A 57,671-nucleotide genomic window follows, 5' to 3' on the forward strand; every position below is an offset into this window, starting at 1 on the left:
TTCGTTGGCTTGGGTTTGATTGGGCAGGAGAAGAATTGTATGCTTCTGATTATTTTGAAACCTTATATAATTTTGCTGTAGAGCTTATCAAAAAAGGCTTTGCTTATGTAGACGACCAAACATCTGAGCAAATTGCGTCCCAAAAAGGAAATCCTAATTTCGCAGGTGAAGATAGCCCATACCGTTACCGTAGCATAGAAGAAAACTTAGATTTATTCAGTAGAATGCGTGCTGGCGAGTTTGAAGATGGAGCTAAAGTGCTAAGAGCTAAAATCGATATGGCTCATCCGAATATGCACATGCGCGACCCGCTGATGTATCGTATCAAGCATGCTCCACATCACCGTACGGGTGATGCTTGGTGTATTTATCCAATGTACGATTTTGCACATGGTCAGTCAGATTCTATCGAAGAAATTACCCATTCAGTTTGTACTTTAGAATTTGATGTTCACCGTCCTTTATACGAATGGTTTATTGAAAAGCTAGGCATTTATCCTTCACATCAATACGAATTTGCAAGATTGAACCTTACTCATACAGTAATGAGTAAACGAAAATTGTTACAATTAGTAAATGAAGGTATTGTAAATGGTTGGGACGACCCACGTATGCCAACTATTTCGGCATTGCGTCGTCGTGGTTTTACACCAACATCAATTCGTAATTTTTGCGAAAAAATCGGTGTAGCCAAAAGAGATAATTTGATTGATGTAGGCGTGTTAGATTACTGTGTGAGAGAAGATTTGAACAAACTTGCTACCAGAGTAATGGCTGTTTTAGATCCATTGAAGGTAGTAATTACCAATTATCCTGAAGGACAAGTAGAGGAACTGCACGTAGAAAATAATCCTGAGGATGAAAATGCTGGAAGTAGGATTGTTCCATTTAGCCGTGAGATTTATATCGAACAAGATGACTTTATGGAAGTGCCGATGAAGAAATTCTTCCGTTTAGGTCCTGGCTTGATGGTTCGATTGAAAGGTGCTTATATTATCCAGTGCGATGATTTTGTAAAAGACGAATTTGGCAATATTACCGAACTACATTGCAGTTATATTCCAGAAAGTCGTTCAGGTGCTGATACTTCGGGGCTTCATGTAAAAGGTACTATTCACTGGGTATCTGTACAGCATGCTAGCAAAGCAGAAGTACGTATATACGATAGACTATTGATTTTGGAAGATGCTTCACAAGTAGGAGACGACTTCAAGAAGTTTATCAATCCAGATTCTCTGACGGTTATTCCAGAAGTTTTTGTAGAACCAAGCTTGAAAGAAGCCCAAGTGGGAACGAACTACCAATTTATGCGTAAGGGCTATTTCTGTTTAGATACAGATTCAACGGCCGAACATTTGGTATTCAACAGAACAGTAGGCTTGAAGGATACTTGGGTAAAAGAAAAAGGAAAGTAGAATTTGAGTTGTGTTAATAAAATAGCTACCTCGAATTTTAAAGTAATAAAAAAGCGGTCGAAATTAGTTTTTCGACCGCTTTTTTATGATTGATGTACAATGAATTCCTACTGTTTGAGCGAAGCGAGTTTAGGAATTCTTGATTTTTTTGTTACTTTTTGCATCAAGGCAAAAAGTAAGGACAAGTATAAATCCAAAAAATCTCTGAAGTCTTTTAAACCTCACTATTTCATGAGAAGATTCGGCATCATTATGTTTTAATATGAAGCTTGATAGTCAATTGTAAAAACAGTGATAGATATTTTGTCTTTACTTACTTTAATGGGAAAAATATTCCCATCTCCATCAAACAAATTTGAATACAAACCTTTATTTCCTTCACGAATAAATAAAGAGTAACGTCCTTCTTCTAAATCAACACAAAACTTCCCTTCTTCATCAGACTTTACACTTTTAATAAATTTTGTAGCAATGGTTTGATAGAACCCATTTTCACGAGTAGTTTCAGCCGTATTCGTCAAATCATACACTACTAATTCTCGTTGAACAGGTTTTGCTTTAGGAGTAGGTCTATCAGGCGAAGGCATCATATTTCCAGATTTCCAGAAAATAGTGCCACAGATTCCTTGCTGAACCAAAGCAGATTCATTGGTGATTGGTTTGGTGCCAGTAGGAGCGTCGGGATTGATAGTAGCCTTTTGTACAGAAGCAGGAAGCGTATTTTTCCTTTTCAATTTTTTCTTGGTCTTCTGTCCAAAAGCACCAATCATCGAAAGGCACCCAAGAATAAGTATGAAGATTTTAACTTTGATCATGTCAAAGATTATTTTCTTTTGAATAATGAATCAACAAACTCCTTTTTATTGAAAACCTGCAAATCTTCTATCTTTTCACCAACGCCAATGTATTTCACAGGAATTTTAAACTGGTCAGAAATTCCGATAACTACGCCACCTTTGGCTGTTCCATCCAATTTAGTAATAGCCAAAGCCGTTACATCAGTTGTTTTAGTAAACTCTTGTGCCTGAATAAAGGCATTTTGTCCTGTCGAGCCATCAAGTACTAATAAAATTTCGTGGGGAGCATCAGGCAAAAACTTCTGCATCACACGCTTGATTTTAGAAAGCTCGTTCATCAAGTTTACTTTATTGTGTAAGCGTCCTGCTGTATCAATGATTACCACGTCAGCATTTTGTTCTACAGCCTGCTTTACGGTGTCGTAGGCTACAGAGGCTGGGTCGCTATTCATACCGTGGTCTATTACGGTTACACCTACTCTTTGTCCCCATAATTTAAGCTGGTCGACAGCGGCAGCTCTAAAGGTATCTCCAGCGCCTAATATTACTTTGTTGCCCGCCTTGTGGAATTGTGAAGCCAACTTACCAATAGTCGTTGTTTTACCAACTCCATTTACGCCCACCACCATAATTACATAAGGCTTGATATTGCTTTTAAAGGCCTCGGACACATCCTCCGACTTATTCTGTGCCAATAGCTCAGCAATTTCTTCTCTCAGAAGGCTATCGAGCTCAGTCGTTGTTACAAATTTATCTCTGGCTACACGTTCTTCAATTCTACGAATAATTTTCAGGGTTGTATCAACGCCCACATCCGAAGAGATTAAAATTTCTTCTAATTCATCTAATACCTCCTCATCGACTTTCGACTTGCCGACTACTGCTCTACTTAATTTAGAAAAAAGACCTTCTTTGGTTTTTTCTAATCCTTTGTCAAGTGTTTCTTTTTCTTCGGTATTTAAGGTTTCTTTTTTCTTAAAAAAATCAAATAAGCCCATGTTTGGTTATCAGTTTTCAGTTATCGTTTTGGTTTGTAGTAGTCAAGCGTTGGATGTTAAATATCATTAGCTGAAATTACCCAATTTTTTCTCTTTAAACTAATATTAAATAAGCACAACTAGTTCCCCAAATATAAAACAAAAAAAGTCCCCTAACCTTATTTAGATAGGGGACTTTCTTTAAAGTCGAAAGAATTAACCTTTCAACGCTGCTGCTACTTCATCTTGAAGAACGATTTCTTCTTTGAATGTGTAAGCACCAGTAGCAGGGTTTTTCACTGCTTTAACGATTTTTGCGTATTTTACGCCACCTTCTTTCTTAAGGGTTGCAACTACTTTCTTTGCCATTTCTTTGTATAAGTTATTGTTATCCGTTTTGAGTTATCGACTGACTGTAACTTAACTGATGAGCAAACCCATCAATTACGATAACACAGACTTGATAACTTGTAATTGACAACTAAATGAATTACTTAATTTCTTTATGAACAGTCACTTTCTTCAAGAAAGGATTGTATTTCTTTAACTCTAAACGAGCTGTAGTGTTTTTACGGTTTTTCTTAGTGATGTAACGAGACATCCCTGGAACGCCTGAAGTTTTTTGCTCAGTACATTCCAAAATCACTTGGATTCTATTGCCTTTCTTAGCCATTGCTTTGTTTGCTTAATTGGTTATAAAAAATCGTTTTCTATTGATTATCAGTAAATTACAACCCAATCAAACTGAAAAACGAAGATGTGTCTTTGAAACAGGACTGCAAAGGTAGTAAATGTTTGAGTTTTAGACAAATATGTTTTCAAAAGTTTTTAATAAATATTGATAGAATGTTAAAAATAGTCAATTTTGACCCTTTTTAACCCAATTTATGCTTAAACCTTATCATTTTCAAGAACATAATTTTCAAGAGCTTAGTACATTGTTCGCGACCAAAGCCGTTTTTAATAGCTATTTTCGCGCTATCTAAACTTGTAAAAGTCCCATTTTAAAGTCCTTCGTAATTGGCGAATGGTCAGCTGCCAGAATACTGGTTGAAATAATACTTCTTGTAGCCAATGGGTCGATAATTTCATCAACCCACAATCGGGCAGCAGCATAATAAGGCGTAGTTTGCGTATTATATTTATCTTTGATACCTTTCAAAATGTTGTCTTCTTCTTCTTTCGTAATGATTTTGCCTTTGGCTTTCATAGAGGCTACTTGGGTTTGTAACAAAGTTTGGGCTGCCTGTTCGCCACCCATTACTGCAATTTTAGCACTCGGCCAAGCATAAATAAAGCGAGGGTCGAAAGCCTTCCCACACATAGCGTAATTACCTGCGCCATAAGAATTGCCAATGATAATCGTGATTTTTGGGACAACAGAATTTGAAACAGCATTTACCATTTTGGCTCCGTCTTTGATAATACCCGAATGCTCTGAACGACTGCCGACCATAAAGCCCGTAACATCTTGTAAGAAAACCAAAGGGATTTTCTTTTGATTACAATTCATGATAAAGCGTGCTGCTTTATCTGCTGAATCGTTGTAAATAACTCCCCCGATTTGTACCTCACCTTTGGTATTTTTAATGACTAATCGTTGATTAGCCACAATGCCTACTGCCCAACCATCAATACGAGCATATCCACATAGGATAGTCTTGCCATAATCTTTTTTAAACTCATCAAACTCGGAATCATCTACCAACCGCTCAATGATTTCACGCATATCATAAGGTTTAGTTCTAAGCTCAGGAAGAATATCCAATATTTCTTCCAGATGTTTAGTAGGTACTTTTGGGGTAGACCTATTAAAACCAGCCTTTTCAAATTTCCCTAATTTGCCGATAGTCCTTTTTATTTGGTCAAGACATTCTTGTTCGGTATCAAACTGATAATCGGCATTGCCCGAAATGGCATTATGAGTATTGGCTCCTCCCAAAGTCTCTGCATCTATTTCTTCACCAATAGCAGCCTTTACCAAATAAGGCCCTGCTAAAAAAATAGAGCTTTGCCCTGTAACCATCAAGGTTTCATCCGACATAATAGGTAAATACGCTCCACCAGCCACGCAACTGCCCAGCACGGCAGATATTTGCGTGATTCCCATGGCACTCATCACAGAGTTGTTGTAGAATACTTTTCCAAAATGTTCTTTGTCTGGAAAAATCTCATCTTGCATGGGTAAAAACACGCCTGCACTATCCACCAAGTAAATGATTGGCAATTGATTTTGCATGGCGATTTCCTGAAAGCGAAGATTCTTTTTACCTGTAATGGGGAAATATGCGCCAGCTTTTACTGTTTGGTCATTAGCTACAATTACGCACAATTGCCCAGCAATGTAGCCTAATCCACCAACTGTTCCTCCTGCTGGACAACCACCATATTCTTCGTACATTTCGTAGCCAACGAATGCCCCAATTTCCTGAAATTCAGTGTCGGTATCTATTAAATAATTAATGCGTTCTCGGGCGACTAATTTACCCCTTTCATGTTGTTTTTGAATATTTTTTAGTCCTCCTCCTTCTTTTATTTTATCCAATCGTTGATTCATTTCTGTAAGCAATTGCTTATGAAATTCCTTATTGTTTACAGCCATAGTATGATGATGATTTGAGATTATTGATGAATATAAATAGTATTATTTTTTGATAATTTACAATTATTTTTTGATAATGTAATTTTTGAAAATAATAGACTCTGATACAATATTTGGTTATTCTCTTTTAAAATACGGTTGGAATACTGGCGAAATGCTATTTGAAATTGAATGAAGTTGAGATTGATTTGATAAGCCAAATATTATTTTGTTGAATAAAAAATAAAAAACTTTTACCTAACGATTTGGACATAAAAAAAGCCAGAGAAATGGTTTCCTCTGGCTCCTGTATAGTAGATTACGTTATTCTTCTAAATCGGCTTCTTCTAAAATGTAGTTCATTTCATAAATATCATCAGCATTCAATTTTAACTTGCCTTTAAATGTATGCATTTCGTCAGTTTTGTATTTATGCGAAGCTCCCTTTTTAGGTTTTAATGACATTACTGACTCTGGACCCGCACCTCCACAGAAAAAGCACTGGCTATACGGAAATGCAGAAAGCACATACATATTAGTAGCAGCATCTACTGGAATTACATAGCCTTTAATGATAACCTCCTTGTTTTCTAATTTCTTTACAGCTGGTCCAAAAGTAGGGTATAGCATAAAAATAGATTCTTGCGGATACCATTTTTTCTTAAATACCACATCTTTCAAAATATCCCAAGTAAGTTTCTCCGAAGGCAGAGCAACTGGTTTTTTCATAGGAGTTGCCGACATCAAAGTCAACAACAAGGCACTGAATGTGATTAAAGTCTTGATTTTCATTTTAGTTGTATGCTATCAGCCTTGAGCTTTTAGCTTTTTGTTGATTTTTTTATTTTAATTTTTTACCCGCTGATTTTAGAGATTTTTACCCGCAGATTTTCGCTGATTAACTTTTGGCTTATTTTAATCTGCATTATCTGCGTATTTTTTCCGCGTGAATCAGCGGGGATATTTTATTTTTTACCCGCTGATTTCAGAGATTTTAAATCGCTGATATTCGCTGATTTTAAACTTTATCTGTGCTATCTCCGTGTTTTTTCTGTGTAAATCAGCGGGTAAAATTAATTTTCATTATTCATCCGCCAAAGTTCTTGAAATATCTATTTTATAGATTCCTAATGAAGGAATAGCTGCTGCCAACAACCCAATTACTAACGCACCGATGAACAACCATAATTCTTCTGTTAGCAAAGATAAAACGTTGAAGTCATAATGAAAATTTTGTTCGACGTTTTTCGACATTAACCACAATCCCAGTCTACTTAAAGCAATGCCAATCACAAATCCGATTGAGCTGATAATCAAGCCTTCAAGTAATAACAAAAAGAATAGTTTGGTTCTACTAGCACCCATTGAAAGCATCAACGCCATTTCATATTTTCGCTCTTTGAGCGAATTATAAAGCGATACAAATACACTTAAGCCAGAAACGATGATGATAACCAAGGCAATGATTTTAAGCGTATCAATTCCAAAGCCCATCAAAGCAAACAATCTATTGATTTCAATAGCAGGCGAAGCCGTTTGCATCGTAGTATTTTGATTGATACTTCTAGCCATCATCATGCCCATTGCAGGATTTCTGAATTTTATCAACATGGAAGTAATTTCCTTAGATTCTTCTTGATGATGATGTTCTTCGTCAGTAGGAGGGGTATCTTCTTCTAATAATTTTAAGGCATTTGCTCCTTTACCAGCTTCTTCTTCATGATGTTCGTCGTGAACTGCCCAAACACTCTCAAGTGGCGTAACCATTAATTGGTCGAGCACAGAATTAGTGTTTTTTAGAACACCCACTACTTTAAATTTCTTTTCTTCATGCACATCACCTTCTTTGTCATAGCCGTGTTGCGAAGCAAAAGTATCACCAACTTTTAATTCCAGATTTTTAGCTACTTTCGCACCCAATACCATTTCCATAGGTTCAGAAAAAGCTTTGCCTGATTCAAATGCTGCTTCAAAATGTTGAAGATATTTTTCGTTAGAGCCTACTATTCTATACCCTTGATAACTATCGCCCATTGATAGCGGAATCGCCGATTTTACCAAAGGATTGCGAGTTAGTCGGTTAGCTTCGTCTAAAGAAATATTCCCTGTCGGAGCATCTATCTGATAAATACTAGCTAAAATCAATTGTAGTGGACTGCCCTTTGCACCAACCACCATATCTATTCCAGCCACATTTCTGGTAAACTTTTCTTCTAATTGTTTTCCTGCCAAGAGTAATAATGAAATAATAGCAATCCCCAGTGCCATCAGTAAGATACTTAAAAAGCTAGTAAGGGGTTTGTCTTTTAGGTTACTCCAAGATATTTTTAGTAAGTTCATTTGCTATAAATTTATACGTTTTTCAACCACATCTTTCAAGCGTTGGTCATGGGTTACTACTACCAAACTTGCTCCAATTTCCTCAATTTGTGTTTTCAACAAATCTACCACTTTCAAGCAATTGTCATCATCCAAACTAGATGTTGGCTCGTCGGCTAAAATAACAGAAGGTTTATTCATCAAGGCTCTGGCGATGCTTACACGTTGCTGTTCTCCCTGTGATAATTGAGTAGTTTTCTTATGAAGATGTTCGGCAAAGCCCAAACTTTCAGCTAGGTGTTTGGCTAGGTCTTTGGCTTGAGATTTCCCTGCTAAATAGTTTGTCAACACTAAATTTTCTAACACAGAAAGGGAATGAACAAAATGAGGTTTTTGATAAATAATACCTACATTTTTTGCCCTAAAATCTGCCGCTGACCCGACTGATAAATCGCTAATTTCTTGGTTATTGATTTGGATTTTACCGCCTGTTGGTTTTAGTAAAAGCGCCATTAAATGTAAAAAGGTTGTTTTGCCTTTACCCGACTTACCCAAAATAAGCATTGTTTCGCGGTCGGCACAGGAAAAATCTGGAAAAGCAAAGCTCTTTTCAGAAGAATACGAGAAGGTAAGGTTTTGCGTGGCTATCATGCTATTGATGTTTTATACAAAGATAGCTAATGCAATGATATTGCAAGAAATTTGGGGGATAGTTTAATATTTGGGCTATCAGAATTTAATGTGGTTGTTAAGTTCTTCTCCAATATAAAAGGGAAGCCTTCATCAATGAAAACTTCCCTTTCTATTTTTTGAGTTGGAAACTCGAACTATACTACTGTAACTTTCACTGTCAAAGTCAATTCTTCAAATTCAACATCTTGACCATCTGCTAATTCGTTGACTACTTCTAGCGAAAGGGCTTGTACTTCCTGACTGATAAAGTCTTTGAAGGCTACAACGCCAGCCGTTACTTCTGCATCTGAATCAAGTAATTGAATGCTGATTTTATCGGTTACTTCAAAACCTGAATCTTTACGTAAGTTCTGGATACGATTCACAAAATCGCGAGCGATACCTTCTTGTTTCAGCTCAGGCGTAATGTTGATGTCTAATGCCACCGTAATACCTGCGTCTGATGCCGTTAAGTATCCAGGTAAATCTTCTGTTTGAATTTCAACATCTTCTAAGGCAATCGTATAAGTATCAAGACTTATCGTCTTGTTTTCCTCTAAAGCTTTCAAGTCTTCAGCAGTCATTGAAGTGATTACAGCAGCAACAGCTTTCATGTCTTTACCGAATTTCGGTCCTAACGCTTTAAAGTTGGGTTTTACCTTTTTCGATAATACGCCCGACGCATCATTTAAGTATTCAACTGCTTTGATGTTTACCTCTGTCTTAATCAATTCGTCTACATGACGGATTTGCTCACGCGTTTGCTCGCTTAATATCGGAATCAAAATCTTCGACAATGGCTGACGTACTTTAATACGATTAGTTTTTCTTAACGAGTGAATCAAAGAACAAATTCTTTGAGCCAAGTCCATCGAAGTTTCCAATTCAGTATTAATCCATTCGTGCTGTACTTTCGGGAAGTTCGTCAAGTGAACAGATACGTCCGTACTTGTTTCAGTATCGGTTAAGTTTTTGTACAGCCAATCACCGTAAAAAGGAGCAATTGGCGACATCAACTGAGCAATCGTTTTCAAACAATACGCTAATGTTTCATAAGCCGACTGTTTGTCCGACGTCACCTCGCCTTTCCAGAAGCGTCTTCTTCCTAAACGTACGTACCAGTTAGAAAGATGGTCACCCACAAACTCTTGGATGGCACGTCCCGCTTTGGTTGGTTCGTAAGTATTATAAGCCTCGTCTACTTCTTTTATCAACGTTTGTAATTTTGATAAAATCCATTGGTCAAGCTCGGTTGCAATGCTTTTATCAAGTTTCCCCGTTGGCGTATAGCCATCTAAATTGGCATACAACGCAAAGAAATTATAGGTATTTGTAAGCGTTCCAAAGAATTTATTACGTACTTCGGTAATGCCTGCTAAATCAAATTTAAGGTTATCCCAAGGTTGTGCATTCGTAATCATGTACCAACGCGTTGGGTCTGCACCATATTTCTTCAGGGTTTCAAATGGATCAACAGCATTGCCTAAACGTTTAGACATTTTGTTGCCGTTTTTATCCAATACTAAGCCCGTAGAAACTACGTTTTTGAAGGCAACGGAATCAGAGACCATTGCCGAAATAGCATGTAAGGTAAAGAACCAACCACGTGTCTGGTCAACTCCCTCTGAGATAAAATCGGCTGGATAAGCTTCATCAAAAATATCTTTGTTCTCGAACGGATAATGCCATTGTGCATAAGGCATTGCTCCAGAATCAAACCAAACGTCGATAAGGTCAGTTTCGCGCGTCATTACTTTACCCGAAGCTGAAACTAAATATACTTCATCCACAAACGGACGGTGTAAGTCTTCAGTACCTGCTTTTAATAAGGCTAAAAACTTCTCGTTAGCCGCACGTTGTTCTGCTGATAGTACATCATCTTTCAAAGCATGCGTTATGCCGTTTTCTAGTTCTTTTAAAGAACCGATACAAACGTCTTCGCCATCTTCCGAACGCCAGATTGGTAGGGGAGTTCCCCAATATCTTGAACGAGATAAATTCCAGTCTACTAAGTTTTCTAACCAATTACCAAAACGACCAGTACCCGTAGATTCTGGTTTCCAGTTGATGGTATTGTTTAGGGCTATCATTTTATCTTTTACTGCCGTCGTGCGGATAAACCAAGAATCCAATGGATAGTATAATACAGGTTTATCGGTTCTCCAGCAATGTGGATAAGAGTGATCAAATTTCTGAACGTTGAAAGCCTTGTTCTCCGTTTTCAATTGAATAGCAATGCGTTCGTCAACAGATAGATATTTATCTCTTCCTTGTTTGATGCGTTGCTCTTCTTTTTCTTCGTCTGATAAATAAGCTTCTTTTACAGGCTCATTAGCATAATCAGTAATTTCGGCTACAAAACGACCTTGGCGATTGACAATTGGTACTTCTTTACCCGTTTCGTCTTTGACAAAAATAGAAGGAATGCCATTTTGTTGCGCCACTCTAAAGTCGTCTGCACCAAAAGTTGGTGAAGTATGTACTACGCCAGTACCATCTTCTGTCGTTACGAAGTCACCAATAATTACCCTGAAAGCAGCACTTTCTGGCTGAACATAAGGCATCAATTGTTCGTATTCGATGCCTTCTAGGAAATTCCCTTTAAAACTAAATACTTCTCTCCAAGGAATGATTTTATCTCCATCGTTATATTTCGAGAAGTCGCCGTCTTTTCCTTTTTCGTTGAAATATTTTCCAACTAAATCTTTCGCCAACACTACATTTACGGGTTCGTAAGTATAAGGATTAAAAGATTTAATTAAAGAATATTCTATGTTTTTACCCACCGTTAAAGCTGAGTTCGCAGGTAAAGTCCAAGGGGTAGTCGTCCAAGCTAAGATATAAATATTGCTACTATCGGCACCGTCGAACAAGAAACCCGATTTGCCTGTCAATTTTACTTTAAACTGAGCCGTCAGTGAAGTATCTTTTACTTCACGATAACAACCCGGCTGGTTAAGCTCGTGCGAAGAAAGCCCCGTTCCTGCTGCTGGCGAATACGGCTGAATGGTATAACCTTTGTAGAGTAAACCTTTTTCATAAAGGGTTTTCAACAAATGCCAAACCGACTCGATATAATCGTTTTCATAAGTAATGTATGGATTATCCAAATCTACCCAATAGCCCATTTTCTCGGTCAAATCATTCCACTGGTCAGTGAATTTCATGACCGTTTCACGACACTTCTTGTTGTACTCCTCAACCGAAACATATTTTGGAGATTTAAGATTACCAATATCGTCTTTGGTAATGCCTAATTCTTTTTCTACTTGTAATTCCACAGGCAAACCGTGGGTATCCCATCCGCCTTTGCGTTTTACTTGTTTGCCTTTTAAAGTTTGATAACGACAGAAAATATCCTTAATCGCACGAGCCATCACGTGGTGAATACCTGGTGTTCCATTTGCCGAAGGAGGTCCTTCATAAAAAGTGAAAGTTGGATTGCCCTCACGGGTTTCGATAGACTTTTCAAAAATCTTTTCGTCTTGCCAAAATTTAAGGATTTCGTCTGCAACCTGACCATAGTCAAGGTTTTTATATTCTTTAAAATTCATTATGGACTATAATTCGTTTATTACGTTGTTAAAAATTATCTGTTGAGATGTTTTTTATCTAATAGGCTGGGAAAATTCCTGCAAAAGTACAAAAAATGACTGGCTTTTGGAAGGAATAGGTATCAAGAAAAGAAATTTCAGGATTCCAACTTATTTAATCATAATTGTGTCTTTGTATAGAAAGGCGATTTGTTTTTTGAAACAATGATTTTACAGGCAAAAAATACAATATTAGTCAACGAATAGCCTTATAAATACGTTTATTACTAAACATTGATAACATGAAAATTTTAGCGATTAGTTTCTTATTTCTTTTGTTTTTGGGTTCTTGTAAGTCAAACGAAGAAACAATAGACCCTACAGGGATTGTTGGGAAATGGCAAACCACAGGAATTACGCAATCCATGAATCAGGATGGTAGCTGGGGCGAATGGCATATCAACCCAACTTTTGCTGCTGTAACGCCATCTATCTGGCAGTTTGCCAGTAATGGGAATTTTTTAATAGATGGCAAACCCGGTGGTGATTGCTGTTTTGCAGGGAATAAATATACCGTTTCTGAGGATAAGAAAATCACCTTTACCGAACTAAAACCAATATGTCCTGAAGTGTATTGTGTTCGTTGTAGTGACTGGGATTATGGCAAAGCGGGCAATGATACATTGATACTAAGACAATGTGCTACAAGAAATAAACTTGTCAGGGTAAAATAAAAAACCATCATTCCAACCTTAAAAATAAATTCTACGTCTTTATAAAAACAGTTTATTAAAATTTAAACTTTAAATAACATGAAATTATTATCATTAAGTCTAGGACTACTTTTAATGATTAGTTCTTGCAAGTCAGTTGACGAAGTAACACCCGGAAAAGAAAGTTCAGCCAAAGTTTCTGCTAATCAATTAGTAGGAAAATGGAATCCTACTTATATGCAAAAAGATAAAGGGGCAGATGCTAAATGGACAACCATTAATACATTTGTTGCTTTACCAACCATTGAATTTACAGCAGATGGTAACTTTTTAAGTGACGGAAAGCCTGGTGCAGATTGCTGCGGATGGGTTGGCAATAGATACACATTCAAAGATAGCAAAATTACTTTTTCTGATTTTAAACCTTGTCCAGAGGTGCTTTGTATAGCGATTGCTTGCGATGGCTGGAAGGTTCAAAAAATTGAAAACGATACGCTTGTGGTAGAAAACTGTTTTAACGTAACCAAATTTGTGAAAGCTAAATAATAATTAGTTCTCATAATATTGTTTAACCTCATATCACGTATTAAAAAATACTGTTTTTGCCTCTGTAAGATGAATACTTGCAGAGGTTTTTTTATAAAGTATATTTTTGTATTTATGCCATTTAAATACAACCAAGGCACTTTTGACATTATTGTTTTTACTTTAATTGTTGGATTAGAGAAGGGGGGTGAGTAAATAGAATAATTTTTTTGCTAAAAAATCCTAAAATTATTTTATTTAATATTTTTATTATTATATTTGCTTAATCAATTAAGCAGTCATGGAAAATAAACAGCTAGAAACGTTATCAAAATCAAATGATTTTTATCTCGAATTATGGAATCAAGCTAAGCTAGGGAGCAGGGAAGCGTATGCACAGCTTTGTGAAAGCCATTATAGAATATTGTTTAACTATGGACTGAACATTACGAAAGACAGAGAATTGGTAAAGGATGTAATTCAAGACCTCTTTTTATATCTCTGGGAGAAACGCAATATCGTAGGTGAAATAAATGTAATGACCATTTATTTGATTCGTGCTACCCGCAATAACCTGATATCACAATTGCGAAAAAATCAATGGAATGTGCTGTATGATAATTTTGATGATGAAGACAACTTAACAGATGAGCAAACCATTGAAAATAGCTTAATCGAATATGAACGCTATTCACAAAACGAGCAACGCATGCGTAAAGCAATAGAGTTATTGCCAAAACGTCAGCGTGAAGTACTTTTCTTGAAATTTTATCAAGGTGTCAGTCATTCGGATATTGCGAATATGATGAATATTAATAATCAATCTGTTTCCAACCATCTCCAAAAAGCATTAATTACACTAAGAGCATTGTTTCCAAATCATTGGAAAAAAATGTTTTAATGCTTAAAATCAATAATCTTCATAAAATATTAAAAACTATACGTGTCCCTAATTATAATATTTAAGCTAAGTTTGTAATAAAAACACAGTTAAGAAGAATTGACATAGATAAATCTATAGCAATATGGTAAGTGTTTATGCTTGTTTTGCTTACCTTTGAGGGTTAAATTCTCCGCATGACCGCTATTTTATTGTCAAACTTATAAAAATGAATGTTGTATTAAGGAATATTAGAGGTTTACTACTCCTTCAATTAGTTAGTTTTGTATTGCCTTTAGTTGTTATACCGTATGTTTTTAGGGCAATAGGCCCTATTTATACTGGTAAAATAAATTTTTCACAGTCATACATTAATTATTTTTTATTACTGATTAATTATGGCTTTGATACAACAGGAACCAAACGTATTTCGGTCGTAAAGGATAATCCTGAACAGCTAGTAGATACTTTTAATGAGATTATTTCCACCAAAATTTTCCTATTTTTTATCAGTACCATCATATTTCTGGTGTGTACATTATCTGTTCCTACCCTTCGTTCAGAGTTTGCTCTTCATTTTTATTCATTTAGTTTTGTGTTGGGTTGTGTGTTTTTTCCAACTTGGTTTTTTCACGGTATCCAAGAAATCCAAACCGCAGCACTCATTGCACTGTGTTTTAAATTAGCGTCTTCTATAGCCATTTTCTTTGTTGTACACGATACGCAATCTTTTTTCTGGTTTAATATTCTTACAAGCTTAGGGCAAATACTAGCAGGACTATGGGCATTTTACATTGCCATGAAACGCTATAACCTTACTTTTTACTTTATAAAACTTCAAAGAATTATCGATTTATTGGTAGAAGAACGTTTCTATTTTGTTTCTACCATCGTTATTAATCTTTATACGACTACCAATGTTTTCTTGATTGGTTTTCTGTTAGACGATAGGAGTGTGGGGATTTATTCCGCTGCAGTAAGGCTGATAACAGTCGTTGTAACGGTTTGTATTAATCCTATTTCACAATCCATCTTTCCAGAGATTGCCAATAAGATGAATGCTAACCTTCAGAAAGGGTTGGAGCTAGTACAAAACATCATTCCTGTGGTGTTCTTTATTACTATCCTTGGAACAGCCTTTCTTTATCTAGTAGCTCCCTATATCGTATCCTTCATTTTTGGCGAAAAATTCCTTGATTCCATAGGTGTATTCCAGTACTTGTGCATTGTCCCGATTTTATCAAGTCTGAGTTTGTTTCAAGCCCAAACCATGTTAAGCTTGAAGTTAGATAGGTATATTCTGAACATTACCCTGATTGCTGGTATTGTTAGTGTTGGTATCAACTTGTTGTTAATCAATGTGTTGCAATACTATGCTTCGGTAGTAGCCTATATTTCTGTAGAAGCTTTCATCCTCATTTCAGGGTATTTTGTATTAAGAAAAGAAGGATTGACGGTGATTATCTTTGATAATTTTTCTGCCAAATCATTCCGCTATCTAATGGCTAATTTTAACCTTTTCGGCAAAGGAAAACATTAAAAATGAGTTAGCTTATTGTGGAAAAACGATTAATGGTCGAAGTATTAAAACCACTTGTGAATCACCCCTGTGATTCTCCAAAATAGCGTTTTGTATCTGTTATGATTGAATAATGGGCAATATCTTCTCGATAAATCAAAATAATCGTTTAACTTGTCTTATATTTATCCAATTTTATAAGCAATCAATTTAATTATACGTTACGATGAAAAAGATGTCTATTAAGGCTGTTGCCGAAACGTTAAAAATTTCTACTGCAACTGTTTCCTATATCCTTAATGGCAAAGCCAAAGAAAAACGCATTAGTGAAGAACTCACCAAAAGAGTATTGGCGTATGTTGAAGAAAACAATTTTAAGCCCAATCACCTCGCTAAAAGCTTAAGAACAGGCAAAACCAACGTAATTGGCTTAATCGTTGAAGACATTGCCGATCCATTCTTTGCCAGTGTAGCAGGAAATATCGAGAACATCGCTTATGAAAACGGCTATAAAATTATCTACAGTAGTACCAAAAACAACCCTACTAAAGCCAAAGAGCTAATCAATACTTTTAGAGAAAGAAACGTAGATGGCTATATCATCACGCCGACGGAAGGGATAGAAAACGATATTACCCAACTGATTAGCAATGGTTTACCTGTCGTGCTTTTTGATAGAAATTGTACAGACATTGACGTTAGCTATGTAGGAATGGATAATTTTGATAGTGCCTACAAAGCTGTAAAACACCTGATAGCGCAGGATTATAAGCATATTGCCCTCATCACGCTGGATTCTTCGCAAGCACAAATGATAGACCGTTTATTGGGCTATGAAAAGGCTATTTTTGAAAAACGTATTCCTTCAATCATCAAGAAATTTGACTATTCTTCTGCCAAAATCGAAAATATTACCGAAGAAATAGGACAGTTTTTAATAGATAACCCCTCAGTAGATGCCATATTCTTTGCAACCAACTACCTAGCCATTAGTGGGATAGAGTTGCTAAACCGAAAAAGAATAAAAATAGGGAAAGACATCGGTATTATGGTATTTGATGACAACGATTTGTTTAGAATACATCAACCTTCTATTTCAGCGATTGCACAACCCATCCAAGAAATGTCTAAGCAATTGATTAATACTTTGTTGGTTCACATGGAGAATTCCGACAAGTATTTGTCAAAAGAATACATTTTACCCGCCTCGATTATTTTACGAGATTCTTCGTCTAAACATGAAATTGCTTAACGGATTAAGTGAAAAATAAATTTGGTGTTTTTATATGAGCTCTTTTTAATAGAATCTTATTAAAAAAGGGTGGTAAATCACTGTAAATAATGAGTTTTTGTGCCTTCAAAACAGATACCCTTCAAAATACGTTTTTTTTCTGTTTATCCTGAATTATCGTGAGTCTTTGAAATATAACAATAGAAATATTTTGTGATATATTTTTTTTAAATTAGATTTGCTTAATCATTTAAGCAAGCCAGATTTAGGCATTTCGTTAACATACACTTCTTGAGCAATAAGAAGTAAAATGCTAGTATTCTTATCGAATCTGAAAGAATCGAGTATTGCCTAAATTTCAGTGTACGATTAATTACAAATCAATGAAAAAAACAATCTTAGTTTTATCAATTCTTCTTATCTCGTTGGTTTTGCCTACCAAGGCTCAGTTCAATGTTCAGAAAAACATTGATTATTGTGCTGTACAAGCCAACAAAACGATTAGTACTTTACCACCCGATGGACAATTGAATATTCCGAGAAGTATCAATAAAGATAGTAAGACGTGGCGATTGGTAGATTATCAGGATTGGTGTAGTGGCTTTTGGTCGGGTTCGCTTTGGTATGTATACGAAGGAACAAAAAAGTCGTTTTTCAAAACCCAAGCCGAACGATTTGATAAACAACTATTACCATTATCAACACAAAAAGTAGCCTATGACCACGATTTAGGCTTCCAGATTTTTTGTAGCTATGGCAATGGTTACAGACTTACTAAAAACCCCTCTTATAAAAAAGTAATACTCAATACTGCCAATGTATTAGCCACTTTATACAACCCCAAAGTAGGAACAATACTTTCATGGCCTAGAGAAGTACAGAAATTTGGTGCGCATAATACCATCATCGATAATATGATAAACCTAGAGTTACTGTTTTGGGCATCAAAAAATGGGGGCAATAAAAATCTCTATAAAATAGCTGAAACGCATGCCTTAACGACGATGAAAAATCATTTCAGAGATGATTTTACGTCTTATCATGTGGTTTTGTATGATACCCTCACAGGCAAGAAAATCAAAGGGATGACGCACCAAGGGTATGCCGATAATACGATGTGGGCAAGGGGACAGTCGTGGGCTATTTATGGTTTTACGATGTGTTATCGCGAAACGAAAAATCCTGCATTTTTAGATTTTGCTCAGAAAGTAACAGACGTGTATTTAAAAAACCTACCTGACGAAAGCCTAATACCGTTTTGGGATTTTAATACACCTGATATTCCAAATACTACGCGCGATGCTTCAGCGGCGGCAGTGACAGCTTCGGCCTTGTTTGAGCTTTCTACTTTGGTGAAGGATAAAAAGAAAAGTGCCTTATACTATACTAAAGCCAAGAAAATGCTTGAAAGTCTTTCCACTACAAATTATCAAAGTGGGGCTGTGAACGATGCCTTTTTATTGCATTCAACGGGAAATGTACCAATAGGTGGAGAAATAGACGCCTCTATTATCTATGCAGATTATTATTATATCGAAGCCTTGTTGCGATACAAGAAAATGAATCAAAAGAAATAACGATTGATACCCTTTATTAAAATTAATGATGAAAAAGATTTTAGCGATAATTTTTACCTTGGTTTTTACCCATACCTTATTAGCACAAAAAGGTATGATAGATAGTACAAAAACGACCATTACTTCACCCGATAGAAATATCCTTTGCACAATTTATCAGAAGATTGATGAAAAGGGAAAGAAAGCTATTTTTTATACGGTAAGCTATAAAGGCAAAGCAGTAATATTGGAATCTGAGCTAGATATTCAGTTGGATAATCACCTTTCAGAATTGGCAATGGCACTGAAAGTAGATAAAACAGAAAAGTGGTGTGAGGACTTACAATTTGTAGGCATTAAAACAAGCCAGAAAGATACTATTTGGAAACCCCTATACGGCGAGCGTTCGTTGATTAGAGACCATTATCAAGCAGTAAATCTTGCTTTTAAAAAAGCTAGTAATGCCGACTATACTTTAGAAATCCAAGTACGTGCTTATGATGCAGGTGTAGCCATCCGTTATTATTTTCCAGAAAACCCTAAAGGCTCTTACTATCAAATTACGGCTGAAAATACAGAATTTGCCTTACCCACGGGAACAACTGCATTTTATACACAGTGGGCACAGGGCAAATATGCTGAATTACCTCTTGAAAATTGGGTAGATGCTGGGGAAAGACCAATGCCTTTGCGATTAACTAATGGCTTGTGGGCTTGTTTGGCGGAGGCTCAAATGGTAGATTATGCCAGAGCTAAATTCATTATCAGTAAAACCAAAAAGAATACTATTCAAACAGCGTTGTATGGTGGGGTTGATGGTATTACGTATTTTGGTACGCCTTGGCGAGTAATCATGATAGCTGAAAGCGAAGGCAAATTAATTGAGAATAACGACATTATCCTGAATTTGAATACACCTAATAAAATAGTAAATACGGATTGGATTAAGCCGGGGAAAATCATTCGTGAGATGACTCTTACTACGGAAGGGGCCAAAGCTGCCATTGATTTTGCCGTAAAAAGAAACTTACAATATGTATTGTTCGACTGGAAATGGTATGGCCCTGCCCTTACTTGGGACACTGATGCTACACAAGTAAAAGCAAAAATGGATATGGCTGAAATAGTGGCTTATGGCAAAGAGCGCGGTGTGGGAATTTGGTTGTATGTAAATCTACAGTCACTGTATAAACAAGCAGATGAGATTTTTCCATTGTATAAAAAATGGGGAATCAAAGGCGTGAAATTTGGCTTTGTACAAACTGGTAGTCATCGTTGGACTACTTGGGTAGAGGAGGCCATCAAGAAATGTGCTGATAATCAGTTGATGGTGAATGTTCATGACGACTGGCGTCCGACAGGAGAAATGCGTACTTATCCAAACCTAATGACAGCCGAAGGAGTAAGAGGTAACGAAGAAATGCCAGATGCTACACACAACGTAACACTACCTTTTACAAGATATATTGGCGGTGCAGCAGACTATACCATTTGTTATTTTGATAAACGCATCAAAACTACTCACGCGCATCAATTGGCAATGGCAGCGGTATATTATAGCCCTTTGCAAACCTTGTTTTGGTACGACCAACCTAAGGCTAGTAATGATGAACCAGAATTAGAGTTTTGGAATAAAATTGCTACAACTTGGGATGAAACAAGAGTAATTCAAGGAGAAATATCAAAATATATCACCACTGCCAGAAGAAACGGAAAAGACTGGTTTGTGGGTACGTTAACAAGTAATGAAGGAAGAACGCTAAAAATAAAATTAGATTTTTTACCCAAAGGAATTAAATATACCGCCAATATTTATGCTGATGACAGTACCTTAACCAGTACTACAAAAGTTGGTATCCAACGTATAACTGTAGACAATACGACAGTGTTGGATGCCAAACTTTTACCCTCTGGTGGACAAGCCATTTGGCTTACACCACTAAAATAGTTAATCAATTAGCCATCTATTAAGTAATCACTACTTAAATACATTAATAGCATTATTATAAAACCTTTCTAAAAACACTTTTAGGATTTGTAGCTAGCACAAATCTTAACTGTTTTCATAAGAATCTTTAAACGTATGTACATCGGAGTTGACATCGGAGGCTCGCACATCACAGCGGCACAAGTAAATATTGAGGATGGAGAAATTATTACTTCCTCTATTATAAGAAGCAAGTTAAATCCTCATGCTTCGTCAGAAGAAATTTTAACGGCTTGGGCAAACGCTATTGTCCAAACAAGCAATCAAAGAGCAAACTATTACTTAGGTATAGCTATGCCTGGTCCGTTTGATTATGAAAATGGAATATGCTTGATGAAGAATGTGAATAAGTACGAGAGTTTATATGGCTTAAATATCAGGAATGAGCTTTCAGAACGACTATCAATACCCATTAATAATATTAGCTTTAGAAACGACTCAGAGGCATTTTTGGAAGGAGAAATGCTTTTTGGAGCAGGTCAGCAATATGAAAAAGCCATTGGTATCACCATGGGAACGGGCTTGGGTACATCAATCTATCATGAGGGAGATGCCAAAGACATGGCCATGGGAATAAATCATCAATTACTAGAAGGCGTTGCCGAAGACTATATCTCTACCCGTTGGTTTGTAAAACGCTACCATGAGTTGACAGGTAAAACTGTTGATGGAGCCAAGCAATTAGTAGAAAGTATTGAAAATGACGAAGCCTCACAAGAAGTCTTTACAGAATTTGCCAAAAATGTATGCCTGTTTATCGATGATTTTACCAAGATTTTCCACCCAGAATTAATTATAGTAGGTGGAAATATCGCAGGAGCTTCTCCTTTGTTTTTTCCAGCAGTAGAAAAAATGTTATCAGAGAACACTCATAAAATACAACTTATCAAATCTTCTCTGAACGAACAAGCGGCTTTGATGGGTGCGGTTGGTCTATGGAAAAAACAATTAAAATAAATTTCAATAATGACTCAAAAGATAAAACTAACCGAAAAGCAATACCTAGTTACTTTCATTTTCGTTACCTCCCTTTTTATGCTTTGGGGAATAGCCCATTCGATGAGCGATGTATTGAATAAACATTTTCAGAACGTCTTGAATGTTTCTAAATCTCAATCGGGACTTATTCAACTTTCGGTTTTTGGTGCGTATGCCGTGATGAGTATTCCTGCAGGAATATTTATGAAAAAGTTTGGCTATAAAAACGGTGTATTGTTTGGCTTATCGCTTTTTGCGATTGGTACATTTTTGTTTGTTCCTGCGGCCAATGCTACGTCGTTTACGATGTTTCGTTTGGCGTTATTTATCTTAGGTTGCGGTATGGCTACGCTCGAAACCGTTGCTCACCCTTTTGTAGCATCATTAGGAAACCAACAAACTAGCGACCAGCGAATCAACTTTTCTCAGTCGTTTAATGCCGTGGGTACTATCATTGGTCCTGCTATTGGATCCTACTTTTTATTGAGTGGCAGTGTTGAACATTCTAATGATTTAAGTTCTGTTAAAACCCTTTATACAGCCATTGGTTCTGTCATTGCTTGTATTGCTATTGCCTTTGCTTTTGTGAAAGTCCCTGCTTTTACAGATGCTCACGAGATTCTTGAAAGTGATGTTAAAAATCCATCATTCAATACCACCGAAAAAACTTTATGGCAGAATAGTCATTTTGTATGGGCAGTAATTGCGCAATTTTTTAATGTGGCTGCTCAGGCGGGTACTTGGTCATATTTTATTAATTATGGTCACGAAGTAATGGGCTTTACTGATGCAACTGCCGGTAATTACATGATTATTTTTATGGCAATGATGGCCTTAGGTCGTTTTGTAGGTACTTATTTAATGAAATTTATTCAGCCTAATATTCTGTTGTCTTTCTTTGCTTTAGGCAGTATTATTTCTTGTTTAATTGTGGCGCAAGCTTGGGGCTGGACTTCCTACATCGCCCTGATGTTTATCAACTTTTTCTTTAGCATCATGTTCCCAACCATTTTTAGTTTGGGTCTAAAAAGCTTAGGAAAACATACTCAACAAGCCTCGTCATTTATTTCAATGGGTGTTGTAGGCGGTGCTTTCTTTCCGTTATTGATGGGTTTAGTGGCTAACCAAAATGTGGCACACGCTTATTATTTACCAATTATATGCTATGCCATTATCTTTTTGTTTGCCTTCAAGATGTATAAGGTAAAATAGCATTTGTAAAGGTGATTTTATATTGCTGTAAAAGGATGAAAATGATACAAAATAAGCTTCAGTTTTTATTGATAATATGCTTGGTATTTTCAGGAAAGACTGAAGTTTATTCACAGGGTTTTCCTTTAATCGACCATCAAGTACAAACTTGGGTAGATAGCGGATATTATCATGGGGCGAATTTGATTATTGGTAATCGTCAAAAAATCCTTTATCAAAAATCATTCGGGAATTATCAACCCGAAACCAGTACTTATATTGCTTCGGCAGGTAAATGGCTAGCTTCTGCTACGATTGCAGTGTTGGTAGACGAAGGAAAATTATCATGGGACGATAAAGTCGTAAAATGGTTACCCGAATTTACCGATGCCAAAGGACAAGCAACGCTTCGTCAATTGTTTTCACATACTGCTAATTATCCCGATTATCAGCCTAAAGGAAAGCATCGGGACGACTACCAGACTTTAGAGGAATCTGTCAATCATATTTTACCATTGCCTATTGAAACCTCCTCTGATGCTTCAATAAAACGCCAATTCAAATATGGTGGTTTAGCCATGCAAGTAGCAGGTAGAATGGCCGAAATCGCAACAGGGAAAACATGGGAAGTGATATTTCAAGAAACGATTGCTCGTCCTTTACAAATGTCGCATACACACTTTAGTCCCGTAGATTCAGTAGGAGGAGGGCATAGCCCCATGTTGGGTGGAGGAGCCGTTTCAACGGTAAACGACTACGCTCATTTTTTGCAGATGTTTTTAAATAAAGGCGTTTACAAAGGCAAAAGAATTTTATCCGAAAAAGCCATTGCTGAAATGCAAGCAGACCAAATTGGTGATGCCTTTGTGAAAATGCCAGAGTTCCCTCAAAAAGTACGTGTGGCCAAACATAAAAGTATTTATGGCTTGGGTTTATGGAGAGAAGAAATCGATAAGAAGGGTAACGCTACGCTAATAAGTAGCCCAAGTTGGGCAGGAGCTTACCCTTGGATTGATTATAAAAATGGAATATTTGGCTTTGTATTAACACACATAGTGGATGGAAAAATGGGTAAAAATAATTTTAGCTCTTTTTATGCAAGTCCAGTGTTGGCTTACTTATTAAGAAATGAAATTAAGCATACGCTACCATCTAAAAAAACTAAAGTCAAAGGTAAAATTTCAGAAAAATGAAAAAGACAATTATTAAAGCGTTCTGCTTGTTGGGAGCCATGTTGCTTGCTAACGATGGAATGTCGCAGTACAAATCAAAAGTTTGGGTAGCTGATAATGGAGATGGAACTTACACCAATCCAATTATTCATGCTGATTATTCAGACCCAGATGTTGTGAGGGTGGGAGCAGATTATTATTTAGTAGCCTCCTCTTTTGAAAACATCCCTGGGCTACCGATTCTACATTCTAAAGATTTAGTGAATTGGAAAATATTGACCAATGCTTTAATCAAACAACCTCCTTTTGATGTATTTGCTACGCCACAGCATGGTAAAGGTGTTTGGGCACCTGCTATTCGCTATCACAAAGGCGAATTCATGATTTATTATCCAGATCCTGACTTTGGGATTTATGTAATAAAAGCTAAAAATCCAGCAGGCCCGTGGTCAGACCCTATTATGGTTGAAGCAGGCAAAGGATTAATAGACCCTTGTCCGTTTTGGGATGATAATGGTAAAGCTTACTTGGTACATGGTTATGCAGGAAGTAGAGCAGGAATCAAAAGTATCATCGTATTAAAAACATTAAGCGACGATGGAACAAAAGTATTAGACGATGGCAAACTTGTTTTTGACGGACATGATTTAGACCCGACTTTAGAAGGTCCCAAAATGTATAAACGCAATGGCTATTACTATATTTTTGCCCCAGCAGGAGGTGTAGCTACAGGTTGGCAATTGGCTTTGCGTTCAAAAAATATTTATGGACCTTATGAACGTAAAGTAGTATTAGACCAAGGCAAAAGTACTGTAAATGGGCCACATCAAGGTGCTTGGATAAATACAACAGCAGGAGAAGATTGGTTTATACACTTTCAAGAGAAAACCATGTATGGTAGAATTACGCATTTGCAACCGATGAAATGGGTGAACGATTGGCCAGTAATAGGGATTGACCCTGACGGCGATGGAAAAGGCGAACCAGTGATAACTTACAAGAAGCCTAAAGTAACAGGCATATTCCCGATTGAAACACCACAAGAATCAGATGAATTCAATGATTTATACCTTGGAAAACAATGGCAATGGAATGCGAACCCTAAGGCTACGTGGTCATTTATGAATCCATCCAAAGGAGTAATGCGACTGTTCTCTGATAAGATTGATGCCGATAAAAATCTTTGGTGGTCACCGAATGTATTGTTACAAAAGTTTCCCGCACCAGTTTTTACAGCCACAACGAAATTGGTATTTAAGCCTAATGAGCGTATTGAGAACGAAAAAGTAGGTTTAACGGTAATGGGTTATAGCTATGCAAACATCGCGCTGAAATCAAAAAAAGATGGTGTGTATTTGGTACATACTATAGGTAAAGATGCCGACAATTTAAAGCCAGAAAAAGAAAATACGATTGCCAAAATAGATGCTAGTCAAGCAATCTATTTAAGATTAAAAGTGGCTGATGGCGGACTTTGCACCTTTAGTTATAGCACTGATGGAACAACGTTTAAAGAAGTAGGTGAAGCCTTTCAAGCAGAAACAGGCCGTTGGGTAGGTGCTAAAATGGGTATTTTTATTACCCGAGAAACAACCATTAACGATTCAGGCTATGCCGATTTTGATTGGTTTAGGGTTGAAAAATAAACATCCAAACAATTTATTACCATCAAACCAATGAAATTAAAACAACTATTCTTCCTCATTACCATTTTTTGTTATTTTTCAGTAACGACCTTTGCCCAAAAACATCAGAACCTGTACTTCACCAAAGACAGGGTTGATTTATTGAAGCAAAGGATAGCGACGGAAGAAGAATTCAAGAATAATTGGAATGATATACTTTCAGAGGCAAATGTGTTGTTGACAAAAAAGGACTATGGTAAAATTGATTACTTATCGTTAGCCTATTTGGTAACAGGCGAAAAAAAATATGCAGATAAAACAAAAGCTCTTTTGTTAGATTTGTGTACGCGTACTACGTGGTCGAACCCAGAAATGCTAAAACGCCAACCAGCTTGGTCTTCAGATTTAAAGACGGCTGAAAACTGTTGGAATGTAGCGATGGGTTTAGAAGGTGTTTATAACGAACTAACGAAAGAAGAACGCAAGACAATTGTTGACGGTGTAATGCGAATGGGAATTCGCCCAACCGTCAACGAATGGCTTTTACCTGAAAGTCGTATCCATAGTTTAAACTCGATGGGGCATAACTGGTGGACAGCCTGTGTATATATGGCAGGTGTGGCTTCATTAGCTATTAAAGACGATGCCCCAGAAGTAAATGCTTGGATTGAGGAGATGAATCAAGCCTCCAACGAATGGTTTGGTTTTGCAGGAGACCAATTGCAAGCAAAACCTAAAACATGGGATGCTAAAGGAGGGATGTATGAGAGTGTAAATTATGCTGCATTTGGCGTATCTGAATACTTATTCTTTCGTTTGGCTCATCAGAATATACTCCCAAAAGTAAAGCAACCAGAGATTCCGTTATTGAAAAACATTCCAAACTTTTTTATGCACGTTGGTTATCCACGTGATGGAATGTTGTACTCATTGAATTTTGGGGATAGTCATAAAAATATTGTAGGCGAACGTCCTGTGAAATTATTATTGGCATTGGGCTATCAGAACCCTAATGCATTGTGGTATTTGAATCAAATCGAAAATTTTCAACATCGCGAAGGCTTGTTTAAAAATGCTCCTTTGGGCATTCTATATCATCCCGATATGGCAAAAGCACCTAAATTACCTGATTTGCCAACTTCTGAGATTTTTGAAGATATGGACTGGACTACTATGCGGACTTCTTGGGAGAAAAATGCTACGATGTTAGGCATAAAATCGGGGCATACTTGGAACCATTCACACGCTGATGCTAATTCATTTATACTATTCCATAAAGGCGAAGCTGTGATTAAAGATGCTGGAAATAGCAGTTATGGCACAAAGGAATATCCAGAATATTTTTTCCAAAGTCCTGCTCATAATGTGCTTACTTTTAATGGAAAATATCAACCCAAAGAACAGCAATATGGCGGTTCGCCATTGCGAGGGGAAATGAGTGAATTGCTTGATGCAGGTGATATTAAATATGTGATGGCGAATGGTACAGGCCCAACGTCAAGCATTTATGCTAGAAACTTTCGTCATTTTCTGTGGATAGGTAAGGTCATTTTAATCATCGATGATGTAAAAGCCTATGAAGCAGGAAAATTTGAATGGCTTTTGCATCCAGAAGGAGAATCTAAAAAAGAACGTGGCGACATTAGTATTGTGAATAAGAAAGCGTCTGTGTTAGTGCGTCCATTATTCCCTGAAACATTGGTTGAAACAGGCTTTAACCATGATTTCCCAGAAAAAATGATTTTGTCCGAAGTACTTGCTCCTAAAGAAGACAATGTAAAAGAACAAGAAAAATATTATAGTATTGCTTCGCCAGAACCAATGCGACAAACAAAGTTTATTACGGCCATTATTTTAAAAGACTCTGTGAACGATAAAAATATTCCAGAAATTGAACGTTTGAAAGGAGAAGAAATGATTGGTGTGCGCATTAAACAAAATGGGAAAGTAACGGATGTGTATTTAAACCTACAAGCCGATGGAAGATTGATGCACCTGAATAGTATTAAAACCTTCAATGGTTATACTACAGATGCCTACCTGACAAGCATTTCATATCCAGAAAATAAGCCTAACGAAGTAAGTGATTACTTTATCGGTTACGGAAGTTTTCTAAGGAAAGAAAATAAAACATTGTATAGCTCACTCTCAAAATTATTTTTTATAGCCAAAAATCAAACTAATACGTTTAATATAAACGTTAGCGGTCAGTCAATAATTAATGCTACCTTTAGCCTAGATAAAAAGCCACAAAGCGTATCTATCAACAATCAAAATAGTGTTGTTGATTATGTCAATGGGGAATTAAAAATTAAGCTAGGCAACTAAAAACCAACCCATGAACATAGAAAGAATTAGAGAAATCTGTTTGTCTTTTGAAGATACTTCTGAGGGCATAAAATACGGAGACCAACTCTGTTTTATGGTTGTGGGTAAAGTTTTTTGCTCGTCTAATATCAAGAATCTTGATAAAGCCAATTTTAAAGTAGCTGATGAGCTATTTGAAGAGCTTTGCGATAGAGAAGGTATCATTCCTGCTCCTTATGGAGGAGCTAAATTCAAATGGGTGCAAATAACTAGTTTTGATATATTGACTGATAAAGAATGGATGATATATCTCAAAGAATCGTATGATTTGATAAAAGCTAAATTACCCAAAAAGGCTTTGAAGAAAGAGTAAAATGAATATTAAATTTTAAACAACTCATCAATCAAAATTTTAAATTAAACTGGCGTAAGCATTTTACGAAATTCCGCTGTTTGAGCGAAGCGAGTTTCGGAATTTCTTGACTTTCTTTTGTTACTTTTCTTGCGTCAAGGCAAGAAAAGTAAGACGTAGCGAAAGGATATCATCTTTTTACGATACGAAAGAAATCAAATTTTCAATACATTATCTAAAAATATCTTATGTATATGTATTGAAAATTAGCTATTATTTTGAGGGAAATACTGTAAAATCAATATGTTTTTTTCACTTTTGTTAATCAAAATATATTTTAAACAATTTAACAAAATGAGAATCCTACAAAATTCATTACTGACTTTCCTCCTCCTTTTCAGCCTTGTTTGTCGTGCCGCTATTGTTGATACTGTAGTTACCTACAGTGCTGCGATGCAAAAGAATATCAAAGCTGTAGTGATTGTGCCAGATAATTATAAAAGTCAAAAAGCCCTTCCTGTTGTATATCTTTTGCATGGGTATGGCGATAACTATTCAGGATGGCTTACCAAAGCAAAAGGTTTTGAAAAAGCCGTTGACCAGCATAATATGATTATTGTTTGTCCAGATGGCGGTTTTTCAAGCTGGTATTGGGATAGTCCTATTGACCCAAGCTATCAATATGAAACCTATGTGTCGACCGAATTGGTAAAGTGGGTAGATGAGAACTACAAAACCATCAAAGACCGCAAAGCAAGAGGAATAACGGGCTTGAGTATGGGTGGACATGGTGCATTATACCTTGCTTTAAAACATCAAGACGTTTTTGGCACGGCTGGAAGCATGAGCGGAGGCGTTGATATTCGCCCATTCCCGAATAATTGGGAAATGACAAAACGTCTTGGGAAATATTCAGAACAGCCTGAGCGTTGGGAGAAGAACACTGTCATTAATCTATTACATTTGCTAACACCCAATTCTTTGGCATTGATTATTGACTGTGGCACAGAAGATTTTTTCTATAAAGTAAATGAAAAACTTCATGAGCAATTGTTATACAGAAATATTCCACACGATTACCTTACCAGACCGGGCGGTCATAATTGGCCATATTGGTATAATGCTATTCAGTATCAGTTGCTTTTCATGAATAACTATTTCACGAGGGCAAAATAATTTTAATATAACTATTCAAATATGAAGCAAAGTACATCCATCAAACTAAAAACAATTATTAATGTCAGCCTATTAAGTTTGTCATCACTCTGTTATGCTCAAAAAAGTAGCATAGTTACTTTTAAGAATGAACTAGCTACTGAGAAAAAGAATGAGTTAATCGTACTGAAAAGAGCTTTCTTAGAGGCAAAGCTTGGTAAAGTACCTGCATCCAAATATGTAGTTTTTGCTAATGAAAACAAGCAACCTATTTTGGCACAATATGACGACATGAATGGTGACGGCAAATGGGATGAAATAGTATTATTGCAGTCTTTTGAAGCCAATCAAACCAAAAGTTTTAAGATTTCAATATCTGACAGACCAGCTACGATAAAAGCTTTGGTAAGAGCCAATGTACGTCACCGTCGAAAAAATGCTGATGATACCTTTGGAGATATATTGGACAAAGACGCTGTAAAGGGTACGCAACCTGCAACAGACTTTTCAAAACAACCATTGCCTCCATTTCTTACAGAAGGGCCTGCTTGGGAAAATGATAAAGTCGGGTTTAGGGTTTATTTTGATACCCGTAATGCCAAAGATATTTGGGGTAAAACCACCACGCAAATGGTACTGAACGAAGTAGGACTAGATACCGCTAACAATTACCACAAACAAGCCGATTGGGGAATGGATGTATTGAAAGTTGGAAAATCGTTGGGTGCAGGGTCTTTAGCTTTAACCTTCAAAAATGCTACTGGGAAAGATACTTTAGTAAGATTAGGAGACAATAATTTTGAGGAGGTACAATATGTAAAAATTAGTAATGGACCACTTAGAGCAGTCTTTAAATTGAAGTATAAAAACTGGAAAGTAGCCAAGCATTTAGCGCCTGTACAAGTTGAAGAAGTAATTAGTATTTGGGGTGGACAGTATTTTTATGAAAGCTCAGTGTCTTTGAAAAATGCGCCGAAAGGTGCCGTTTTAACGACAGGCATTGTGAATTTACATAGTAAAAATTCGTATGAAATCGCTTCAAATAAAATTTCAGGACTTTATACGTATGACCAACAAAGCGAAAACAATGATAATTTAGGGATGGCGATACTAGTTCCTAAAAGTAGTTTGGTATCCTTCGGACAAACATCTAATACTGGTACAGGAATACTAAATACTTATACTGCCAATTTGAAATTAGTCAATGGAAAAACATCATTCAGATTTTATGCGGGATGGGAAAAAAGCGAAGAGTTTTTTAAAAATAAAGATGGTTTTGACGAGTATTTAAAACAAGAAATGAAATTAATGGAATCTCCGTTGAAGTAGGTTTCAAGACTTGATGACTAGAGGAGTAAAAAAGAAAAGAACCCTGAGAAAACCAAAACTGGTAATTTCAGGGTTCTTTTTATTGATAATAAACTCAGTTAATATCTATTTCTAATGATTGACTTATTTATTCAATAGTTCGTCAAAAGTTAATGATACATAATACATAGAGCCAACATATGCACTTCCATAAGCTTGCATGTATGGCTTTCCTCCAAGATTTGTTCCTCCAAGTTTTACAATTGATTTAATACTATTTAGTTTATAGCTAAACTGAGCATCAAAGTTGTTGATAGCAGGAACAGTAGTATTAGAAAAAAGAGGCACATTAGTTGTAGTTGGAGTAGGGAAGCTAGACTCCCACGTAAACGCATCTTGATAACGATAGGCTAAGTTGAAGCCCCATTTGTTACCACTCGTGATTCTCTTGCCAAAGTTTACTTTATAGCTGTATTTAGGCGAATTAAATCCAGCATAAGGTACTTCAGTACTTGCAGTAAAATTGTTCATTTGATTGTTACTTATGCTCCCGCCTACTGTATAACCTTTATCTAGTAGATAGCTTAAGCCCAAAGACCAACCTGAGATAGTAATATCTTCATCCGAATTAGCAGGACGTGAATAACCAGCCCTTGTACTACCACTTCCCAAACCTGATTCTATTGGTAAACCTGGACCTGCAGCAGCAGTTGGGACTAAAATTGTATTACCACCAATAAAGTTTTTATAAACACTATAATAATATGAAGCGTCAACAAAAAGCGTTTTGTTAATAAGTCCTTTGTAACCTATTTCATAAGATTGTATTTTTTCAGGTACTAATGGTCTTGCTTTATATTTTGGTAAAGAAGCCAAAGCATAAGCAGGAGCTACTTGTTTAGTAACCTCTGTTACTTTCTGAACCACTGTAGACTGTACTGTATTTTGAATCAACGTTTGTACCGAAGCAGATGCCATTTGTTGTTGAACTCCAGCTTGAATGGCTGCTGCTGCGTTAGCAGGAGGAATTTGCCCTGCAGCTACTGCCGCTTGAACTTGAGCAGTCACAGCAGCAGTCACTTGTGCCTGAACACCAGCGATTACTGCATTTTGAATGGTAGGTAATTGAGCTGTCACGGCAGCTGTAGCATAGGTTTGGGCATTTGCTAATACTGTTGGAGTAATGTATTTCGATGGATTAGCCGCAAAATCAGTAAGAACTTCTCTTGTTACACCTGTTGCTAATTTATAACGTGAATCAAACTCAGATAGACCGCCAATCAATGTACCTGCTGGCGTTTGAAGGTCGATATATTGATTCTGTGTTGTTGGAATTCTAAAACCTGTTTGATAAGATAAACGAACATTATGCTCTTGAGAAGGTGAATAAACCGCCGAAAAACGAGGTGTATATTGTCCATCAAAATTTTGGTTTTTATCATAACGAAGTGAACCTGTTAATTTTAAATGTTCAGCAAAAAGTGTTTTAGAAACTTGAGCAAATGCACCATATTCATTAATAGTAATTGTTCCAGTACGACCATCTTTTAAATCAGAGAATAGCGTACCTTCTGAACGAAGCTCATACAAACGATAATTTGCACCAACTGTTACCTCCGCAAATTTGATTTGATCTTTGAAATTGTACAAACCTTCTGCATGATATAGATTGCTTTTATCTGCGAAAGCTCCACCACCACTAGTAATAGAGGTATTACGATATTTGTCTAATAAAGTATTAAAAGCTGCAGTACCAGGCTGAGGCATGTTGCGGTCTGCATATTGACGAGCAGATAAATGAGCATTTTCATCTGTTCCACCTGCCGTTTTTGCAGTCATATATGCACCTGCATATTCAGAATACCAAGTATTGTTTGATTTTATCTCTGTTAGCATTCCGATAGCTGCTAAACCTGCTGTATAGGAGCTTCCAGAACGTTCTTGAGTGGTATAAGCCTTTAATGTAAAGTTATTACCTCTTAATTCTAATTTTGCCTGTGTAATATTGAAATCACGCAAAGAGTATCGTCCTGTTCCTGTATATAAAGTTGTACCTTCTCCATAATTAACTTGTGCGATTGCTTCTACCTTTTCTGTCAAACGATAATGTAGTGCAGCATTAAATTTTAAAGATTTAGTATTATGGTCAACCAAGTCTATTTCTCTATATCCAGTTCTACTTACATTTACATTGGGCAATGCTGCATTCAGGGTCTGTAAATTTGCTTGGATTTCGTCTCCATAAACGTTCATTCCATCATAGTCAGTTTTAGTGCCAAGTCCTCTTGATGGGTCGTTATTTCCTCCTAAGTTTAAGTTAGTAAAATTCGTAGCTTGCCAATCTTTTGCTTGAATATGAGAGAAGTTTAATTTGAATGCAATCTTATTATTGAATGCTTTTGCATAGCGGATACTTAAATCTGTAAATGGAGTAGTTACAGTTGAACGATTGTCAGCCGACATTAATCCAAATTTAGTAGAAGCACTCAAACCTTGATATAGAAATGGACTTTTACTATTCATTAAAATCAGACCGTTGATGGCATTTGGCCCATATAATGCAGAAGCTGCCCCAGGCAATAATTCAACACTTTCAACATCTAGCTCTGGCATACCAATGATATTATCAACCGCAAAGTTTAGACCAGGAGCAGAGTTATCCATACCATCAATCATTTGTACAACACGAGGGTTACCAGTAGAGCCAAATCCACGCATATTGATAGATTTGAACAGCAAACCTTGAGTTGCCATATCAACTCCTTTTAAATTAGCTAAACCGTCATAGAAAGATGCTGATGGAGTGTTTTGAATGGCACGAAGATCCATTTTCTCGACTGTGACTGGTGATTTCATTACACTTTCTTCAACACGAGAAGCTGCTACTACCACTTCTTGCCCCATGATAACTTGTTCTGATAATGTTATATCATAATTACTTTTACTACCATCCACAATGAACTCCTGTGTATTATAACCAACGCTTGATACAATTACAGTAAAAGGAGTGGGCGTACTTGTCGTAAGCGAAAATGAACCCTTAGTATCCGATATTGTTCCTATAACTCTTCCTTTTACTGAAATACTTACACCAATCAACGGTTCTTTTGTAGAACCATCGCTTATCTTACCCGAGATTTTTGTTTGGGCAAATAGCATTGAGGTCAAAAACAATAGTGAGGTGACTAACCCGAGCCTGATTGTCGTAAAATAATTTTTCATACGTTTCTTTGTTAGTGAATAAAAATTGAAATAGTATCTTCTCCGTGTTGTTTTGAATTATTATACAAATAGAAAGAAAATTTTGGATTTTATTATGCAAGCAGAGTAAATTTTTTACATTTTTTCTTAAAATTGTCTAATATGAATAAACAAAAGCACAAAATATTAGATGTAATCCATTCTGCAATCAAGATAATAGTTTAATTTTAGTAAATCACACATTCATTAGAAATTATCAAAGCAAGGAATTTATCGACTAACACTATTTATGTATGAGGTAGTTAAATTAGATTTTTTAGTATTTAAAATAGTTTTTGTTGTTAAATTATGAAGCTTTCCTTGATAATTTCTTTTTTTTCAAAACTATACATATCTTTAAATTCCAGAATCATAGCACACGACTAAAAAAATAAAAATTAATACTAAATCATGAATAAAAATAACTATGTAGTAATTATGGCAGGAGGGGTTGGTACTCGTTTTTGGCCATTTAGTAGAACAAACAATCCAAAACAATTTCATGATGTTTTAGGTACGGGTAGAACACTTTTACAGCAAACAGCTGACCGTTTTGAAAATATTTGTCCAAATGAAAATATTTATATTGTAACAAGTGCTGATTATATTGATTTAATTAAAACACAATTACCTTTTTTGTCGGATAGCCAAATATTAGCAGAGCCTATCCGCAGAAATACAGCACCTTGTGTGGCGTATGCTTGTTATAAGATTGGTAAGCAAAACCCAGATGCCAATATTGTAGTTGCTCCGGCCGATCATATTATATTAAAAGAAAACGAGTTTGAAAAAAGAATAAATATTGCGCTTGAAACTGCTGCTAGCGGAGATGTATTAGTAACACTTGGAATTACACCAACCAGACCTGATACTGGTTATGGTTATATTCAGTACGGTCAGTCTGATACAGAAGTTAAAAAAGTAAAAACATTCAGAGAGAAACCAAACTTAGCATTAGCAAAAGCTTTTATAGAAAGTGGCGACTATGTTTGGAATGCTGGAATTTTCATTTGGACTGCCAAGGCAATCAAAAAGGCATTTGCAGATAATAGTCCTGCTGTGCATAGTGTTTTTGAAGCAGGTAATGATATTTATTACACTGGGCAAGAAACAGCATTTATCAACGAAATATATCAAAACTGTGAGAGCATCTCGATTGACTATGCCATTATGGAGAAAGCCGAGAATGTATTTACCGTTTTAGGAAATATTGGTTGGTCTGATTTAGGTACTTGGAAATCATTATATGAAGTATCAGATAAGGACGAAGATGCTAATGTGATTGATGGTGAAACGATGCTTTATGATGTTAAAAATAGTATCATTAAAACGCCTAAAGATAGATTGGTAGTCATTCAAGGACTAGATGGTTATATCGTAGCCGAGTATGATAATGTATTAATGATTTGTGAAAAAGAGCAGGAGCAATTCGTTAAAAGCTTTGTAGCAGATGCTACCAAGAAAGGGAAAGAATTTGTGTAGGCTTACCTTTAAATAAAATATACGTTTTGAATGAATCCACTCTGTTTTGAGTGGATTTTTCATTTTGTGGAATACATAAAAAATTTATCAATAAATAATTATTCTTATGAATAGTAATTAGAGATAATTTATGCTTTTAAAATATACAAAAAAGTCACCCGAGATAAGAGAGACTTTTTTGTATAATGCAGAAGAGTAATTTGTGAGTGGGTTATAGTCATGTTTTAATCACTAAATCACTCATTCATTAAATCGCTCAAATTAGAAAATTAAGCAATCTCTTCAAAACCACAATAAGGCACCAATACTTTTGGTATTTTAATACCTGTTTCAGTTTGATTGTTCTCCAAAATGGCTGCTAAAATACGAGGTAAAGCTAAAGCAGAACCATTAAGTGTATGTAATAACTGAGATTTACCTTCGGTTTTCATTCTTAATTTTAAACGATTAGCTTGATATGTCTCGAAGTTTGATACAGAACTAACTTCTAACCAACGACCTTGTGCGGCAGACCAAACCTCCATATCATAAGTAAGGGCAGACGTAAAGCTCATATCGCCTCCACATAAACGCAATACTCTGTATGGCAGCGCTAACTTTTGAAGAATGCTTTGTACGTGTAATGACATTTCTTCTAGAGCATTGTATGAGTTTTCAGGCTTTTCGATGCGGACAATTTCGATTTTATCGAACTGATGTAAACGATTCAACCCACGAACATGAGCGCCCCAAGACCCTGCTTCGCGACGGAAACATGGCGTATAGCCTGCGTTCTTGATAGGTAAATCTGTTTCTTGCAAAATCACATCACGGTACATATTGGTAATAGGTACTTCAGCCGTAGGAATCAAGAATAAATCATCCTCAGTCGCATGATACATTTGCCCATCTTTATCAGGTAACTGACCAGTACCAAAACCAGACTCTTTATTAATCAAAATAGGAGGTTGAATTTCGGTATAACCTGCATTAATGGCTTCATCTAGGAAGAAATTAATCAAAGCACGCTGAATTCTAGCACCTTTTCCTTTATAAACAGGAAAGCCTGCACCTGTTATTTTATTACCTAATTCGAAATCAATGATATCATATTTTTTGATTAAGTCCCAGTGAGGTTGAGCATTCTCTGGTAAAGTAGGAATAGTTCCATTTTCCAATACCACTTCATTTTCCTCAGGTGTTTTTCCTGCTGGAACACTGCTATGAGGCAAGTTGGGCAAAGTAACCAATACTTCATATAAGTCAGTTTCAGTATTTTTCAATACTTCTTCCAATTCTTTAGAACGAACTTTCAACGTACTAGTTTCAGCTTTGGCTGTTTCAGCTTCCTCTTTCTTACCCGCTTTCATCAATCCACCAATTTCTTTGGCAAGAGCATTTGATTTTGCTAGGGTAGTATCTAATTCAACTTGTGTTTCACGACGCTTTTCGTCTAATGCTAATACTTTCTCAACGATTTCTTCAGCATCCTTGAAGTATTTACGTTTTAAGCCCTCAATTGTAGTGGCTTTGTTTTCTTTAATTTGTTGTATTTGTAACATAAGTTTTTTCTAAATCTAATTCACAAAATTGTCTTGAATTAAGTATCTGTATATGCTTGTATGGGTTCAATACTAATAAATCATCATCTCCAGTTATAATTAAAGTTGCATCATCAGCTACTGCGAGGGATAAAAATTTATTGTCTTTTGGATCTCTACAATCAAATACAGGATTATCTATTTGAATCCAAAGGGCTGCTTTTCTAAAACTACTTAAAAAATTAAATCGGGTTTCATCACTGAAGTATTTGTCAAATTTTCTACGAAAAAGTACATCGACAAGTTCTGCAAAAGTTTCTTCTGAAGCTAATAAAACACCATGCTGAAGTGCTTTGTGATATGCTTGTGCAGTAGTACTTTTCCCATCAGGTGAAATAACAGCACTTAAAAGTGTATTTGTATCAAATACGAATTTAAGAACGTTGTTCATTATCAATTTCCTTTAAAAGCTCATCAAGCATTTGATTCGTTAATCCATTTTGGGAGGATTCTTGTCTTAAAATATCCGAACTTTCTAATAAGCTTTTATTTAAAGAATCTACGAATCTTATTTTTAAGAGATTTTCAATAGCTATCATAGCCGATTCTTTCTCCTTTTCTGAAGCATTCGTGAATGCAAGATAAATTCCATCAGGAATATTTACTGATAATGCTTTCATGATATATAAAATTTATTTCCACAAAGATAAAAAAAATAGCCGTGCTGGAAACAGGTTTCACAACACGGCTATTAAGCAATGTCGTTATAATTAAGGAGCGGAGAAAATATCTTTCATCGCATCTTCATATAAAAAACAACGTTCATTCAAAGCATTCAAAGCAGCAGCTTTGTTTTTGCCATGAATTAACAAAGTAATATTATGCTCGGAAGCACCATAGCAAATCATTCTGATTGGAATATTTTTCATTGCTTCTAATACTTTCAAAGCAATGCCTTCTTTGTCAGCCGAGAAGTTTCCAACGATACAAACGATAGTCTGGTCTTTATCACATTCTTCTAAATCTGCAAATTGGCGTAATTCAGCCATGATTTCTTCTAAATGTTCGTCATTATCAATGGTTACAGAAACCGAGACTTCCGATGTCGTAATCATATCAACAGGCGTTTTGTATTTTTCGAATACCTCAAATACTCTACGCAAGAAACCATAAGCATTCAACATTCGTGTTGAGTGAATGTAAATAGCTGTTAAATTATCCTTGGCAGCAATAGCTTTAATTTCACGGTCAGATGTTTTGTCAGCAATCAAAGTACCAAAGGCGGCTGGTTCCATCGTATTTTTTAAACGGACAGGAACACCTTTCATTTTAGCAGGGGTAATCGTACTTGGGTGCAAAATTTTTGCTCCAAAATAGGCTAATTCGGCTGCTTCTTCAAAGGTCAATTCACGAATAGGGAAGGTTTTCTTTACGATACGTGGGTCGTTATTGTGCATTCCATCAATATCTGTCCAGATTTGTACTTCCTCCGCTACAATGGCGCCACCGATTAATGATGCTGTATAGTCTGAACCACCTCTTTTTAAGTTATCTACTTCTCCACGTGGATTTCTACAAATAAACCCTTGGGTAATAAAGATTTGCTTGTCTGTTAATTGAGAGAGAATACCACCTAATTTTTCTTCAGTAAACTTCAATACAGGTTCGTTGTCTGCATCAATGAGCATAAAGTCTAACGCTGGTAATAAAGCCGCACTAATACCTTGTTCACGTAAATATGCTTCGAACATTTGGGTAGAAAGCAATTCACCTTCAGCTACAATTTCCTTTTCTTGTTTTATTGAAAATGGTTTGATACTTTCTAAAGAACGGATAAACGAAAATTCTTTTTCAATAATTGCCTTACCTTCAGCATAACCAGCTTCTGTACTATAGAGCTCTTTAATAAAGACTTCGTAATGCGCAAATAACTCGTTTATTTTCTGAGTAGCTTCATCATCATTATTCGCTTTCAAGGATTCTCCGATAGAAATTAAAGCGTTTGTAGTACCTGAAAGGGCAGACAAAACGACAATTTTACGATTACCGTCTTCAGTAATCAAATTTTTAATTGAGTGCATTCGCTCGGGCTTCCCAACGGAAGTTCCCCCAAATTTCCAGACTTGCATTTTTTCTTCTTTAATTATTGATTATCAATGATTTGTATTTGAGATTGATAGTTTTTAAATTTCTCGTCGGCTGAGATTAATGAGATTTTCTCTTGAAAAGCCGTAGCTATAATTAATCTATCAAAAGGGTCTCTATGGTTATCTACTAATTGTATAGTATTATAAGCGTTGATATGTTCGTTCTTAATAGATAAAATTTGAAAATCGACTAGTTCAATTTTTTCAATTAGCTCATTGGTCGAAACGTCAAAATTGGGCAACTTATTTAATCGCTGTTTAATTGCGATTTCAAAAAGACTTACTTGTGATACCAAAATTTGATTGTCAGTATCTTTAAGAATAGTCAGTATCTTCTTGGATAATTTAGGGTTTTCTAAAATTGCCCAAATAAAAATATGTGTATCAATCAGATATTTGTTCATATTAATTAATACATATATTCGTTCAACTCATCTAAAGGTTCATCAAAATCATCAGGAATAGATAACTTTCCTTTTAAAACACCAAGAACTCTTTCTTTCTTTTTTGTTGGCAATGGTGTTTCATCTACCAAAACAATCACCCTAACAGATTGATTTGCTTTGAGTTGAGAACGAAGATTACTCGGAATATCAATGTGTTGATTATCCGTAAGAACGGTCGGAAATTCGATGGCTTGTAGCATAATTTTATTGTTAAAATGAGCTAAATTTCTCTGACAATTTAATGTACTCTTTATCCTTGTACTCCCTAAAACGCCAACATTTTTACTGCTGTAATGGCAGCTTCATCACCTTTATTTCCGTGGATTCCTCCTGCACGGTCTAATGCCTGTTGTTCTGTATTAGGCGTAAGTACACCAAAGATAACAGGTTTATCATATTTTAAGCTTACTGTAGTAAGTCCTTGGGCTACGGCATTATTAATATAATCATTATGTTTGGTTTCGCCCTGAATCACACACCCTATACAAATCACCGCATCAATTTCTGCTTTTTGCGCCATCTTTTGGGCTGCAAACGTTAGTTCATAGCTTCCAGGAACGTTCACTCTTATTACATTTTCTTCTTTTGCTCCGTAGGCTAAAAGCGTTTTATGAGCGCCCGCTGCCAAGGCATTAGTAACTTCCTCATTCCACTCTGCCACCACAAGGGCAAACTTTTTATCACTTACGTCTGGTAAGTTTTCTGTGGAAAAAATGCTTAAATTTTTATGTGCTGAAGACATTTTATAGTTGGTATTGGCTCTAAAAAGTAATGACGAAAGTTTACGGATTAAAGCGTGTGTACGAAAGTTTAAAACTAATGACTATAAAAAAAGGGATAAGAACTTATGCTCTTATCCCTCTCGTATCAATATTTTATTGATTCCTTTATTCTGAGACAGAGCCTTCTAACACCGCTTTATACTTCTTAGCGTTGATGGATTCTGACGACTCTGCATATTTGTCTACAATTTCAGTATAAACAGCCAACGCCTCTTTTTGTTCGTTGTTTGCTTCATAAGCAGCAGCCAATTTCATTAAATATGTAGGCGTGAAGAATTTGTTAGCCTTATATTCAGCAGCTTTTTTATAATATGTTATAGCATCGCTATATGCTTTCTTTTCTGTATAAGCATCTCCAATTAAAGAATACGCACGAGCCTGAACCAATAAATCTGAGCTACTGAATGATTTTAATTGATCAATGGCAGCATCAAATTTACCTTCTTTTAAATTAGCAACACCCGCATAGAAGCTTGCTAAATTTCCAGTATTTCCACCAAAATCATCAGCAATTTTACCTAATTCTTTAGCAGCTACTTTATTTGAGTCTGCTTCAAATTGATAAACAGCATTAAATAATTTTGCCTGTCCTTCTTCGTCTTTTGTCGTTAAGTAATATTTGTAGCCAAAATAACCTAATATCGCCACTACCAATATACCTGCTACACCATAAATTACGCCTTTGTTTTTTTCAACAGTCGCTTGAACTTTATGAATGTCATGCTCTAATTCGCTTTTTAAGCCATCAGCAGTTTCCAAAAAATCAAGTGGCGTTTTTTCGTCTTTCTTTGTCATTGTTGGTTTTTATCTTTATTTGTTGTCGGTTATTTATCCTTGTATAATGAATTGATAATGAGTTTACAAAGCAAATAACTAATCATTTTTTACTAGCTTCAAAATCGGATTGCAAAATTAGGAAATCTCTTGGAACTTTAAAGGTTTTTGTGTAATCTTTTCAAGCCTAATTTCAAAAGTATCAAAAAATAAGGGATTTAGGTGCTTTTTAGCGAAACATTTTGAGATAATAGCATGATTTTCCCATCGATTCTGTCTCTAAAATCTATTTCTGACGAAGCCAATTTTCTGGATTTTGCTTATCAAAAGTTTTCCAAACTTGGAAATTTAACTCCGAAGTACCATCAGTATCAGAGGCAACCTCACCTACTTTTTGTCCAGCACCTACTTTTTGTCCATTTCTTACTGATACGTTAGATAATTTACTATAAATGGTAAAATAATCGCCATGCTGAATCGCTACAACCATATAAGTTCCTGGAATAGAAACCACAGACTGAACAACGCCTTCATAAACTACATTTACATCATTCCCTGCACTTGTTTGTATATCAATACCATTATTGTTTGTTCTGACTCCTTTCAAAACAGGGTGATTATGTACCCCAAAACGACTAGAAATAAAGCCAGAATTAACAGGCCAAGGCATCCTGCCTCGTAATGCTGAAAAAGAAGTGGCCAACCTTGTTTCTTCCACATTCAGGGCAATGGCTTTTCTATTTGAAGTAATAACAGGCTTCTTGTTTTGATTACGCCTATTGGCTAATTGCTCACGTTCTTGCGAGCGTTTTATTTCACGCTCTACAATTTTAGCAATCATCGTCTCTAAGCGCTCTACTACCTTTTTATTAGCTTCCAATTGTGCTCTTAGGCTTTTTTCTTTCTGGCTTAATTCCGTAACTACTTCTGTTTGTTTCCCTTTTAATACTTGTAAATTTTGTGTTTCTGTAATCTTTTCACGCAAAACAGCATCTTGCTCTTGTTTCTTTTGCAAGATTTTTACTTGTTCTGTCAATAATTCCGAACGTACTTGTTGTATTAAAACTGCTTGTTTTTCGCGTGCTGAAGAATATTGTTGAAGGTATTTATAACGACGAATCAGTTGGTTGAAATTTGCAGAAGAAAACAAAAAACTAAGCTTGTTAACTTTATTGCTGGTTTTGGCAGCTGTAAAAACCATTTTGGCATATTCTGCCTTTAATTCTTCAAGATTTCCCGAGAGTTTCCCTGTAGCCTTTTTTAGTTCTTCGGCTTCATTTTGAAGTAATTGCTGATTTTCAGAAATGATGTCAATCTGCTTGGCTTGCTTATCAATTCTTTCTCCTAAGGCATTAAGTTTACCTACACTTGCCTCTTTTTTCTGTTCAGTTTTTTCAATGATTTTATTGATTTCCTGAATCTTCTGGATATTCTCTTGCTTGGCAGCCTCCAACTTTTTCCTTTTAGCAAGGGTTGAATTTTGTGCAATTGATACGTTGGGAATGAAATATAACAAAACAAGAAGCAGTCCTGAAACGAATTTTAGGGCTGCTTGATGATTACTGATATGTAAATTCAACTTTTTGATAAAGTTTTAATTTTTATTTAGAAGTTTTTCGGGCACTCTAAATGGAAATTCCAAAGGAGTGTCTAATAATTCAACCTTTGTGTGCTTGATATTGACAACGGTTTGATACATTTTTTGATCTTCCTTCGACTGATAATCTAACGTGATTAAGCTTGATTGAGGAAATAAAAACTGATTCAATGTCGTAAAGTCATCAAAGTCTAAAGTTAGTTTATTACTTGTATCTTCTTGTGTAAGCAAGATTTTTTTTAGCTTTTTATTTTCTCCAATATAATTATCTATCAATACTTTGTTTTCTTCTTGTTTTAATAAAAAGTATTCATTGCTACGCACTACTCTGGATTTATTTTTTTTGAAGGGACGATTCCCGACCACCAAAGCTTGTAAAATATCATAGCTTACCTTGAAGTTGAATTTTTCGGCAAAGTCATCATACGTATATTCTTTGTATTCACCATGGTATTTATCGTAAAGCTTTACGACGCTATCATTGAAAAGCGCTGTAGCCACTGTAATACCAAATGCTGATACGTTCATCCAAATTAAACTGTCTTTACGCATCCTGATATCAACAGTAAAGCTTTGGTTATCATTAGGAGATTTGTACGAAACTTTTGCTTTTGCTTTTAAGTATTTAAAATCAATCTCATCGATTTTAACTTTTTCTTCCTCTGTTACAGCTACTTCTGGTTTAGAAGATGGTATGATAGTCAGGGAATCAATTACTGGCTTCGTCTCAGCTACTTTTAATGAATCAATAGACGAAGCATCGGAGGTTTTATTGATATGCTGACGTTTACAAGAAGCAATAAAAAATGTAAACGCTAAGAGCATTAATGAGTAATGTTTCATATTTTAAGATTAGGTAATTAATAGCTTACTGATTTGAATATCTATTCTATTAATTTCATTTCCGCGATTTTCTTGTCGATTAATGTACTGGTTGTACCTATGGTTTTAGCTTTCTTCCACTGTTCTACAGCTTTTTCTTTTTCACCTAATTGAAAAAGCACATCACCATAATGTTCTACAATTGTACCACTATTACTTTTATTCTGAACAACGGCTCTTTCTAAATAGATTCTAGCCTTGTTATAGTCTTTCATCACATAAAGTACCCAAGCATACGTATCCAAATACGTACCATTATCTGGATGCTTTTCCACCAGTCTTGCACCCATTTCAGCGGCTAATTCCAGTTTATCTTTTCTTAAAGATAGGAAATAACTATAGTTATTCAGTACATGGTCATTGTTTGGGTCAGCTTTTAGGGCAGCCTCATAGGCTTCATCCGACTTCTGATATTTACTTAAACTATTATAAGTATCTCCCAACAGCGCATTGATGTGTTGGAATAACTCAGAATTTGTGGGTGTTAATCGTCTAGCTTCTTCTAACGACTCTGCCGCTTTGTTATGATTCCTTTTTTGATAGTATGCCGAACCATTCAAATACCAAAATGCAGATTGATTTGGAAATACCTCTATGGCTTCTTCGCTATGAACAATGGCGCTATCTATTTGTCTTAATTTAAAATCAATATTGATGATATTCCCCCAAACTTCATTGATAGATTTATCCAGTCTGGCTGCTTTTACATATTCATCTCTGGCTGCTTTTTCATCACCTTTTTGAAAAAGTAAATCGCCATAAATAGCATGAGATTTTGGGTCTTGTGGATTAGCCTTAATCAATACCTTCACCAAATTAAATGCTGTTTGTTTTGATTTTTCATCTTTGGCCATGTTCATGTAACCAATCAAAATACGTGCCTTCGTGGTAGCATCAAGGCTGGCATCGGCAAAAGCTAATTCTAACTCACGATTACATTTATCAATTTCTCCTTTTTCCTGATACAACTGTGCTAACATGATATGAGCCTGTGCATTTTCAGGATTCATTTTCAGAATCTTCTCAAGATATGGAATGGCTTGCTCATTACGTTTGTTCGACATCAGCAATTCTGCTTGGTCTATATTATAATCAATTTCTTCAGGGTCAGATAAAATCAGTTTTTCGCCTTCTTTAATGGCTTCATCTACTTTACCGATTTTTACCAAAACCATCTGTTTCTGACGCGTAATTTCTTCATTAATACCAATGATTTTTTCAGCTCGGCTGTATGATTTCAGTGCCTCATCAAAGTGATTATCGAAAATATAAACGGCGGCTTGCGCTACATATAATTCAGATTTTGAAGGATTCAGGGCAATGAGGTTTTGATATACCCTTGCTGCTGCATCATATTTTTGTTTTCTGACATACAAGTCTGCCAATAACTCTCCATACGCTTCGTTTTCGCTATTCAGTTGAAATGCTTTTTCAGCATATAAAATAGCCTTGTTTTCGTCTTTTAATTTTTGGTAATTATTAGACAAAGCATACAAAATTCCGCTGTTATCAGGTACGATAGCAAGTGCCTTTTCATAAAATTCAACCGCTTTGTCATAGTCTTCCATCATATAGAACTTCATTCCTTCGGTAAAAAACGATTCTGCTTCAAGCAATTGAGCTTTCGATTGCTCTTCTTTTTTCTTAGAAGATTCACGTTTTTGGGCATACGAAAACTGACTAATTATTAATAAAGTAGCCAGTAATGAAAAAATATATCGAAGATTAAAATTCATCATTTAATATGTAGCAGATTGAAGAAAAAAACATTTCTCAAGACAATTTTGTCTGTATCAGTATTTTCTGTTCTTCAAAGTTAAGGAAAATCTATTTAAGTCGTTATTGAATAATATTGCCTTAAAGAATTAAATGCAATTTAGTTTCAAGCCTACTAACGAATAATATTGTAATTAGGTATATCAAAAATACTTCAAATTTTAAGGTTTTGTTTCATTTTTTTACTTGAAATTCTTGGCTGAGCAAATCTACTACCGCTTTTATTTTTTCACTATCCGAATAAGCAATTTCATACTCTGGTACTGCTGGTAAACCACCCATCGCAATGCCTTCTTTTCGGAAAGTCATCACCGAATCTCTGGTAGATTTCCCCGTCAGGTGAATAGCATCCACGCCTGTTTGGGCAATTTGTATGGCGTTGCCCAGATTTACGCCACTACCCACCATAATTTGTATCCTTCTCTGTGCCTGTTCTACGATAGCCTTAATTTGTGCTATGCCATCTATCGCTACATTCTTTTGACCAGAAGTTAATATTCTGTCACAACCTGCTTCAATAATAGCTTCTAATGCTTCTGAATAATCAGGTGTCATATCGATTGCTCTGTGGAAAGTTACTTCCATAGGCGAGGCTAGTTTTACCAATTCAGCAGTTTGTTGAATGTTTACACGGCCATCGGGGTGTAAAATTCCCAATACGATACCTGCACAACCTAAAGCTTTCATGGAAAGTATATCCTCTTTCATGATAGCAATCTCTTCATCGGTATAACAAAAGTCTCCACCCCTAGGGCGAATCATCGCATTGATTCCAAGCTTGACTTTTTGAGTGACCATTTTTACTAAACCAGCCGAAGGCGTAGTACCACCTTCAAACATTGAACTACAAAGTTCTATTCTATTTGCATGGGCTTTTTCTGCCGCTACACACGATTCAAAAGAATAAGCACAGACTTCTACGAGGGGTTTTTGTTGTAAAGTAAGGGTTGAATACTTCATTGGGAAAAATTTAATGTTTATTTAATCTCTTAGGAAGATTATAGTATTTTATTGAATTTCAGGATAATAAAAGAATATAGCTACAAAATTGTAAATAATTATAGCTTTAAATGTACTTTTTTCAAATAAATTTAGTTAATTCAACACAAGATTTTAAAGAAAAAAGCTTTTCATAAATAAAAAACGTATACTTTTGCAATCCTGAGAAAAACAGGTTAAATAATAGCTGTATAAGTCTCTTATAATCAGTATTTTATTTTTTAAATTAGTAATTAATTGTAATCAAATTCATATAATATGTACTGGACACTTGAATTAGCATCCTATCTAGAAGATGCTCCATGGCCTGCCACGAAAGATGAACTAATCGATTTCGCCATCCGTACTGGATCGCCACTTGAAGTAGTTGAAAATTTGCAAGAATTGGAAGACGACGGTCAACCTTACGAAAGCATCGAAGAAATCTGGCCAGATTATCCTACTAAAGATGATTTCTTCTTTAACGAAGATGAGTATTAAAATTGGATAATAGAAAGTAATTACGAAGTGCCACCTGTTGAGGGTGGCATTTTTTTTGTTGATATTATATATTATTGCTTTAAGCAATGAGCTGTTTACATTACTAACAAAAAAGCTTATTTCTCACAGCTCACAACTCATTGCTATAAATTAAACTACTTACATGAAAAATAACATCAGGATTAATATTATTAGTCAGTTCAATCAGGAAGACAAAGCCATCATTGTACCGATTTTGCAGACTAATGAGCCTACGGATGAGCTAGAAAAAGTAGCCCAAAATTTTGGAATAGATGCCCTGTTGCTTAAACAAGACTTTAAGGCAGATTTCAAAGAAATTCATGTAGTGTATTCTTCTCAGCACCAGAAAGTAATATTGTTGGGTTTAGGAAAAAATCCCAACACTGCTGATATTATTCGTGCATTCAGGAAACTGATTCACGAACAAAAAACAAAGCTACCCAACACAGTGTGTATTGATGCCAGAACATTGCCCGAAGCATGGGTTGAATACCTTGTGAATGGCTGTATATTGGGTACTTATGATTTTGGCTTGTATAAAACAGATGATAAAGCCAATATTCCACTGTTGGGGAATGAAGGAACACTGAATATCATCAGTGAATCGAAAAATTTAGAAGCCTTCATTCAAAAAGGAAAAGCAATTGCCGAAACGCAAATGCAGATGTTTGATTTGATGAATGCCCCTGCTAATAAAAAAATACCGCATACTTTAGCAAAATGGGCGTTAGCATCTGGCGAAAAATATAATTATTCAGTAAAGGTGCTTGAAAAACAGCAGTTGAATACTCAGAAACTCAATGCGCTTTTGGCTGTAGGGCAAGGTAGCGAACATCCCCCGATGTTGATTATCATGGAATATCGTTCGCCCAAAGCTACACAAACAGTGGGTTTAGTAGGCAAGGGTGTCACTTTTGATACTGGTGGAATATCCATAAAATCGTCGACTAATATGCACTTGATGAAGTCGGATATGGGAGGTGCCGCTGCTGTTTTTGGTGCGATAGAATTAGCCGCCAAACTTGAATTACCTGTACATTTAATAGGTATCATACCTGCTTGCGAAAATGCGGTAGATGGCAAATCGTTCAAACCAAGCGATGTAATAAATTCTTATGCTGGAAAAACGATTGAGGTGATTGATACTGACGCCGAAGGAAGATTGATTCTGGCAGATGGCTTAAGTTACCTAACGAAGAATTTTAAGGTGGATACTATCATAGATTTAGCTACGCTGACAGGTAGTTGTGTCGCCACGCTAGGCTATCATGCTGCGGGTATGTTTACGAGTAATGATGAATTAGCCGATGCTTTGAACCAATCTGCTAATGAGACAGGAGAACGACTATGGCGTTTGCCTTTATGGGATGTGTATAAAGAAGACATTACTTCGGATATTGCCGATGTTCGCAACTATTCGGGTAAGCCAATGGCTGGGGCTATCTCTGCGGCAAAATTCTTAGAAGTATTTACTGATAATCATCCAAAGTGGGCTCATTTAGATATTGCAGGAACAGCCTTTGGTGACACAGAGTTTGCTCCACAAAGAACTGGAACAGCCTTTGGTGTAAGGCTATTAGTCGATTTTTTAAGTAAAATATAGTTAGTACTTTCTTGGCTTAATCCGTTGATTTTATTAATTTTAATTAATTGCAAAATCTATTTAATCCTGATAAACTATGTCATCAACGCTTTCTTTTCTTTGTATTTCTACTTATTTTAAAGGGAATGAGTTTTTGCGAGCTTGTAAACAAGCTGGAAACAAGGTGTATTTATTGACGAATAAAAAGCTAGAACATAAACCTTGGGTTCGGGACTTTATTGATGAAATATTTTACGTTGAAGAAAAAGCCGACGGTTCTATTGATATGAACGAGGTCATTTTAGGCTTAGCCTATATGATGCGTTCAAGAAAGGTAGATAGAATTGTGGCTTTAGATGATTTTGATGTAGAAAAGGCGGCTCATTTGCGAGAACATTTCCGTATTCCGGGTATGGGACAAACCACTGGCCGACATTTTAGGGATAAATTAGCTATGCGGATGAAAGCTGAGGATGCAGGGATAAAAGTACCTATGTTTTCAAGCTTATTCAATGATAATGATATTTTTGAATTTACCCAGAAAGTTACCTATCCGTGTGTCATAAAACCTCGTTCAGAGGCCTCTGCTACAGGGATTAGAAAAGTATATAATTCCGAACAATTATGGGAGGTAGTTCATTATTTAGGCGATCGACGCCATGAATATTTGGTTGAGCAATTCAAGCCTGGGGATGTATTCCATGTGGATTCAATTTCTTTAAAAGGTGAATTTGTATTTACGCGTTCAAGTCAATACCTGTCAACACCGATGGAAGTGGCACATGGCGGAGGTATTTTCCGTTCGGTCACTGTACCTATTGGTTCTGAGCTCGACCTTTCCTTACAAGAAGCTAATGCCCAAGTAATGAAAGCCTTTGGTATGAATTATTCTGCTACTCATTCAGAATTTATCAAAGACCATGAAACGGGTGAGATTATCTTTTTAGAAACGGCGTCAAGGGTAGGAGGGGCCAACCTCGCTGAAATGGTTGAGGCTTCATCGGGGATTAATCTATGGCGAGAATGGGCAAATATTGAAACGGCTGTAGCCAAAAAAGAAGAATATACGTTGCCGCCTGTTGAAAATAATTATTCTGGAATTATTATTTCTTTAACCAGACAGCAATATCCCAATTTAGCAGGATTTGATGCGCCAGAGATTTATTGGAGAATGAACGAAGAATATCACATTGGTATGATTGTGAAATCAGATAATAGAGAAAGAGTCATTGAAATTTTAGATGATTACGCCCATCGTATTTATCAAAATTTTCATGCGTCGGCTCCAGTACCAGATAAGCCCACACATTAAAAATGTCTTAAAATCACTAGAGAGGGACTTAAGTCCCTCTCTAGTGATTTTACTATAACTGCATTCTTATTTGCGTTTGCTCTGATATAAATGTACTGGAATTTTATTGTCGCTTTCCTCGCTGATGGTATAAAAGCTTGAACCATCATTACTAAAGCTAATGCCTTCTCCCTGTGGTTCGGCTGTATAAGGCAACAAACTACCCGCACGTTTCAAGGCCGTCGGAATACTTTCATTGGTTTGGCGTCGCCAGTGAAATACTTGCAGATAATTCTTGATAAGTATTTCTTGATTATCAGCAGAAATACTCCCATCTGTAATATAAAATCCTTGATTGCTAGCTACTGAAAATGAAACCTCTTCTATAAATTCGGCCGTAATTGTTTGCGAAAAAGACTGTGGATAAGGAATTCTATAAAGTCGTTGTTTTTTTTCTCTTTTGCTTAATATGTAAATATCCTTCGTTTCTTGGTCGATCAGCATACACTCAGCATCTCTTGCACCGTCGGGATATTTAAACGTAATTTTTTGAACGTTAGTTAAGGTGTTGACAGTCGGCGTATTCGTTGCCATAGTCGGTTCAGCTACTTTATAAATAGCATATTCGCCGTATTGAGCATTATTATCACCAATCTCGCCAATGTACAAATACGAACCCTCTGGAAAGGTAGCCATCGCAATAGCCTCCCAATCTCTATTTGTAGCACCTTGTAAAAAAAACTCATACAAGCCTTTACCTGATTTATCTATCAAAAAAATCCGATTGCTATCTCCACTATCGTTATGTGTCCAGAGGTAGCCTTTGTTTTTCTGACTTGCTATTAACCCTGAGGCTTCGTCGATAGATTTGTTTTCGATTAATCCTACATCTATCGGATTGTCGAAGTTGTCACTAACCGTAATTGGGGTAGGTTTTTCTTCGCAAGCCACCAATGATAGTAGCCATAAGAAAATAAGCTTTTTCATATTAAGATTAATTTTGCAAAGCCTATTCAACTTCTTGCGGAGATGGATTTGGTTCTTCCTCCACTTTAAGCGTTACTTTTACTTTCTTAATTCTACGAGTATCTACTGAAGAAATTCTGAATTTGTATTTATCATACTCTACTTCTTCGCCAGCATGAGGCAAGCGAGTAAATAACTCAATTAAAAGACCTGCCAATGATTCACTATCTCCTCGGGCTTTATCAAAATAATCATTATCTACACTCAGTGCACGGCATACATCATTCAAAGAAACTTTGCCTTCAAATTCAAAAGAGCCATCTTTTAACTTCACATAGCCTAAATCTTCTACATCCGACTCATCATGAATATCACCTACTATCTCCTCAATAATATCCTCCATTGTCACAATGCCTTCTGTTTCGCCATATTCGTTTACTACAACCGCCATGTGCACTCTTTTTTCTTGAAAATCGTATAGCAAGTCGTCAATCTTTTTACTTTCTGGAATGAAAAAAGTTTGATGTAGTAAATCTTGCCATTTAAAATGCTCGTCTTTTTCCAGATGTGGCAAAAGGTCTTTGATATATAAAATACCCTCTATTTTATCAACAGTTTCTTTATAAACTGGCACACGCGAATAACCAGATTTGTTGATTTTATCCATCAATTCATGAAAATCAAAAGCAATATCAAAGGCCGTAATATCTCTTCTCGAACGCATTACACTTTTGGCTGAGGTGCTTCCAAAGTTTACAATTCCTTTTAAAAGGTCTTTTTCTTGTTCTGATGTGTCTTTGCCCGTCGTAATTTCTAGGGCATGGTTTAGTTCGTCGGCAGTGATGGTATAGCCCTTTCGTTCCACTCTTTTTTCGATGATATTACTGATACCCAGCAATAGCGAAGACAAAGGTTGAAAGATGATTGTAGCAATTTCTAATAAAGGAGCCGTTATTTTAGCAAAGCGGAGGTTGTTTTGCTGAGCCCATACTTTAGGAATTAATTCGCCAAAAAAAGTAATGATAAAAGTAACCCCTACCAATAGTACTAATGTAGCCACTAAGCCTTCTTTTTCTTTTTCGCCTACTACTTGCTCTGTTACATAAGTAGCAATAGTGATAAAGGTAATGTTTACTAAATTGATGGAAATTAATAAAGTAGCTAGTAGTAGCTGTGGTTTGTCTAGTAATTTAGAGATAGTTCTTTCTGTTCCACTATCACTTTCACGGCAAGCAGCACGTTCGTCAGAAGATAATGAAAAGAATGCGACTTCAGAGCCAGCCAACAGGGCTGATAACATTAATAAGCCTAATAGAATCAATGCATTGATGCCATAAACGCTGTAAGATGAGGTGCTTTCAACTTGGGCTAAAAGCACCAAAATCGGGTGAGGTTCGTCGGATAATCGGGTTTCCAAAATATAATGGGTTTTAGTGCTTTAGTGATTAAATGGTAATGATTGGTAATTAATTGTTTTGATACTTTTTTGTCTGATAGTTCTGAAAGCAAACATACTAATTACCAATCTTCAATCACTAACTAACTTATAATTTAAAATGGTAAATCATCACTATCGTCACTACCAGTATTGCTACTGAATTCAGGAGTCGGAGCAGGCGTTCTTTCTGGTGCAGGGCGTGATTGTTGCGCAGGCGCTGCGGGAGCACTTTCTGAACCTCCCTCATTACTTCTGCCACCTACCAAAGTCATAGAAGTACCTCTAATCTTAGTTGTTTTTCTTACGATATTATCCTTGTCAGTATATTCTTCGGTACGAATTTTACCTTCAACATATACAGAATCTCCTTTATGAAGGTATTGCTCTGCAATGTTGGCTAAATTATCCCAAAGTTCTATTCTATGCCATTCTGTTTGTTCAACTCTCTGTCCATCTCTGTTATTATAAGCTTCAGAAGTTGCTATACTAAAAGTTGTTACTTTAGAACCACTAGGGAGTGATCTTACTTCTGGGTCAGCACCCAATCGTCCTAGCAGAATTACTTTGTTTACACCAGCCATTGTTTAATTGTTTTAAAAGTTTGAGAACCTATGTGAATTTAATGAAAAACAGTTCAAGTTACAAATTTGTCGATAGGAACTGATATTATATTTTATCGTTAAATATCTACAAAAAGTTCAAATTGAACACTTATTTTCTATTAAAATACAAACTCTTTTAAGTAATTGTTTACCAAGGTTGATTTTGGTAAATCGTCTACTTCATTGAGGCTGTACCATTCAAGTTCTTGGGGCAAATCTACAAGAAAATGTTCTTGTACTTCTAAATGCCAAAATTTGGTTTGTATGCGTTGATGAGTAAGTATATGAGTGTATGTGATTGATTCTCTTTTGATTAATGATTTTTTCATGAGGCCAGTCAAGAACACATCTTCATTAGCAAGATACAATAAATCTTGAATATTTTCTTCACATTCTTTGAGATAAAAATCATACATTCCTTCCCAAACATCCCTTCCTTTTCGTTTACGCATGGCAAAATTACCATTTTGTTCAATGATAAAGTAATTAAAAAAACGTTCTTTTACTTTTATCTTTTTAGATTTTACAGGAAGTATCCCCACGCGTCCTGTAGCATAAGCAATACATTCCATAGAAAGGGGACAAAACATACAATTGGGCAAAGCAGGAGTACATTGTAGTGCCCCAAACTCCATAATGGCTTGATTGTGCATCGCCGAATTATAATCAGGCAATACGCTTTCGGCTAATTGGGTAAATACTTTTTTGGCATCCTTGCCCGAAATATCAGTTGTTTCACCAAATACCCTTGCGAGTACCCTATACACATTGCCATCCAGCACAGCTACTTTTTCGCCCGAAGAAAAAGAGGCAATAGCTGCGGCGGTGTAAGTACCAATTCCTTTTAATTTTAATAATTCTGAATACTTTTCTGGAAATATACCGTTATAATCTTCAACAACCATTTTGGCTGTTTTGTGCAGATTCCGTGCCCTTGAATAGTACCCCAAACCCTGCCAAAGCCTTAATACTTCATTTTCTTCAGCATTGGCTAAGTCTTGGATAGTAGGGAAGGCATTGACAAATTTATAGTAGTAAGGCATGCCCTGTGCTACTCTGGTTTGTTGAAGAATAATTTCAGATAACCAGATGTAATACGGGTTTTGGGTGTTTCGCCAAGGTAAATCTCGTTTGTGTTGAAGATACCAATTCGTAATTTTTTTTGAGAAAAAATCGTTTTTCAAAGGATGAGTAGTTTGTTTGTTCGCAAATAGACTTTTGTACTAAAAATGACTGAATTTATTGTTTTTCCAAGAAATTAATCTAAAAATTGATATTCGGGAAAGGATTTAAGTTTTGGCAATCGGCTAACAATTAAGCAATTACGAAAAAAAAGTTCGGATAATATTTTTTTGTTTCTTTCATAATTCAAACCAAAGCCGTACCTTTGTGACCCTTAATAATCAAGGGGTTACGAAAGTAATGATTTCATCACTAAAATCAAGGTGAACTCTACCGTTATTTTCAATGCTGAAACGCAACCAATCATTATTTGTTTAACATATTTTTTATTAATCCTAAAATTTTCAATAAAGTGACTAAAGCAGACGTAATCGCAGAAATTTCAGACAAGACTGGTATCGACAAAGCAGATGTATCAAGTGCAATTGAGTCTTTCTTTTCGGTAGTAAAAGACAACCTTTCAAATGGTGAACCAATTTATGTAAGAGGTTTCGGAAGTTTTGTAAACAAGAAAAGAGCACACAAAATCGCTCGTAACATCTCTAAGAATACTTCAATCGAGATTCCAGAACACTTTATTCCTAGTTTCAAACCTGCAAAAACTTTTGTAGAACAGGTTAAGTCAAACGCAAAATAGATTAAGTTTAGTTGTCTGTTCAAATTCTTTGTTATCCGTGTGAAACACTTTAACAGTAATTAGGGTTTTTAACATTTACCTTAACAGATAAATTAATAGCTTAAAAACTAAAAAAATCATGCAAAAGCCTTTTATCATTATCATCGTTATTGCCTTCGGATTGGTTGGAGGTTTATACAGTTTACCAAAAGTAGTTGTGAACGATGAGAAGAGAAAGTTGGAGCAAACTTCGGAAGAAACCCCTGCACCAACTGCCAATCGCGATAAAATGGCAGCATCTAAAACACAAGAAAGTGCCGAAAGTCATGGTGCTACATTGAGTGTTGAACAGCAACGTGTGATTGCGCAATTGAAGGGGAGTTATTTGAATGGTACCACAGCGAAAGTAAAAATGAAGGCGGCAGACGAATTGATTGCTAAATTTGTAGAATATACTCGCTTTGATAGTGCCGCTTATTATGCTGAGGAAGTAGCCAACAAAATCGAACCCTCAGAAACGAATTTGATGAAAGCAGGTAATTTGTATTACGAAGCATTTACCTACTCGCTTCAAGCAGAAAAGACTACTGTGTTAGGGGAAAAGGCCAGAGAAATTTTTAGTAAAGTTTTGGCAAAAAATCCTGAAAACTTGTTGGCTAAAACCAACATGGCAATGACTTACGTATCTACTTCGACCCCTATGCAGGGAATCACAATGTTGAGAGAAGTAATTGCAAAGGAACCAGATTATGAACCAGCTTTGTTCAGTTTAGGCATACTTTCTATTCGTTCAAATCAGTTTGGAAAAGCGGTTGAACGCTTTAAACAAATTTTGAAGAACAACCCGTCTAATTCAAAGGCAGCTTTGAATTTGGGATATTGCTTAGCTGAGTTAGACAGAAAAGAAGAGGCTAAAGCTATTCTAGAAAAAGTGCTTGCGAATAGTACTGATTCACAAGAAAAAGCAGCAGCTAATGAAATTTTGTCAAAATTAAAGTAATATTGTATGTTGAATATTACTTTTCGAGCTTCTTTAGCATCAGAAATACAAAAACATTAAACATATTTTTAACATTTAAAACCTTTTAGAATCATGCCTTGCGGAAAAAAAAGAAAGAGACATAAGATCTCAACGCACAAAAGAAAGAAGCGTCTTAGAAAAAGTAGACATAAGAAGAAGTAGTTAAGGCATAAGGAAACGGGCAAAGTAAATATTTATTACCAGTCTTTTCCTTTCGCCTTAGTACCCAAAAAACAGGCAGAGTCTCCTATGTGGAATTTGCCTGTTTTTGTTGTTTTTGTGAGATTGATTGCTTGAAAGAAAAGTTTAATTACATAAAGGTTTCATTGTCAGTTTTTTATGTAATTTTCGGTCATGACATTTTGGGGATATGTAGTGATTTTAAAAAAATACTAAGTATTAATTACTAATGCTTTTTGTTTTCTATTTAGTGTTTAATCAGGCTATTTAATAAAATCATTTGCTTAACCAAGATAAGTCACCTTCATTAAAGTCAATTTAAAAATATTAAATTTCAGACCAATTTTAATTAATAATTATCACCCTTTTGTCGTGATAATTCTCCTAATAAAAAATCGATTTTTCCTTTTTTTCTAGGCTCGCACATATCTGGAATTTTCTAAATTTTTAAAGACTTAACGCAAGCATACTCATTACTACGACGTCCTTCATATCTCTTTCATTTCTAAATGCTTTAATCACCTGTGAGTAATGAATTAATTATCAATTCGACTCCCAAAGGTGACCGCATAGCTTTGTTGCAAGACAAGCGTATTGTGGAATACCACTTAGAGGAGTCCGAACCACACTTTTCTGTCGGAGATATTTATCTCGGGACAGTCAAGAAGATGGTAACGGGATTGAACGCTGCCTTTATTGATATTGGCTATGAGAAAGATGCCTTTCTTCATTATCATGATTTAGGTCCGAACGTCAATTCCTTAAACAAATTTACGAAAGAGGTTATCGCTGAAAGATTACAGTCTGGACGATTAGATAACTTTAAGCTAGAACCTGAAATTGACAAGCACGATAAAATTGATAAGGTATTAAGTAAAAATACGCCAATTTTAGTGCAAGTTGTGAAGGAACCTATTTCGACAAAAGGACCTCGATTGTCTTGTGATATTTCTATCGCAGGGCGTTATACGGTATTAGTTCCTTTTTCAAATGGGGTGAATATCTCCAAAAAAATTACCGCAAAGGCTGAACGTCAGCGTTTACAACGTTTGATGTCGTCTATTAAACCTGCGAATTTTGGAGTGATTGTAAGAACAGTAGCCGAAGGGAAAGAAGTAGAGGAATTGGATAAAGACCTCCGCGAGTCCATCGCTAAATGGGATGCAGGAATGAAAGCACTGAAAAGTGCTAAACCGCGTGATAAAATAATCGGAGAGATGAGCCGTGCAACTTCGATGTTGCGTGATTTATTAAACGAAAATTTTGATAGCGTTGTCGTTGATACGCCAGAACTGTTTCAAGAAGCCCGCAATTATGTTTCCAATATTGCTCCTGAAAAGGAAAAAATTGTGAAACTGCACCAAGGGAAGAATAAAGTATTTGAACAACTGGGTATCGAAAAACAACTGAAAATGTTGTTTGGACGTTCGGTAAGTTTACCACAGGGAGGTTATTTGATTGTAGAACATACCGAAGCATTACACGTAATAGATGTAAACTCAGGTAATAAATCTAACAACGAAGATGGCCAAGAAGCAACAGCCCTGAGTGTAAACCGTGAAGCTGCCAAAGAGATTGCTCGTCAGTTAAGACTGAGAGATATGGGCGGAATTATTGTCATTGACTTCATTGATATGAAAAGACCTGAAAACAAGAAATTGATTCAGGATATCATGAAAGATGAAATGAAAACCGACCGTTCTAAATATACCATTTTGCCTTTAACAAAGTTTGGTTTGATGCAAATTACACGTCAGCGGGTTCGTCCTGAAATGAATGTGGTAACAGCTGAAAACTGTCCGACTTGTGGTGGAACAGGAAAAATTACGGCAAGTATTGCTATTTCGGATATTA

Annotated in this window: 49 protein-coding genes (2 of these 49 only partly in view); 23 read left to right on the forward strand and 26 right to left on the reverse strand. The window is 35.9% G+C overall.

Going from position 1 to position 57,671, the window contains the following annotated elements:
* Positions 1-1,415, forward strand: partial view of a glutamine--tRNA ligase/YqeY domain fusion protein gene (locus tag AC1RNE_RS13175; RefSeq protein ID WP_492801400.1) — the 3' portion only. 259 nt of this gene lie to the left of the window's left edge; 1,415 of the gene's 1,674 nt are visible here — the last part of the coding sequence; the start codon falls outside the window, past its left edge; the stop codon is at positions 1,413-1,415.
* 257 nt (positions 1,416-1,672) lie between these two features.
* On the opposite strand, the gene AC1RNE_RS13180 is transcribed toward AC1RNE_RS13175, so the two are convergent.
* The 9 genes from AC1RNE_RS13180 to ileS all read right to left on the reverse strand — a co-directional run bounded on the left by AC1RNE_RS13180 (position 1,673) and on the right by ileS (position 12,315).
* Positions 1,673-2,230 (reverse strand): carboxypeptidase regulatory-like domain-containing protein, encoded by a 558-nt coding sequence (locus tag AC1RNE_RS13180; protein ID WP_492801401.1) that lies wholly within the window; start codon positions 2,228-2,230, stop codon positions 1,673-1,675.
* Between the two features lie 8 nt (positions 2,231-2,238).
* Positions 2,239-3,210: a signal recognition particle-docking protein FtsY gene (gene ftsY / locus AC1RNE_RS13185; RefSeq protein WP_323247207.1), complete on the reverse strand. Its 972-nt coding sequence runs from the start codon at positions 3,208-3,210 to the stop codon at positions 2,239-2,241.
* 195 nt (positions 3,211-3,405) lie between these two features.
* Entirely contained in the window at positions 3,406-3,558 is a 153-nt protein-coding gene (locus tag AC1RNE_RS13190; protein ID WP_309924211.1) for a DUF4295 domain-containing protein, read from the reverse strand.
* A 121-nt stretch (positions 3,559-3,679) separates the two neighbouring features.
* Positions 3,680-3,862 (reverse strand): 50S ribosomal protein L33, encoded by a 183-nt coding sequence (gene rpmG / locus AC1RNE_RS13195; protein WP_109742450.1) that lies wholly within the window; start codon positions 3,860-3,862, stop codon positions 3,680-3,682.
* A 309-nt stretch (positions 3,863-4,171) separates the two neighbouring features.
* Complete coding sequence (locus AC1RNE_RS13200) at positions 4,172-5,791, reverse strand: acyl-CoA carboxylase subunit beta (protein WP_492801402.1); 1,620 nt, start codon at positions 5,789-5,791, stop codon at positions 4,172-4,174.
* A gap of 303 nt (positions 5,792-6,094) precedes the next feature.
* Complete coding sequence (locus AC1RNE_RS13205) at positions 6,095-6,562, reverse strand: DUF3299 domain-containing protein (RefSeq protein WP_407654643.1); 468 nt, start codon at positions 6,560-6,562, stop codon at positions 6,095-6,097.
* Between the two features lie 291 nt (positions 6,563-6,853).
* Positions 6,854-8,110: an ABC transporter permease gene (locus AC1RNE_RS13210; RefSeq protein ID WP_492801403.1), complete on the reverse strand. Its 1,257-nt coding sequence runs from the start codon at positions 8,108-8,110 to the stop codon at positions 6,854-6,856.
* Between the two features lie 3 nt (positions 8,111-8,113).
* Positions 8,114-8,740, reverse strand: a complete 627-nt coding sequence (locus AC1RNE_RS13215) for an ABC transporter ATP-binding protein (protein ID WP_323247203.1) — start codon at positions 8,738-8,740, stop codon at positions 8,114-8,116.
* A gap of 176 nt (positions 8,741-8,916) precedes the next feature.
* Positions 8,917-12,315, reverse strand: a complete 3,399-nt coding sequence (ileS, locus tag AC1RNE_RS13220; RefSeq protein ID WP_492801404.1) for an isoleucine--tRNA ligase — start codon at positions 12,313-12,315, stop codon at positions 8,917-8,919.
* Between the two features lie 281 nt (positions 12,316-12,596).
* On the opposite strand from ileS, the gene AC1RNE_RS13225 reads away from it, so the two are divergent.
* The 15 genes from AC1RNE_RS13225 to AC1RNE_RS13295 all read left to right on the forward strand — a co-directional run bounded on the left by AC1RNE_RS13225 (position 12,597) and on the right by AC1RNE_RS13295 (position 30,814).
* The gene (locus AC1RNE_RS13225; protein ID WP_492801405.1) at positions 12,597-13,028 is read left to right on the forward strand and encodes a hypothetical protein; all 432 of its coding nucleotides are present in this window, start codon (positions 12,597-12,599) and stop codon (positions 13,026-13,028) included.
* Between the two features lie 78 nt (positions 13,029-13,106).
* Positions 13,107-13,553 carry a hypothetical protein gene (locus tag AC1RNE_RS13230; protein WP_492801406.1) on the forward strand — a complete coding sequence of 149 codons (447 nt, stop codon included), beginning with the start codon at positions 13,107-13,109 and terminating at the stop codon, positions 13,551-13,553.
* A gap of 280 nt (positions 13,554-13,833) precedes the next feature.
* Entirely contained in the window at positions 13,834-14,433 is a 600-nt protein-coding gene (locus AC1RNE_RS13235; protein WP_492801407.1) for an RNA polymerase sigma factor, read from the forward strand.
* 208 nt (positions 14,434-14,641) lie between these two features.
* Positions 14,642-15,952: an oligosaccharide flippase family protein gene (locus tag AC1RNE_RS13240; protein WP_492801408.1), complete on the forward strand. Its 1,311-nt coding sequence runs from the start codon at positions 14,642-14,644 to the stop codon at positions 15,950-15,952.
* A gap of 205 nt (positions 15,953-16,157) precedes the next feature.
* Complete coding sequence (locus tag AC1RNE_RS13245; RefSeq protein ID WP_492801409.1) at positions 16,158-17,183, forward strand: LacI family DNA-binding transcriptional regulator; 1,026 nt, start codon at positions 16,158-16,160, stop codon at positions 17,181-17,183.
* Between the two features lie 362 nt (positions 17,184-17,545).
* Positions 17,546-18,739: a glycoside hydrolase family 88 protein gene (locus AC1RNE_RS13250; protein ID WP_492801410.1), complete on the forward strand. Its 1,194-nt coding sequence runs from the start codon at positions 17,546-17,548 to the stop codon at positions 18,737-18,739.
* 25 nt (positions 18,740-18,764) lie between these two features.
* On the forward strand, positions 18,765-20,666 hold the full coding sequence (locus tag AC1RNE_RS13255; RefSeq protein WP_492801411.1) for a glycoside hydrolase family 97 protein: 1,902 nt from the start codon (positions 18,765-18,767) through the stop codon (positions 20,664-20,666).
* Positions 20,667-20,801: 135 nt separating this feature from the next.
* Positions 20,802-21,662 (forward strand): ROK family protein, encoded by an 861-nt coding sequence (locus AC1RNE_RS13260; RefSeq protein WP_492801412.1) that lies wholly within the window; start codon positions 20,802-20,804, stop codon positions 21,660-21,662.
* Positions 21,663-21,671: 9 nt separating this feature from the next.
* Positions 21,672-22,895, forward strand: a complete 1,224-nt coding sequence (gene fucP / locus AC1RNE_RS13265) for an L-fucose:H+ symporter permease (RefSeq protein ID WP_492801413.1) — start codon at positions 21,672-21,674, stop codon at positions 22,893-22,895.
* 35 nt (positions 22,896-22,930) lie between these two features.
* Complete coding sequence (locus AC1RNE_RS13270) at positions 22,931-24,067, forward strand: serine hydrolase domain-containing protein (protein WP_492801414.1); 1,137 nt, start codon at positions 22,931-22,933, stop codon at positions 24,065-24,067.
* A gap of 38 nt (positions 24,068-24,105) precedes the next feature.
* Entirely contained in the window at positions 24,106-25,692 is a 1,587-nt protein-coding gene (locus tag AC1RNE_RS13275) for a glycoside hydrolase family 43 protein (RefSeq protein ID WP_492803639.1), read from the forward strand.
* 30 nt (positions 25,693-25,722) lie between these two features.
* Positions 25,723-27,999 (forward strand): heparinase II/III domain-containing protein, encoded by a 2,277-nt coding sequence (locus tag AC1RNE_RS13280; protein ID WP_492801415.1) that lies wholly within the window; start codon positions 25,723-25,725, stop codon positions 27,997-27,999.
* Positions 28,000-28,009: 10 nt separating this feature from the next.
* Positions 28,010-28,351 carry an MmcQ/YjbR family DNA-binding protein gene (locus tag AC1RNE_RS13285; RefSeq protein ID WP_492801416.1) on the forward strand — a complete coding sequence of 114 codons (342 nt, stop codon included), beginning with the start codon at positions 28,010-28,012 and terminating at the stop codon, positions 28,349-28,351.
* Positions 28,352-28,684: 333 nt separating this feature from the next.
* Positions 28,685-29,506: an alpha/beta hydrolase gene (locus tag AC1RNE_RS13290; protein ID WP_492801417.1), complete on the forward strand. Its 822-nt coding sequence runs from the start codon at positions 28,685-28,687 to the stop codon at positions 29,504-29,506.
* Positions 29,507-29,527: 21 nt separating this feature from the next.
* Positions 29,528-30,814, forward strand: coding sequence for a DUF4861 domain-containing protein (locus AC1RNE_RS13295; RefSeq protein ID WP_492801418.1), 1,287 nt, complete (start codon positions 29,528-29,530; stop codon positions 30,812-30,814).
* A 123-nt stretch (positions 30,815-30,937) separates the two neighbouring features.
* Here the strand turns inward: AC1RNE_RS13295 and AC1RNE_RS13300 are convergent, their stop codons facing one another.
* Positions 30,938-34,015, reverse strand: a complete 3,078-nt coding sequence (locus tag AC1RNE_RS13300) for a TonB-dependent receptor (RefSeq protein WP_492801419.1) — start codon at positions 34,013-34,015, stop codon at positions 30,938-30,940.
* A gap of 429 nt (positions 34,016-34,444) precedes the next feature.
* Here AC1RNE_RS13300 and AC1RNE_RS13305 point away from each other — a divergent pair, with 429 nt between their 5' ends.
* Positions 34,445-35,515 carry a mannose-1-phosphate guanylyltransferase gene (locus AC1RNE_RS13305; RefSeq protein WP_492801420.1) on the forward strand — a complete coding sequence of 357 codons (1,071 nt, stop codon included), beginning with the start codon at positions 34,445-34,447 and terminating at the stop codon, positions 35,513-35,515.
* A 269-nt stretch (positions 35,516-35,784) separates the two neighbouring features.
* On the opposite strand, the gene serS is transcribed toward AC1RNE_RS13305, so the two are convergent.
* The 12 genes from serS to AC1RNE_RS13365 form a co-directional block, all read right to left on the reverse strand.
* The gene (gene serS, locus AC1RNE_RS13310; RefSeq protein ID WP_492801421.1) at positions 35,785-37,056 is read right to left on the reverse strand and encodes a serine--tRNA ligase; all 1,272 of its coding nucleotides are present in this window, start codon (positions 37,054-37,056) and stop codon (positions 35,785-35,787) included.
* The gene (locus tag AC1RNE_RS13315) at positions 37,034-37,486 is read right to left on the reverse strand and encodes a putative toxin-antitoxin system toxin component, PIN family (RefSeq protein WP_492801422.1); all 453 of its coding nucleotides are present in this window, start codon (positions 37,484-37,486) and stop codon (positions 37,034-37,036) included. Before AC1RNE_RS13315 ends, serS begins: the two co-directional genes overlap by 23 nt.
* On the reverse strand, positions 37,470-37,715 hold the full coding sequence (locus AC1RNE_RS13320; protein WP_492801423.1) for a hypothetical protein: 246 nt from the start codon (positions 37,713-37,715) through the stop codon (positions 37,470-37,472). The genes AC1RNE_RS13315 and AC1RNE_RS13320 overlap by 17 nt, the downstream gene beginning before the upstream one ends.
* A gap of 90 nt (positions 37,716-37,805) precedes the next feature.
* The gene (locus AC1RNE_RS13325) at positions 37,806-39,164 is read right to left on the reverse strand and encodes an aspartate kinase (RefSeq protein ID WP_492801424.1); all 1,359 of its coding nucleotides are present in this window, start codon (positions 39,162-39,164) and stop codon (positions 37,806-37,808) included.
* 14 nt (positions 39,165-39,178) lie between these two features.
* Positions 39,179-39,586, reverse strand: a complete 408-nt coding sequence (locus AC1RNE_RS13330) for a type II toxin-antitoxin system VapC family toxin (protein ID WP_492801425.1) — start codon at positions 39,584-39,586, stop codon at positions 39,179-39,181.
* A 5-nt stretch (positions 39,587-39,591) separates the two neighbouring features.
* Complete coding sequence (locus AC1RNE_RS13335) at positions 39,592-39,828, reverse strand: DUF2281 domain-containing protein (protein ID WP_492801426.1); 237 nt, start codon at positions 39,826-39,828, stop codon at positions 39,592-39,594.
* 65 nt (positions 39,829-39,893) lie between these two features.
* Positions 39,894-40,370: a 6,7-dimethyl-8-ribityllumazine synthase gene (gene ribH, locus AC1RNE_RS13340; protein ID WP_492801427.1), complete on the reverse strand. Its 477-nt coding sequence runs from the start codon at positions 40,368-40,370 to the stop codon at positions 39,894-39,896.
* A gap of 145 nt (positions 40,371-40,515) precedes the next feature.
* Positions 40,516-41,205: a tetratricopeptide repeat protein gene (locus AC1RNE_RS13345; protein WP_492801428.1), complete on the reverse strand. Its 690-nt coding sequence runs from the start codon at positions 41,203-41,205 to the stop codon at positions 40,516-40,518.
* Positions 41,206-41,470: 265 nt separating this feature from the next.
* Positions 41,471-42,763, reverse strand: a complete 1,293-nt coding sequence (locus AC1RNE_RS13350; protein WP_492801429.1) for a murein hydrolase activator EnvC family protein — start codon at positions 42,761-42,763, stop codon at positions 41,471-41,473.
* A 15-nt stretch (positions 42,764-42,778) separates the two neighbouring features.
* Complete coding sequence (gene lolB1, locus AC1RNE_RS13355; RefSeq protein WP_492801430.1) at positions 42,779-43,624, reverse strand: lipoprotein insertase outer membrane protein LolB1; 846 nt, start codon at positions 43,622-43,624, stop codon at positions 42,779-42,781.
* Positions 43,625-43,665: 41 nt separating this feature from the next.
* Positions 43,666-45,402 carry a tetratricopeptide repeat protein gene (locus AC1RNE_RS13360; RefSeq protein ID WP_492801431.1) on the reverse strand — a complete coding sequence of 579 codons (1,737 nt, stop codon included), beginning with the start codon at positions 45,400-45,402 and terminating at the stop codon, positions 43,666-43,668.
* A gap of 211 nt (positions 45,403-45,613) precedes the next feature.
* Entirely contained in the window at positions 45,614-46,399 is a 786-nt protein-coding gene (locus tag AC1RNE_RS13365) for a copper homeostasis protein CutC (RefSeq protein ID WP_492801432.1), read from the reverse strand.
* 297 nt (positions 46,400-46,696) lie between these two features.
* Here AC1RNE_RS13365 and AC1RNE_RS13370 point away from each other — a divergent pair, with 297 nt between their 5' ends.
* From AC1RNE_RS13370 to AC1RNE_RS13380, 3 genes are all read left to right on the forward strand, one after another.
* Positions 46,697-46,918 (forward strand): DUF2795 domain-containing protein, encoded by a 222-nt coding sequence (locus AC1RNE_RS13370; RefSeq protein ID WP_092018230.1) that lies wholly within the window; start codon positions 46,697-46,699, stop codon positions 46,916-46,918.
* 163 nt (positions 46,919-47,081) lie between these two features.
* Positions 47,082-48,542, forward strand: coding sequence for a leucyl aminopeptidase family protein (locus tag AC1RNE_RS13375; protein ID WP_492801433.1), 1,461 nt, complete (start codon positions 47,082-47,084; stop codon positions 48,540-48,542).
* Positions 48,543-48,618: 76 nt separating this feature from the next.
* The gene (locus AC1RNE_RS13380; protein ID WP_492801434.1) at positions 48,619-49,833 is read left to right on the forward strand and encodes an ATP-grasp domain-containing protein; all 1,215 of its coding nucleotides are present in this window, start codon (positions 48,619-48,621) and stop codon (positions 49,831-49,833) included.
* 66 nt (positions 49,834-49,899) lie between these two features.
* Here AC1RNE_RS13380 and AC1RNE_RS13385 read toward each other — a convergent pair whose 3' ends face one another.
* The 4 genes from AC1RNE_RS13385 to mutY form a co-directional block, all read right to left on the reverse strand.
* Positions 49,900-50,799 (reverse strand): PE-PGRS family protein, encoded by a 900-nt coding sequence (locus AC1RNE_RS13385; protein WP_492801435.1) that lies wholly within the window; start codon positions 50,797-50,799, stop codon positions 49,900-49,902.
* Positions 50,800-50,821: 22 nt separating this feature from the next.
* The gene (gldE, locus tag AC1RNE_RS13390) at positions 50,822-52,195 is read right to left on the reverse strand and encodes a gliding motility-associated protein GldE (protein WP_492801436.1); all 1,374 of its coding nucleotides are present in this window, start codon (positions 52,193-52,195) and stop codon (positions 50,822-50,824) included.
* A gap of 134 nt (positions 52,196-52,329) precedes the next feature.
* Positions 52,330-52,797 carry a single-stranded DNA-binding protein gene (locus AC1RNE_RS13395; protein WP_492801437.1) on the reverse strand — a complete coding sequence of 156 codons (468 nt, stop codon included), beginning with the start codon at positions 52,795-52,797 and terminating at the stop codon, positions 52,330-52,332.
* A gap of 140 nt (positions 52,798-52,937) precedes the next feature.
* Positions 52,938-54,002, reverse strand: coding sequence for an A/G-specific adenine glycosylase (gene mutY / locus AC1RNE_RS13400; protein WP_492801438.1), 1,065 nt, complete (start codon positions 54,000-54,002; stop codon positions 52,938-52,940).
* Positions 54,003-54,340: 338 nt separating this feature from the next.
* On the opposite strand from mutY, the gene AC1RNE_RS13405 reads away from it, so the two are divergent.
* The 3 genes from AC1RNE_RS13405 to AC1RNE_RS13415 form a co-directional block, all read left to right on the forward strand.
* Complete coding sequence (locus AC1RNE_RS13405) at positions 54,341-54,637, forward strand: HU family DNA-binding protein (protein ID WP_492803641.1); 297 nt, start codon at positions 54,341-54,343, stop codon at positions 54,635-54,637.
* 118 nt (positions 54,638-54,755) lie between these two features.
* On the forward strand, positions 54,756-55,616 hold the full coding sequence (locus AC1RNE_RS13410) for a tetratricopeptide repeat protein (protein ID WP_492801439.1): 861 nt from the start codon (positions 54,756-54,758) through the stop codon (positions 55,614-55,616).
* A 725-nt stretch (positions 55,617-56,341) separates the two neighbouring features.
* A protein-coding gene (locus AC1RNE_RS13415; RefSeq protein ID WP_309922564.1) for an Rne/Rng family ribonuclease crosses the window boundary here: on the forward strand, positions 56,342-57,671 show its 5' portion. 227 nt of this gene lie beyond the right edge of the window; the window shows 1,330 of its 1,557 coding nt (coding positions 1-1,330); it begins with the start codon at positions 56,342-56,344; the stop codon falls past the right edge of the window.

It is taken from the genome of Arcicella sp. GW822-FHT02H01 (assembly GCF_058802005.1).

What these genes read in the sequence shown, in the direction of transcription:
- AC1RNE_RS13255 (WP_492801411.1), top strand. Translation starts at nt 18,765, where the DNA reads ATGATGAAAAAGATTTTAGCGATAATTTTTACCTTGGTTTTTACCCAT.
- AC1RNE_RS13190 (WP_309924211.1), bottom strand. Translation starts at nt 3,558, where the DNA reads ATGGCAAAGAAAGTAGTTGCAACCCTTAAGAAAGAAGGTGGCGTAAAA.
- AC1RNE_RS13260 (WP_492801412.1), top strand. Translation starts at nt 20,802, where the DNA reads ATGTACATCGGAGTTGACATCGGAGGCTCGCACATCACAGCGGCACAA.
- AC1RNE_RS13315 (WP_492801422.1), bottom strand. Translation starts at nt 37,486, where the DNA reads ATGAACAACGTTCTTAAATTCGTATTTGATACAAATACACTTTTAAGT.
- rpmG (WP_109742450.1), bottom strand. Translation starts at nt 3,862, where the DNA reads ATGGCTAAGAAAGGCAATAGAATCCAAGTGATTTTGGAATGTACTGAG.
- AC1RNE_RS13210 (WP_492801403.1), bottom strand. Translation starts at nt 8,110, where the DNA reads ATGAACTTACTAAAAATATCTTGGAGTAACCTAAAAGACAAACCCCTT.
- AC1RNE_RS13330 (WP_492801425.1), bottom strand. Translation starts at nt 39,586, where the DNA reads ATGAACAAATATCTGATTGATACACATATTTTTATTTGGGCAATTTTA.
- AC1RNE_RS13300 (WP_492801419.1), bottom strand. Translation starts at nt 34,015, where the DNA reads ATGAAAAATTATTTTACGACAATCAGGCTCGGGTTAGTCACCTCACTA.
- AC1RNE_RS13200 (WP_492801402.1), bottom strand. Translation starts at nt 5,791, where the DNA reads ATGGCTGTAAACAATAAGGAATTTCATAAGCAATTGCTTACAGAAATG.
- AC1RNE_RS13375 (WP_492801433.1), top strand. Translation starts at nt 47,082, where the DNA reads ATGAAAAATAACATCAGGATTAATATTATTAGTCAGTTCAATCAGGAA.
- AC1RNE_RS13285 (WP_492801416.1), top strand. Translation starts at nt 28,010, where the DNA reads ATGAACATAGAAAGAATTAGAGAAATCTGTTTGTCTTTTGAAGATACT.
- AC1RNE_RS13395 (WP_492801437.1), bottom strand. Translation starts at nt 52,797, where the DNA reads ATGGCTGGTGTAAACAAAGTAATTCTGCTAGGACGATTGGGTGCTGAC.
- AC1RNE_RS13290 (WP_492801417.1), top strand. Translation starts at nt 28,685, where the DNA reads ATGAGAATCCTACAAAATTCATTACTGACTTTCCTCCTCCTTTTCAGC.
- AC1RNE_RS13230 (WP_492801406.1), top strand. Translation starts at nt 13,107, where the DNA reads ATGAAATTATTATCATTAAGTCTAGGACTACTTTTAATGATTAGTTCT.
- AC1RNE_RS13325 (WP_492801424.1), bottom strand. Translation starts at nt 39,164, where the DNA reads ATGCAAGTCTGGAAATTTGGGGGAACTTCCGTTGGGAAGCCCGAGCGA.
- AC1RNE_RS13345 (WP_492801428.1), bottom strand. Translation starts at nt 41,205, where the DNA reads ATGACAAAGAAAGACGAAAAAACGCCACTTGATTTTTTGGAAACTGCT.
- AC1RNE_RS13225 (WP_492801405.1), top strand. Translation starts at nt 12,597, where the DNA reads ATGAAAATTTTAGCGATTAGTTTCTTATTTCTTTTGTTTTTGGGTTCT.
- AC1RNE_RS13360 (WP_492801431.1), bottom strand. Translation starts at nt 45,402, where the DNA reads ATGATGAATTTTAATCTTCGATATATTTTTTCATTACTGGCTACTTTA.
- ribH (WP_492801427.1), bottom strand. Translation starts at nt 40,370, where the DNA reads ATGTCTTCAGCACATAAAAATTTAAGCATTTTTTCCACAGAAAACTTA.
- AC1RNE_RS13295 (WP_492801418.1), top strand. Translation starts at nt 29,528, where the DNA reads ATGAAGCAAAGTACATCCATCAAACTAAAAACAATTATTAATGTCAGC.
- AC1RNE_RS13215 (WP_323247203.1), bottom strand. Translation starts at nt 8,740, where the DNA reads ATGATAGCCACGCAAAACCTTACCTTCTCGTATTCTTCTGAAAAGAGC.
- AC1RNE_RS13275 (WP_492803639.1), top strand. Translation starts at nt 24,106, where the DNA reads ATGTTGCTTGCTAACGATGGAATGTCGCAGTACAAATCAAAAGTTTGG.
- AC1RNE_RS13370 (WP_092018230.1), top strand. Translation starts at nt 46,697, where the DNA reads ATGTACTGGACACTTGAATTAGCATCCTATCTAGAAGATGCTCCATGG.
- ileS (WP_492801404.1), bottom strand. Translation starts at nt 12,315, where the DNA reads ATGAATTTTAAAGAATATAAAAACCTTGACTATGGTCAGGTTGCAGAC.
- serS (WP_492801421.1), bottom strand. Translation starts at nt 37,056, where the DNA reads ATGTTACAAATACAACAAATTAAAGAAAACAAAGCCACTACAATTGAG.
- AC1RNE_RS13240 (WP_492801408.1), top strand. Translation starts at nt 14,642, where the DNA reads ATGAATGTTGTATTAAGGAATATTAGAGGTTTACTACTCCTTCAATTA.
- AC1RNE_RS13385 (WP_492801435.1), bottom strand. Translation starts at nt 50,799, where the DNA reads ATGAAAAAGCTTATTTTCTTATGGCTACTATCATTGGTGGCTTGCGAA.
- AC1RNE_RS13245 (WP_492801409.1), top strand. Translation starts at nt 16,158, where the DNA reads ATGAAAAAGATGTCTATTAAGGCTGTTGCCGAAACGTTAAAAATTTCT.
- AC1RNE_RS13380 (WP_492801434.1), top strand. Translation starts at nt 48,619, where the DNA reads ATGTCATCAACGCTTTCTTTTCTTTGTATTTCTACTTATTTTAAAGGG.
- AC1RNE_RS13280 (WP_492801415.1), top strand. Translation starts at nt 25,723, where the DNA reads ATGAAATTAAAACAACTATTCTTCCTCATTACCATTTTTTGTTATTTT.
- lolB1 (WP_492801430.1), bottom strand. Translation starts at nt 43,624, where the DNA reads ATGAAACATTACTCATTAATGCTCTTAGCGTTTACATTTTTTATTGCT.
- AC1RNE_RS13205 (WP_407654643.1), bottom strand. Translation starts at nt 6,562, where the DNA reads ATGAAAATCAAGACTTTAATCACATTCAGTGCCTTGTTGTTGACTTTG.
- AC1RNE_RS13320 (WP_492801423.1), bottom strand. Translation starts at nt 37,715, where the DNA reads ATGAAAGCATTATCAGTAAATATTCCTGATGGAATTTATCTTGCATTC.
- AC1RNE_RS13180 (WP_492801401.1), bottom strand. Translation starts at nt 2,230, where the DNA reads ATGATCAAAGTTAAAATCTTCATACTTATTCTTGGGTGCCTTTCGATG.
- AC1RNE_RS13235 (WP_492801407.1), top strand. Translation starts at nt 13,834, where the DNA reads ATGGAAAATAAACAGCTAGAAACGTTATCAAAATCAAATGATTTTTAT.
- AC1RNE_RS13305 (WP_492801420.1), top strand. Translation starts at nt 34,445, where the DNA reads ATGAATAAAAATAACTATGTAGTAATTATGGCAGGAGGGGTTGGTACT.
- AC1RNE_RS13410 (WP_492801439.1), top strand. Translation starts at nt 54,756, where the DNA reads ATGCAAAAGCCTTTTATCATTATCATCGTTATTGCCTTCGGATTGGTT.
- AC1RNE_RS13270 (WP_492801414.1), top strand. Translation starts at nt 22,931, where the DNA reads ATGAAAATGATACAAAATAAGCTTCAGTTTTTATTGATAATATGCTTG.
- AC1RNE_RS13250 (WP_492801410.1), top strand. Translation starts at nt 17,546, where the DNA reads ATGAAAAAAACAATCTTAGTTTTATCAATTCTTCTTATCTCGTTGGTT.
- AC1RNE_RS13335 (WP_492801426.1), bottom strand. Translation starts at nt 39,828, where the DNA reads ATGCTACAAGCCATCGAATTTCCGACCGTTCTTACGGATAATCAACAC.
- fucP (WP_492801413.1), top strand. Translation starts at nt 21,672, where the DNA reads ATGACTCAAAAGATAAAACTAACCGAAAAGCAATACCTAGTTACTTTC.
- ftsY (WP_323247207.1), bottom strand. Translation starts at nt 3,210, where the DNA reads ATGGGCTTATTTGATTTTTTTAAGAAAAAAGAAACCTTAAATACCGAA.
- AC1RNE_RS13365 (WP_492801432.1), bottom strand. Translation starts at nt 46,399, where the DNA reads ATGAAGTATTCAACCCTTACTTTACAACAAAAACCCCTCGTAGAAGTC.